Below are 57,671 nucleotides of genomic sequence, written 5' to 3' on the forward strand. Positions count from 1 at the left end.
TGCGGCGCGCGAAACGCCTCGATTCGTCGCAAAACGCATCCCGGCGCGACCGCTCTCCAAACGTCAACAGCCCCTAGTTTGAGTTTAGTCGCGGCTGCCGGTGAATTCTGACGGCGCGGCGTTTTTGTCTGTTGGCGCGGACTGTGGCACGCTACACTATTTGACTAGATGTCACTGGAGTACCCGATGAGTGCCTCCCCGCTTGATCCGCTATGGTCGGCCATCCGCGACGAAACGCTGACTGCGGTGGACAGCGAGCCGTTGCTGGCCAGTTTTCTGCACATGACCGTATTGCGCCACGCCACGCTGGAAGACGTGCTGGCCTTCCATCTTTCCAGCAAGCTCGCCAGTCCGGTGATGGACCCGCGCGCGCTGCTCGAACTGTTCCGCGAAGCCTTCCAGGCCGATCCGGCCATCAGCGCGGCGATGCGCGCCGACATCCGCGCCTGTTACGAGCGCGACCCGGCGTGCGACCGCTATTCGACGCCGCTGTTGTATTTCAAGGGCTTCCACGCCATCCAGAGCCAGCGCATCACGCATTGGCTATGGCAGCAGGGCCGCACCACGCTGGCGCTGTTTTTGCAGAACCGCATTTCCGAAGTGACCGGCGCCGACATCCATCCGGCGGCGCGCATCGGCGAAGGCGTGATGCTGGACCATGGCACCGGCCTGGTGGTCGGCGAGACCGCCGTCATCGGCAACAATGTGTCCATCCTGCACGGCGTGACGCTGGGCGGCTCCGGCAAGGAGCGCGGCGACCGCCATCCGAAGATAGGCGACGGCGTGATGCTGGGCGCCGGCTCGGCGGTGCTCGGCAATATCCGCGTCGGCGAGTGCGCCAAGGTGGGAGCCGGCAGCGTGGTGCTGGAGGACGTGCCGCCGCACGCCACGGTGGCCGGCGTGCCGGCGCGGGTGGTGGCGCAAGCCTGTCCCGGCACCCCGGCGCTGGACATGGACCAGCGGGTCTAGGGGCTGTTGACGTTTGGTGAGTGGATCGCGTTTGAGCTACGCCAAACCCACAGGGCCGGGTGCCTTTCGCGCCGACTCTTCGTTGTTTCGCGCTGGCAGAGAATGACTATGCGGCGCGCGAAACGCCTCGATTCGTCGCAAAACGCATCCCGGCGCGACCGCTCACCAAACGTCGACAGCCCCTAGGCCTTTCCCCGGAGCCGCCCCGGCCTGTAATGAAAGTACAGCGGGCTGCGCCGCCCTGCCGCCGCGCGGACCATTCCGTTGACCGCCCTGCTCCGACCCGTTCGCGGCGGATCGGCCCTGGCGGGCTTGTCCGGCAAGGTCGCCGGTTCTTGGTGGTTTTCCAACAGTCTCGATGCCAACGGCTTGGCGGGCTGTAGCTTAGCCGCTACAATGCGCGCGGCCGGCGATCCGCCCCGATATTGCATGGCGGCGCCGGGTTCATCAGGAAAACCACCCCATGAACGTCAGAGTTGTCGATTACCGCGCCCCGGACGCCGCGGAGCAGTTCACCCGTTCCCTGCACGAAACCGGCTTCGGCGTGCTGACCAACCATCCCATCCCGCAAGACCTGGTGGAGAAGATCTACGCCGACTGGCTGGACTTTTTCAACAGCGAAGAGAAGTTCGACTACGCTTTCTCGGTGGAGAAGCAGGACGGCTGGTTCTCGCCGGAGGTGTCGGAAACCGCCAAGGGCGCCACGCTCAAGGACATCAAGGAATATTTCCACATCTATCCGTGGGGCCGCGTGCCGCCGGCCTTGAAGGCCGACGCCGACCGCTACTACGGCATCGCCAACCAGCTGGCGCAGGAGCTGCTGTCCTGGGTACAGCAATACACCCCGTCCGACATCGCCGCCAACTACCGCGAGCCGCTGTCGCACATGATAGCAGGCAGCCAGCAGACGCTGCTGCGCGTGCTGCGTTACCCGCCGCTGACCGGCCAGGAGCCGGCCGGCTCGCTGCGCGCCGCCGCTCACGGCGACATCAATCTGCTGACCATCCTGCCGGCCGCCAACGAGCCGGGCCTGCAAGTGCAGGACAAGCGCGGCGACTGGATCGACGTGCCCTGCGACTTCGGTACCCTGGTGGTGAACATAGGCGACATGCTGCAGGAGGCGTCCGCCGGCTACTACCCGTCCACCCAGCACCGCGTGGTCAATCCCAGCGGTGAAGGCGCGCAGAAGAGCCGCGTCTCGCTGCCGCTGTTCCTGCACCCGCGTCCGGAGGTGGTGCTGTCCGACCGCCACACCGCCGGCAGCTATCTGGACGAGCGCCTGCGCGAACTGGGCGTCAAGATGTAAGCGCCAGACCCTGGCCTATCCAAAAACCGAAGCGACGCTTCGGTTTTTTTTCGTCCATCGCTTGGCCGCATGCTGCGAGGCGCGGATTCGCCAACTACGATGACATTAGATGCGCCGCCAGGCATAGCGGAAACCATACCAATCGGCCGTCATCTGCGGGACCGTCTTGCGGTCTGTTCGTAAAGGGAGATTCATGCGCGGCATTGCTACAAGCTCCCCGGCCTTGCCGGATTGGCTGGCCATGGCTTTGGTCGCAGCGGGATATTGGCTGGCATCCTGGTTGGGAGACCAATTGCTGTTGCTGGAACAGGGCATGGACAGCGTGGTCTGGCCGCAGCCAGGCTTGGCGCTGGCGGCGATGATACTGCTGGGCTGGCGGGTGTGGCCGGGCGTGCTGCTCGGCGCGCTGGCCAGCGAGGCTTGGCGCTGGCGGACGACGCTGGACGGCATGAATTGGCTGCCGCCGGCGTTGGGCGTGGCCGCGGGCGTATTGGCGCAGACCTTGCTGGGCGCCTGGCTGATGCGGCGCTATTTCGGCCGGCGCAATCCGCTGGACAGTTTCGGCCAATGCATCGCCTTCAATGTGATCATCGTGGTGATGACGCTGCTGGGCAGCCTGATCGGCACCGCTTCCCTCTATTTTTCCCATCTGCTGCCGCAGAAGGCGCTGGTGTCGCGGCTGTGCCTGTGGTGGCTGTGCAACGGATGCGGCACCTTGCTGTTCGGCAGCCTGTTCCTGAACTTCTATCACCAGGGTTGGCCGCGGCAAAGCCGCGATGTGTGGTACGAAATGCTGGCCTATTTCGGCATGGTGACCTTGTTGACCGCCAGCCTTTTCGTCTGGTGGCACCCGACGGTGGACACCACCTATCCGCTGGACATGCTGGTGCTGCCCTTGGTGGCCTGGGCGGCATTTCGCTTCACCACCCGCGAAGTGCTGATGGCGTTGCTGCTGATCATGTGGCTGGCGCTGTGGGGCACCCGCCATGGCGGCGGGCCCTACCTGGGCTATTCCGCCTACAGCACGCTGGTGATTCTGCAAACCTATATCGGCATCTTGACGCTGGTGTCGCTGGGGGTCAGCGCATTGATGTCGGAGCAGCGCAAGATCAAGGCCGAATTGAGCCAGCAGCAGGAGCGGCTGGAGCAGCAGGTGCGCATCCGCACGCTGGCGCTGGAGCAATCGCATGCCGAAGTGCTGGCCTTGTCGCGGGGGGACCCGGTCACCGGCATCGCCAACCGCCGCTGCTTCGAGGAAAGCCTGGACGGCGAATGGCGGCGGGCGCGGCGGCTGGGCGCGTCGCTGGGCATGCTGATGATCGATATCGATTTCTTCAAGCTGTACAACGACCATTACGGCCATGTCAGCGGCGACTACTGCCTGCGCGAGGTGGCGCAGGCGATACGCAGCAGCGTGCGGCGGCCGCAGGACCTGGTGGCGCGCTATGGCGGCGAGGAGATCATCTGCCTGCTGCCGGACACCGCGGAGGATGGCGTCATCTACGTCGGCGAGGCGGTGCTGGAGGCGGTGCGCGAACTGCAGCTGCCGCATGCCGAATCGACGGTGGCGCCGTATGTCACCATCAGCATAGGCGGCGCCTGCGTGCTGCCGCGCGATGTGGCGGACAGCCGGCAGTTGATCGAGGCTGCCGACCGCGAGCTGTATCGCGCCAAGCAGCTGGGCCGCAATCGCATCATCGTGGCCGGGCAGGATCAACGGGCCGCCGATGACGCCTAGGGGCTGTTGACGTTTGGTGAGTGGATCGCGTCCCTAGCGCCCGCTCATGCGGCGGAAGCGCTCCTCCAGCTGCCGCAGCACCTGCATGGCGATATCCAGCTGAGCGGGATCGATGTCCGCCAGCGCCTGGCGGAAGAACTCCTGGCGGTGCGGCGCCGCCGCCGTCAGCAAGGCCAGGCCGTCTTGGTCCAGCGAGACCAGGGTCTGGCGGTTGTCGGCCGGGTCGGTGTCGCGCCGCACCAGGCCTTCCGCCTCCAGCAGTTTCAATTGCCGGGTCAGCGCGCCCGGGTCCATCTGCAAGTGCCCGGCCAGCTGCTTTTGGCTGACGGTGCGCAGCTCCTCCAGCGCCTTCAGGATGCGCCAGCGCGGCAGCGCCTCGCCCACCAGGCTTTCGAAGGCACCGTACATGGCGCGGCTGCTGCGGCTCAGTTGCTGCAGCAGATTCGGTTGGCTGTCAGTCATGTAAAGGATCCTGAGGCGGCATGGCGTGGCTCAGCTCGACCGGCGGCACCTTGCGCGCCAGCCACAGGCCCAGCAACAGAATCACCGCCACCAGCCACTGGCTGAAATGGATGGCGTCCACCAGCAGCAGTCGCGTGGCGGCCAACAGCGCGTCCGGCTGCGCCGCGGCTGCCGCCTGGCGGAACTGCGCCAGGATGTCCGGGTTGAGCAGGGTTTGCGGATCGGCCAGCCAGTGCAGCCATTGGGCTTGCTGGCGGGTCGTCAGCATCGCGCCGACCCGTTGTTGGAACTGATGGCTGACCACCACGCCCATCAAGGCGGTGCCCAGCATGCCGCCTATCATCCGCGTCGATTGCAGCATGGCGGTGGCAACCCCCAGCTGCTGCCACGGCGCCAGCTGCTGCACGAAAATGGTCAGGTTGGGCATCAGCAGGCCCAGGCCCAGGCCGCCCATCATCATGTTGGCAATGATCAGGCCATGCGCGGTGGCGGGACCGACCCGGCTCAGCAGCGCGGCGGTCAACGCGAACATCAGCAGACCCAGGGCCAGCAGCCGGGTCGGATGGCGCAAGCGCTGCACGATGCGGCCGTTCAGCATGCTGCCTATGGTGATGAACACCACCAGCGGCGTCACCAGCAGGCCGGCCTGGTTCGGCGACAGGCCGAAACCGGCCTGGAGCATCAGCGGCGCATAGTACATCACGGCGAACATGCCGAAGCCCATCAGCAGCGACAGGCCGAACAGCGGCGCCAGCCCGCGGTGCGACAGCATGCTGGGCGGCAGCAGCGGGTTGGGGCTGCGCTTTTCCCACCAGACCAGGGTCAGCAGCGCGCTCAGGCTGAGCACGGCCAGTCCGCCCAGCAGCAGCGGCGGCTTGTGCTGCGGCAGCCACTCCACCGCCAGCTGCAGCGAGCCGAGGAACAGCGCGATCAGCGCCGCGCCTTGCCAATCCAGCCGCGACGGCGGCCGCGCCGAGTGGCGGATCACCGGCAGGAAGCGCCAGACGAACCACAGGCTGACCACGCCGACAGGCAGGTTGACGAAGAACACCCAGCGCCAGCCGAAGTATTCGGTCAGGAAGCCGCCCAGCGAGGGGCCGATGGCGTTGGCCAGGCCAAAGGCGGCGGACAGCATCACCTGCCAGCGCAGCCGCTCGGCGGTATGCGGGAACAGGTCCGGCACGCAAGCGAAAGTGGTGGCCACCAGCATGCCGCCGCCCACGCCCTGCAGCGCGCGCGCCAGCACCAGCTGCGGCATGTTCTGCGCCAGGCCGCACAGCATGGAGGCGGCGGTGAACAGCACGATGGCGGTCAGCACAAACGGCTTGCGCCCATGGTCGTCGCCCAGCTTGCCGAAAATCGGCACGGTGATGACGGAGGTCAGCAGATAGGACGTGCCGACCCAGGCGTACAGCGAAAAGCCGCGCAGATCGGCCACCACCGTCGGCATGGCGGTGCCGACCACGGTCTGGTCCAGCGCCACCATGATCAGCACGCAGCACAGACCCAGCATGGCCAGCAGGCGTTGGCGGAAATCCAGCGCGGTGGCGAGCGTGTGGGAAAAATCGGGAGAATTCATCATTGATACGGCAATAGTTGCTATATCAACTATTTTGGCGACAGCCGGCGGAGCTGTCCAAACTCAGGTGGTTAACAGATATTGCGGCGGCTTCAGTAGCCCTGGCGCGTCAGCCAGCTAGCCTCCTCGCTCAGGGCCACGGTGCCGACCAGCCAGTCGCGGAAGGCGCGCACCTTGGGCAGCTCGGCCAGTTCATGCGGATAGACCAGATAGTAGGCCCACTCGGTTTCCAGCACGGTATCGAACGGAATCACCAGCCTGCCGCTGTCCAGATCCTGCGTCACCATCGAAGCCTGGGCCAGCGTTACCCCCATGCCGGCCACGGCGGCGTGCAGCGCGTATTCCAGCGCGTCGAAAGTGACCCCGCTCTCCGGATTGACGCCGTTCACGCCGGCCAGCTTCAGCCAGCGTTTCCAGGTGTTCTGGTCGCGCCACGGATGCAGCAGGGTGTGGTGCTTCAGATCGTCCGGGGTGTGCAGCGGGTGCTTGCCGGCCAACAGGCCAGGCGCGCATACCGGGATCAGCTTCTCGCGGCAGATGCATTCCAACCTGAGATCCGGCGCGGCTTCCGGGCTGGACAGGCCGACCACGGCCAGATCGTATTCAGCGCGGTTGAACGGCTTGTTGTGGATCAGCTGCGTCAGCAGGTGCAGGGTGTACTCCGGATGGCGGGCCTGGAAATCCGCCAGATTGGGCAGCACCCAGCGCATGGCCGGCGTCGGCGGCATGCGTACCCGGAGGTCGCTCTGGCGTAGGCGCAAGGCCTCGCTGGCCTCGTTGAGCAGTTGGAAAGCTTCGCGCGCCGGCTTCAACAGCGCCTCGCCCTCGGCGGTCAGCGCCAGCCCGCGGGCCTGGCGGGTGAACAGTGTGGCGCCGTAGTACTCTTCCAGCGTCTGCACATGGCGGCTGATGGCGCCCTGGGTCAGGCTCAGCGCGGCGGCCGCGCGGGTGAACGACAAATGTTCGGCGGCGACGACGAATACGCGCAGGGCATTCAGCGGAGGCAGCTTCATGCTGTTACATGCCTTTTCTTCATAGTTTTCATGAGATTAACTGCTTTGTGCGAAACGGCGGCACCGCGTATTCTGCGCAGTTGTCGCCGCAGGTCGCGGCGACTGGCACGGCAACCTGAATGCATAGCTGGACGAGCAGCCATGCATATTGCTTGATTCTGGCACAGCTTTGCCTGCCAGGCATCATCATTGTCGGACAATGATGCGCCCTGCGCTCTCGTATGATTGGTCTGCCAGTCCACGTTGGCATGCACGGGCTCCTTGCGGAGCCCGATTTTTTTTGTCCGCCGCGCAAATGAAAACGCCGCCGGCCGGTAACGGCGGGCGGCGCGGGGAGGGCCGGCGGGCGATCAGCAGCCCTGGCTCAAAGCCAGCTCCAGGCTCTTCTGGTAATGCAGCTGCGATTGCTCTTCCTTGCCGGTGGCCTCGAACAGCTTGGCCAGTTCGGCGTGCGCGCATAGCGTCGGCTGGATGGAGACGCTGGCTTCCAGATAGTTCTGCGCCTTGCCCCACAACTGCTGCGCCTGTGCCAGACGGCCCAGCGCCAGCAACAGCCAATGGTCGCGCGGACGCTGTTTCAGCCAGTTGTCGGCCTCCTTCAACAGCGCCAGCCGCTTGTCCACGCTCAGATGGACGGCCAATTGGCCCAGTTCGCGCGCCAGTTCCGGCAGCTCCATGTCGTCGCCGGCCAGCGCCTCGGACAGCAGTGTCGCCGCGTAGTCGTACTGTTGCAGGCGGATCAGATGGGCGACGATCTGTTGCTGCAGCTGCGGATTGCCGCGCTCGGCCTCCGGGATGCGGCGCAGCCAGTCGCGGACTTCGCGCTCGGACAACAGGCCGGCCAGCTGCTGCTGGTAGGCCGCCAGCCGGTAGCGGCGCGCCTGTTCCGGCTCCAGCGCGTCGGCCTTCAGCAGCTTCTCGGTCAGCGTAAGGATGGCCTCTGGCTGCTTTTGCAGCAGGCGCACCTTCAGCTCCAGCTTCAGCGCGTTGGTCAGATTCGGCGACAGCGCGCGCGCGCGCTCGATGGCGGTCAGCGCGCCCAGGGCGTCTTTTTCTTCCAGCCGCAGCTCGGCGTCCAGCATGTGGCGCGCCAGCTGCAGCCGCTCCGGCAATTGGTCGAGCTGGTTGAGGTAGCCGTCGCGCTTGTCGGCGGCGCCGGCGTAGCCGGCGGCGCGGGCGGCGATCAGCAGCGCCAGCGCGCGGTTTTCCGGGGCGTATTCGTCATCCAGCGACTTGGCGGCTTCGCGCTCGGCCTTCTGGAAGCGGCCTTCGAAGAAGGCGATGCCGGCTTCGCGCAGCGCGTGGCGGGCGGCCTTCAGCTTCTTCTGGCGCTGGAAGCGCTGCACCTGGCGCGGCAGGTCGGTGGCCAGCGCCAGCAGCCGCAGCAGCAGATGGGTGGCGACGATCAGCCCCACCACCAGCACAATCATCAGGTTGAACGACACTTCCATCCGGTACGGCGGCAGAAACAGGATGGCGTAGCCGGTATTCAGGGTGGAGGCCAGCCCCACCAGCACGGCCAACGCGAACAGGCCGGTAATCCATAGAGCGAATCTCACCGCTTACTCCCCGCTGTTGCCTTGGGCATCGCGCACCGCCTTCAGGCTGGCGCTCATGTCCGGCAAGCTGATGTCCAAGGGCGCGCCTTCCAGTTCGGACAGCGTGGCCAGCCATTGGGCGGCGGCCGCGGCGTCGCGGTCGAAGTAGCGCTGCACGTAGCTGCGCGCGGCGGCGATGTCGGCGGCGTAGGTCTTGCCGTCGCGCTGCAGCAGCGCCAGCCGGGCGTCCAGCAGCCTCATCTTCAGGTTTTCGCGCAGGAAGAAGGCCTGCTCCGGGGACAGCAGCAGCGCCTCCGGCTTGTCCATGCGGCGGATGTGCACCAGCTCGCCCAGGCTGCCGCTGATTTCGGCGCTGAGCCGCTCCCACCACGGCGCGCCCGCCGGCGGCTGCGCGGGCTTGCCCGCTTGCGCGCCGCCCAGGCGATGGGCGTCCACGGCCAGCGGCAGCGAATCGACGCTCAGCATCAGCCGGTCCAGCTTGACGGTGAGGCCGACGGTGTCGAGATAGGGCAGCGCCTTCAGTTTTTCCAGGTCCGAGGCCACGGCTTTCTTCACGCCGATCAGCTGCGGCCGGTCGAACTTGGACAGCCGCGCGTCGACCATTTCCAGCGCCGAGACCGCCGAGCTGACATTGCCGGCGAGCTGCAGCTGCTGGCTGGCGATGGCCAGCGTGTGCTCGAGTTCGGACAGCAGCCAGTCGGTGCGGTTCTTGGTCAGCTCCTGGTACATGCCGTTCAGCGTGGCGTACTGGCCGGCCGCCTCGTTGACGCGGGCCTCCACCAGCGCCAGCTTGCCATCGGTGGCGCGGGCCGCCAGCAGCGCCTGTTCGGCAATGGCGCGCTGCTCTTTGCCGGCGCCGCTGCCTTCGGCCAGCCGGCGCGCCAGCTCCTGGCGCATCGAGTCCAGCTGCTGCTGAGTGGTGTAGAACTGCCAGCCGGAGACGCCCAGCGCGATGATCGCCACCAGGATGGCGAGATTGGGGCGCTTGCGGGCTGCGGGCGGCTGGGCCGGGATGGCTTCGTGGATCTGGGATTCGCTCATGGGTGACGACGGAACCATTCTTTTAGGCCGGCGACCATTACGGCGTCGTCGGCCCGGGTTGTCACGACGCGTGCCGCGCCGAAGGCGGCCAGGCGCTCGGCAATGCGCGGATGCGGCACGCAGTACAGCAGGCATTGTAGCGCCCCGGTCCGGCTCGGACCAGCCAGTCGGAACAATTGCTCTACCATTTCGCTGGAAGTGATGATGACGGCATCGGGCGGCGCGGCGTCGAAAGCCGCCCAGTCCGGCGCGCCGTCGACGCGGCGGTAGATTTCGGCGAAGGTCGTCGTGGCGCCCCGCTGCGCCAGCGCGTCGGCCAGCAGCGCGCGGCCGCCCTGCCCGCGCACGATCAGCCAGTTCTGGCCTGCGACATCGGCCAGTTGCGGCATGGCCAGCAGCGTTTCGCTGTCGCTGCCTGCGGTCGGATGCAGCACAGGCTGGCCGGACAGCGCGGCCAGACGCCTGGCGCTGCTCGCGCCGACGCAGGCCAGCCGCTTGGCGGCGAGGTCCATGCCGGCCAGCGCCGGCCAGGCGATATCGATGGCGCTGGGACTGACCCAAAACAGCGCATCGGCGCGCGCCGCCTGGCCGGGCAGCGCTGCCAGCGCCTGCGGCAGCGCTTCGATTGCCATCAGCGGCAAGTGCTCGGCCTGCCAGCCTTCGGCGCGCAGCGCGGTCAGCAGGCCGGCGCATTGCGCCAAGGGGCGGGCGGCCAGGATGCGCTTCATTGAATCCTCAGCGCGATTCCGCCAGCACCGCGTCTATCAGCGGGCGCGCGCCGGCGTCGATCAGCTTCTTCGCCACCGCGCGGCCCAGCGCCTCGGCATAGTCGGCCGGCGCGCTGGCGCTGGCGGTCAGCACTACCGAGCCATCCGGATGCGCCACCAGGCCGCCCAGGGTCAGCGCGCCGTCGGCCAGCGTGGCGAAGGCGCCCAGCGGCACTTGGCAGCTGCCGCCCAGCTCCTTGGCCAGCGCGCGCTCGGCGGCGGTACAGGCGCGGCTTTCGGCGTGGTTCAGCGGCGCCAAGAGCGCGATCAGATCGGCGCGGTCCTCGCGGATTTCTATGCCCAGCGCGCCCTGGCCGGCGGCCGGCAGGCTTTCCGACGGGGCGAGCTCGCTCTGGATGCGCTCTGCCAGGCCCAGGCGCTTGAGGCCGGCGGCGGCCAGGATGATGGCGTCGAACTCGCCGTCGTCGAGTTTCTTCAGCCGGGTCTGCACATTGCCGCGCAGCGGTTTCACCGTCAGTTGCGGGAAGCGGGCGCGCAATTGAGCCTCGCGGCGCAGGCTGGAGGTGCCGACCACGCTGCCGGCCGGCAGCTCGGACAGGTTGTGGAAGCGGTTGGAGACGAAGGCGTCGCGCGGATCTTCGCGCTCGCACACCGCCGCCAGCGCAAAGCCGGCCGGCAGCGTCATCGGCACGTCCTTCAGCGAATGCACCGCCAGATCGGCGCGGCCGTCCAGCAGCGCCTGCTCCAGTTCCTTGACGAACAGGCCCTTGCCGCCGATCTTGGACAGCGTCTTGTCCAGAATCTGGTCGCCCTGGGTGGTCATGCCGAGGATCTCCACTGTCAGATGCGGGTACAGCGCTTGCAGCCGGGCCTGGATGTGCTCGGCCTGCCACATGGCCAGCCGGCTTTCGCGGCTGGCGATGACGATCTTGTCCATGAAACCGGGTTCCATTGCTTGCGATGATGATGGGCCGAATTCTACCACGCGGCCCTCATGGGCTTGTTTCCGCTGTTGTTGCGACGCAGCAGGATCAAGGCCATCTTGCGCAAATTGGCGTAGTCTGACCACTACGACGCGGAAGCTGCTTATGATAAATGTTTTATTTTGACTGGCGAGGCATGGCCATGGCCGTCCGTGGCCATGCCTGACGAGTCAAACACAGGGACGACAATAATATGCACGATCAAGACAAGGATTTGCCGCTGCGGGCCGACCTGGCCTGCCTGGACCGGTTGCTGGCGGAGGTGGTGAACGAACAGGAGGGCGCGTTGGTGTCCGGCGCGGTGCAGGCCATCGCGCTGCGCCGCGGCGACGAGCGCAGCCAGCCGCTGCCGCAGCTGGCGCCGCAGGCGGCGGCCTCGCTATTGCGGGCCTGCGGCCTGTATGCCCAGCTGTTCAATATCGCCGAGGACCTGCACCACAATCGCCGCCGCCGCGCCCACCAGCTGGCCGGCTCCGCGCCGCAGCAGGGCAGCCTGGGCCGCGCCTTGGCCAAGCTGCGCCAGGATGGCGTCAGCTTCCATTCGCTGCATCAACTGTTGAGCCACGCCCAGGTCGGCGCCATCCTGACCGCGCATCCGACTGAGGTGCAGCGGCAGAGCGTGCTGGACGGCCATCGCGCGGTGCGCCGTTTCCTGTCGAAACTGAACGCGGCGGACCTGACGCCGGATGAGCGCGAGGAACTGGAAGCCAAACTGAAGCGGGCGATCCTGGCGCTGTGGCAGACGTCCGAGATCCGCCATTTCAAGATGACGGTGCGCGACGAGATCACCAACGGCGTCGCCTACCACCCGCTGGCTTTCTTCGAAGCCCTGCCGGCCTTGTACCAGCGCCTGGAGCGTGAGATCGGCCTGCTGTGGGAGGAGCCTGCCCGCCTGCCGTCCTTTGTCCGCGTCGGCAGCTGGATAGGCGGCGACCGCGACGGCAACCCGAATGTCGATGCCAGCCTGTTGCGCCATGCGGTGACGCGGCAGTCGCAGCAGGCGTTCGAGCATTACCTGCAGGAGCTGAAAAGCCTGTACCGCGAGCTGTCCTTGTCGTCGCGGCTGGTGGAGGCCAGCGCCGAGGTGATGGCGCTGGCGGCGGATTCGCCGGACAGCGCGGTCAGCCGCGCCGAGGAGCCCTACCGCCGCGCGCTGGCGACGATACAGGGCCGGCTGCTCGGCACCGCCCGGCAGCGCGGCGTGGAGCTGGCCTGCCGCTGGGATGCGCGCGCGCCGTACCGCGACCATCACGATCTGGCGCGCGATCTGGCCGCGCTGTCGGCCTCGCTGCGCGCCCATGGCAGCGCGCTGCTGGCCGAGGGGCGGCTGTCGCGGCTGATCCGCAGCGTGGACGTGTTCGGCTTCTTCCTGATGCCGCTGGATCTGCGCCAGCACGCGGCGGTGCACGAGGCGGTGGTGGCCGAGCTGTTCAGCGGCGCCGGCCTGGAGGAATACCAGGCGCTGGACGAGGCGGCGCGCGTGCGCGTGCTGAGCCGCGAGCTGGCCACGCCGCGCCTGCTGTTCTCGCCGTATCTGCGCTACGGCGAGCAGGCCGAGAAGGAGCTGGCGATCTTCCGCGAAGCGGCGGCGATCCAGCGCGAGTTCGGCGTGGAGGCCATCGGCCAGTGCATCATCTCCAATTGCGCCAGCGTCAGCGACATTCTGGCCCTGGCCTTGCTGTGCAAGGAGGCCGGGCTGATCCGTCTGGACGGCGGCGCGCCGCGCGCCAGCGTCAATCTGGTGCCGCTGTTCGAGACCATCGCCGACCTGGAAAACAGCCAGACCGTGATGCGCGCGCTGTTCGCCCTGCCGTGGTACAAGCAGTTGCTGGACAGCCGCGAGCGGGTGCAGGAAGTGATGCTCGGCTATTCCGACAGCAATAAGGACGGCGGTTACCTGACTAGCCAATGGCAGCTGTGGCTGGCTGAAACCCGTCTGGTGCAGGTGTTCTCCGAGGCCGGCGTGCGGCTGCAGCTGTTCCACGGCCGCGGCGGCTCGGTGGGGCGCGGCGGCGGCCCGTCCTATGAGGCCATCGTCGCCCAGCCGGCCGGCAGCGTGGCCGGCCGCATCCGCATCACCGAACAGGGCGAGGTGATCACCGCCAAGTATTCCGATCCGGCCATCGCCGGCCGCAATCTGGAAGCGCTGGTGGCGGCGACGCTGGAAGCCAGCCTGGGACATTTGCCGGGCGGCGAGGTCGACGCGGCCTTGTTCGACGAGCTGTCGAGCAGCGCCTTCTCCGCCTACCGGGCGCTGGTGGAGTCGCCGGGCTTCATGCAGTATTTTCTGGAAGCGACGCCGGTGACGGCGATCGCCCGGTTGAATATCGGCAGCCGTCCAGCCTCGCGCAAGGGCCTGTCGTCCATCGCGGACCTGCGCGCCATTCCCTGGGTGTTCTCGTGGTCGCAGTCGCGGCTGATGCTGCCGGGCTGGTTCGGCGTCGGCTCGGCGGTGGCTGCCTATGTGCAGAAGCACGGCGACGCGGGGCTGGCCAAATTGCAGCATCTGTATCGCCACTCGCCGTTCTTCCAGGTGGTGCTGTCCAATATGGAACAGGTGCTGGCCAAGGCCGATCTGGGCATCGCCCGCCGCTTCTCCGAGCTGGTGGCCGACCGCGAACTGGCGGCGCGCTTGTTCGGCCTGATTGAGGCGGAGTGGCAAAAGACGCATGACGCCTTCTTCGCCATCACCGGCCAATCGCAGCTGCTGGAAAGCAACCCGACGCTGCGCCGCAGCCTGGAGACGCGTCTGCCCTTCCTCGATGCGCTGGGCCTGCTGCAGGCCGACCTGCTCGCGCGGCTGCGCGCCGAGCCGGACGACGAGGACACGCTGTACGCCATCCACCTGACCATCAACGGCACTTCCGCCGGCCTGCGCAACACCGGCTGAGCAAAGCAGGAACGCGGCCCGGCATGACCGGGCCGCGTGGGAAGCCGCCGCAGCGGGCAGGCCGCGGCGGCCGGGCAGACTCAGCGCTGGGCGGCCGGGCCGTCGCTGCCTAGCTCCACGGCGTAGGCCAGGGCCAATTGCGAGAACTTCAGCGCATGGCGCGCCTGGCTGTCTGAGTTGGCCAGGGTGTCGTTGCGGGTGTGGATGTAGGGGTTGGAGTTGTCGAAGCTGGACTCGAACGGGAACGAGGCGGCATAGCCCTGCGCGGTCCAGGAGGCGTGGTCGGAGCAAGCGTAGCCGCATTGGCTGTAGCCGACTTTCAGATCGGGCAGATAGGCCTTGGCCAGATTGGCCAGGAATGTATTCTGCGCCGCGTTGGTGTAGTCGGTGAACAGGAAGATGTCCTGCTCGTCGCCCTGGTAATTGGTCATGTCCAGCTGCAGCGCGCCCACCACCTTGGTTTGCTGCTGCTTGAAGCGCTTGGCGATATCAGCCGAGCCGCGCAACCCCACTTCCTCCGCCGCGTAGGCCATGAACTTGATGGTGCGGCGCGGCTGGTAATTGCCGGCCAGCAGCACGCGCGCCACTTCCGTCAGGCTGGCCACGCCGGAGGCGTCGTCGTCGGCGCCCGGCGCGCGGCTGCTCTCGCCGGTGCCATTGCCCACGGTGGAGTCCAGATGGCCGCCCAGCACCACCGTTTCCGCCGCATTGTCCGTGCCCTTGATGGTCAGTATCACCGATTTTTGCGGCCAGCCGGCATGGCTGATCTGCTCCACCGTCACGTCGCCGCGGTTGCCGGCCAGCTGTTTCCACTGGCTGGCGATCCAGTTGGACGCATTGACGCCGTGGCTGGTGGTGTAGAAGCGGTTCTGATAGCTGGACAAGGACTGGATGGTAGCCAGCACATTGCTGTCCTGCAATTGCGGCAGCAGCTTGTTCACCGTGGCCTGATTGTCGATGGCGTAGCTGGGCGCTTTCAGCGCGGCCAGCGGCGCGGCAGGGCCGTTCAGCGCGGCGCGGGCTTCTTTCAGGCTGCTGTGCACGATGTAGCCGCCGCAATGGCGCAGCTTGTCATGGATGGCGTCGGATAGCTTGGGCAACAGCGCTTCGTCCACCTGGAGCAGATGCACGGTTTCGCCGGCCGTTCCCTTGGCGAGGCGGCCGTCTGCCGCCAGCGTGCGGCTTTCCTGGCTTTGGGCCCGCCCATCCAGCTGGCGCAGCAGCTGGTAGCCCTGCTCGCCTACTGAAATCCAGACCGGTTGGGCCTGGGCGGCGCCGGTCAGGCCCAATAGGACCAGCAGCGCGGTTTGACGCAGTTTCAACATGTGTGGGACTCCCGAGCGGAGGCCGGCGCCGTAGGGCGCCGGCAAGGCTATCGGATGCGGCCCCGCGAGCGGGACCGCGACCGGGACGGCGTCTTAGGGTTGGCAAGTCACGCCGACGGCGCTGAAGGCCTTGGTGACGTCCGCGCTGTTGTAACCGCGCGCGTCCGCCGCCTTGACCACGCCGCAAGCGGCGCTGTTGTAGGTGGCGTTGGCCGTCCAGTACAGGCGGTTGGCGTCGGTGAACACCTCAAAGGCCTTGCGCGTGTTCCAGCCGGCGCTGGTGGCGATCAGGTAGAACGCCTTGTTGTACACGCCGCTGGAGTAATGCACGTCCAGGCCGTCGTAGTAGTCCTTGGCGTTGCCGATGGAGGCGCCGTCCTTGGTTGGATCGGCGAAGTAGCGCAGCGCGCCGCTCTTCTTGAAGATCTCCGCGCCGACCAGGAAGTCGTTCTTGCCCTTCATGTAGTACTCGGCCGCTTCGCCGGCCATGTCGGAGAAGGCCTCGTTGATGCCGCCGGACTGGCCGTCGTAGACCAGGCCGGAGTTCTGCTCGGTGAAGCCGTGGCTGACTTCGTGCGCAGACACGTCCAGCGAAACCAGCGGGTAGAAGGTACTGGCGCCGTCGCCGAAGTGCATGGCCTGGCCATCCCAGAACGCGTTTTCATAATTGCGGCCGTAATGCACCTTCATGTACAGCTTCTGGTTGATCGGGCGCAGATTGAACCAGTCCTGGTAAAGATTGAACACCACATTGCCGAAGTAATGGGCGTCGTTCAGCGGCGAGTAGGCGCCGTTGATGGCCTTGTAGGTGTTGGTCGGGCAAGCGAACTTGTACGGCGTGGTGCTGCTGCCGGTGCCGCCGTTCAGGTTGACGGTGATCACGTTGCCGCTGTCCATCTTGCAATCGCTGGTGACGATCAGCGGGCCGTAGTCCTTGCCGTAGGTGTATTTGCCGGTTTTGGCGTTGCCGCCGGGGCCGTTGGCTTCGGCATGGCTCAGGCCTTCCCACTGTTTCAGCACCAGGCCGCTGTTGGCGTCGATGATGAAGCTGGGGCGGCTGGGCTCCTTGCCGTTATCGACGACGAAGGACACCAGATAGACCAACTGGGCGACGTTGCGCTCGTTCAGGCGCACCACCAGTTCGGCTTTCTCGTTGTAGGTGGGGTTGCCATTGGCCTTCAGCGCCTTGGCCTGGGCCAGGATCTGGCCGCTGCTCAGCGTCGGCTTGGCTGAGGCCAGGTCGGTCTGGATGCCGGCGATGTAGTGGCCGGTCAGCTTGCCGGGGACGGCCTTCAGCGCGGCGGCGGACTTTTCCTCGACCACGGCTTCGCCCCATACCGGCACGCCTTGATAGTACTGTTGGTAGCGGGTCACCACCTTGCCGGTGGAGAACTGGGTGCTGCGCAGCGGTTTCAGATCGGCCTGACCGACCCCGGTGAAGGCAGACGCGCTATTGGCTTGCTGCTTGGCCATTTTTTCCAGATCGATACGCTCAGCAGCCATCGCCGCCGAGCTGAGGACAGCCAGGGCGGACAGGACCAAACCACGCAGCATCAGTTGCTGTTTTCTCATTACGAAACTCCAAATGTAGACAAGACGAGACGGGGTGCGTCTCGCAACATGCCTCCGGCGGATGGCTGGAGGCCACGAGCCGCGGGACGTGGCCGGACGGGTTGTCGTTCTCCGCGAGGAGAAAAGGAAACGATGCGGCTTGAGCCATGTAGGTATCGCCGGCTTGTCTTCGCAGCCGTGCGCATGGCTCCGCTTGATCGTTTGCCACCCGGTTGTGCAGGTCCGGGCCGCATCTTGGCGGCAGCCTTTGGGGGAGGGCAATCGGCCATCGCCCTGCCAGGCGGATGGCGCGATCGGGATAAAGCCTAGTATCCTGACCCGTTCAATCCCAAATGCATAAGTTAGGTATTGGATTTTTCGATTGAAGATTCAGCTGATCTTTAGAGCAGTTGCATCGGTGTTGATGGAGCTTGCTTGAGCGGGATCGTTTGCCTGGCTTGGCTGGATGTGCTTGGACGCTGACGGGAAGAAAAATGGAAATTAAGCAATTATCGTGAATTTGCTTCGATGGATGTATGTGATTGGTAAAAATATGACAGTGGAGGATGGTCTGATGATGGATTCTGGCAAGCAGGACGAGGGCTGTCGTCATGCGACGCGGCTGGCTGGGAGCCGATGGCGAGGCTGGCGGACCGGCCAGACCGGTCCGGCAACCCGTTCAGGGGGCCAGGCGGGATAGTCTCCAGCCGCCGTCTTGCTGCAGCGTGTACAGCACGCGGTCATGCAGCCGGCTGGGGCGGCCCTGCCAGAATTCCACCCGGTCCGGCACCACGGCGTATCCGCCCCAATGCGGCGGGCGCGGCACGTTGATCGGGTGGCGGGCGCCGTACATCGCGGCGCGCGTCACCAGCACCGCCTTGGAGGAAATCTCGCTGCTCTGCTCGCTGGCCCAGGCGCCCAGGCGGCTGGTGTAGGGCCGGCTGGCGAAATAAGCGTCGGACACTTCCGGCGCCACGCGGACGGCCTTGCCCTCGATGCGCACCTGCCGTTCCAGTTCCGGCCAGAAGAAGGTCAGCGCCACATAAGGATGGGCGTCCAACGCCTGGCCCTTGCGGCTTTGGTAATTGGTATAGAACAACAGCTGGCCGTCCTCCACGCCCTTGAGCAGCACGATGCGCGCATTGGGGCGGCCATCCAGCCCGACGGCCGCCAGGTTCATCGCCGTGGGTTCGTGCACCTGGGCCGAGATGGCTTCGTTGAGCCAGATTTCAAACTGGGCAAGCGGATCGGCCAGGCAGTCTTCGGGCGACAATTCCTTCTTCGAATATTCCAAACGGATGTCGGCAAGGTTCAGCGTCATGAATTCCTCCTTAGCTGGCTATCTTAGTGCATCGCGCCCCCGGCTGGAATGGACGCGGTGGCGGTCCGCATGATGGTATTCCTCGAATACCGGGGTTTCTTCCAGTCTTTCGTCGCTAAAGGCGCTGCATCAGCGCGGTGCCAATGTTCAACAGCGGCGGCCACGCCCAGCGGGGAGGCTTGCTGTTGTGGGCATCGCTGCCATCGGCCAGGCGCGTTGACGGGCGGTCGGGTCAAACAGCCTCGCCGCGCAGCAGCGCGAGCAGCGCAGCGCCGTCCAGCCTGGCGCTGGCATCGCCGCCGGCGAGCAGGCTGTCGGCCAGGGCGCGCTTTTCCTGGTGCAGTTGGACGATCTTTTCTTCTATGGTGCCGGCCGCCACCAGCCGGTACACCGTCACCGGCCGCTGCTGCCCCATGCGGTAGGCGCGGTCCGAGGCTTGGTCCTCCACCGCCGGGTTCCACCACGGGTCCAGGTGGATCACGTAGTCGGCGGCGGTCAGGTTGAGGCCGGTGCCGCCGGCCTTCAGGCTGATCAGGAACAAGTCGCCGTCGCCGGCCTGGAAGGCATCCATGCTGGCCTTGCGCTGCTTGGTCGGCGTGGAACCATCCAGGTAATGGAAGCGGACGCCCTGTTGTTTCAGATGCTCGGCCGCCAGCGCCAGGTGGTCGACGAACTGGCTGAACACCAGCGCCTTGTGGCCGTTGTCCAGCAGCTCCTCGCAGATTTCGGCGAAGGCCGCCAGCTTGCTGGCCGGCAGCGCGCTGTCCGGCTGCGTGAGCTTGGGGTGGCAGCAGAAGCGGCGCAGCCGGGTCAGTTCGGCCAGCGCCTGCATGGTCTGGCCGCCGGCGGCCGGGTCGGCTTCGGCCACGCGGGCCAAGGCCTCCTGCCGCATCGCCTCGTAGACGTGGCGCTCCTGCGCGGACAGCTCGATCAGCCTGGTCATTTCGGTCTTGGGCGGCAGCTCGGTCAGCACCTCGCGCTTGGTGCGGCGCAATAGGTATGGCTGGATCAGCGCCTTCAGCTGCGCGCGCGCGGTGTCGTCGCCTTCGGCTATCGGCTGGACGTAGCGTTGTTCGAACTGGGCCAGGTTGCCGAGCAGGCCCGGCGCGATGAAGCGGAACAGGCTCCACAGCTCGCCCAGGTGATTCTCCACCGGGGTGCCGCTGGCGGCCAGGCGGAAATCGGCGCGCAGGCTTTGCGCCACCTGGGCGCGCTGGCTTTGCGGGTTCTTGATCGCCTGCGCCTCGTCCAGCACCACCGACGCCCAATGCACGTCGCCGAACGCCTCGGCCTCGCGCTGCAGCAGGCCGTAGCTGACGATCACCAGATCGCCGGGGCCGACGTCGTCCAGCCGGCGCTGCTGGTGGTAGGCGCGCAAGCGCAGGCTGGGCGCGAAGCGGGCGGCCTCGGCCAGCCAGTTCAGCGCCACCGAGGTCGGCGCCACCGCCAGCTGCGGGCCCAGATGGGCGCGAGTCAGCAGCAGGGACAAAGTCTGCACCGTCTTGCCCAGGCCCATGTCGTCGGCCAGGCAGGCGCCGACGCCCCAGTGCGCCAGCCGCGCCATCCAGGCGTAACCTTGCAGCTGATAAGGCCGCAAGGTGGCATGGAGAGTGGGCGGCACTTGCGGTTCGAATACCGTCGCTTCGCGCCAGCGCGCCGCCTGCTGTTGCCAGCCTTCGTCGCCGTCGAACTGCCCGGCTTCCTCGCCCAGCGCCTGCAAGCGTGGACCGGCCAGCGGGCTGATCGCCAGCCCGTCCGGCCCGGCGTGGTCGACCATGCGCGCCAGTTCGTCCAGCCTATCGCGCAGGCTGCCGGACAAGGCCAGCCAGTCGCCGTCGGACAGCTGCAGGTATTTGCCTTTTTGATTTGCCAACGCCGCCAGCAGGTGGCGCAACGCCAGTACGCGGCCGTCGTCCAGTTCCAGCTCGCCCTCGGCCTGCAGCCAGCCGCCGCGCCGCTTCACCTTCAGTTTGAGCTGCGGCATGCCGTCGGCGGCGGCCAGGCGGATTTTGTCGCCTTGCGGCCACAGGCAGACCACGCGGTCTTCGCCGGCCGCCTGCAATTGCGACAACAAGGACAGCGCCGAATGCTGGTCCGCAAACAGCCAGCCGTCGCCATCGCGCTGACCGCGGGCGATAGCCGGGCAGGCCTCGCGCAGCGCGCGCAGGCGGCGCGCTTCTTCGGGCAGGTCGCGGATGAACTGGCGGTACGCGCCATCGACGTCCAGCACCAGGCCGGCCGCGCCGCGGCCCGGCGCGCTCCAGGCGGCGGCCGGGTGTGGCTTGACTTTCAGCTGCAGCCGCAGGCCTTCCGGCTGGCGGGTCAGCAAGGCGTACAGCGTCGGATCGGCCGCCTCGCTGGGCAGTTCCGGATCGAAAGCCGGGCTGGCGTCCACCAGCGGCAGGCCGGGCGCGACATCGCGTATCGCCTCCAGCACCCGCTGGCGCGCCGGCCACGGCACGGTCAGACCGTGGCCGACCAGATCGGCCAGCGCTTTCAGCTCATCGCTCAGTTGGTAGACCAGCAGCCGTTCCGGCTGCGGCCGTTGCCACAGCACGCCGCCGCAGCTGGCCAATCCGTCCGGCAGCAGCTTCAGCCGCAGCTCCGCGCCCACCCGCTGCATCTGCAAGGCCGGCCGGCCCGCCTCGACATGGATGCGCCGCGCCGGCGCGGTGGCGTCGAACAGCAAGGGATGGCCGATCAAGGCCGGCAGCATCGGCGTGGCGTCGATCAGCGCGGCGTCGCCATCGTATTGCCGCAGCAGCGCCAGCAATTGACGCAACAAGGGCACATCATGCTCGGCCACCGAGGCGTGCGCGTCGCGCAGCAAGGATGGGAGCGAGCAGGCGCGGCCGCGGCTCCAGCCGTCCGGACCGGCGTTTTGCAGCAGCGGCTGCAGTTGGATGCCGGAATCGGCCAGGCGCAAGCGCCAGATCAGGCGGGGGGAGTCAGTCAAGGCTTCACACGCCCTTGAGCAAGGCCAGCAGCGCGTCAGCGTCCAGTTTCGCGCTGACTTCGCCGCCTTCCAGCAGGCTGTCGGCCAGGTCGCGCTTCTTGGCGTGCAAGGCGACGATCTGCTCTTCTATGGTGTGTTCGGCCACCAGCCGGTATACCGTCACCGGCCTTTGCTGGCCGATGCGGTGGGCGCGGTCCGAGGCCTGGTCCTCCACCGCCGGGTTCCACCACGGGTCCAGGTGGATCACGTAGTCGGCGGCGGTGAGGTTGAGGCCGGTGCCGCCGGCCTTCAGGCTGATCAGGAAGATATCGCCCTCGCCGGCCTGGAAGGCGTCCACGCGGTTTTTCCGCTCCTTGGCGCTGGTGGCGCCGTCCAGGTACTGGTAAGCGATGCCCTGCCGTTCCAGATATTCGCGCACGATGGTCAGATGATCGACGAATTGGCTGAAAACCAGCGCCTTGTGGCGGTTTTCCAGCAGCTCGTCGATGATTTCCGCGCAGGCCGCCAGCTTGCTGCCAGGCAGCGCGCTGTTTTTGACAGCGAGCGAGGGGTGGCAGCAGAAGCGGCGCAGGCGAGTGATTTCCGCCAGCACCTGCAGCGGTTTGCCGTCCTCATCGCCCAGCGCGTCCAGTTTGTCCATCGCCTCCTGGCGCAGGGCCTCGTACAGGTGCATCTCGTCGCGGCTGAGCGTGACCTTGTGGGTGATTTCGGTGCGCGGCGGCAGTTCGTCCAGCACCTGGGTCTTGTTGCGCCGCAGGATGAAAGGCTGGATCAGCGCCTTGAGGGCTTTGCGCGCGGCGTCGTCGCCGTTTTCGATCGGCGCGGCGAAGCGCTGGTTGAAATGCTCCTGGCTGCCCAGCAGGCCGGGGTTGAGGAAGCGGAACAGGTTCCACAACTCGCCCAGGTGGTTTTCCAGCGGCGTGCCGCTGACGGCCAGTCGGAAGTCGGCGCTCAGCGCCATGGCCGCCTGGGAGCGTTTGGTCTGCGCGTTCTTGATGGCCTGCGCCTCGTCCAGCACCACGCTGTGCCAGTGCTGGGCGGAGAAGGCGTCGGCTTCCTGTTGCAGCAGGCCGTAGCTGGTTACCACCACATCGAAGGAACCCAGTCCGGACAGGTCGCGGTTCTGATGGAAGGCTCTCACGTTCAGCGTGGGAGCGAAACGGGCGGCTTCCGCCAGCCAGTTCATCGCCACCGAGGTCGGCGCCGCCACCAGCTGCGGGCCGCCCGGCGCGCGTTCCAGCAGCAGCGCCAGGGTTTGCACGGTCTTGCCCAGGCCCATGTCGTCGGCGAGACAGGCGCCGACGCCCCAGCGCGCCAGCCTTGACAGCCAGCGGTAGCCTTCCTGCTGGTAGTCGCGCAGCTCGGTTTGCAGGGTGGAGGGCGCGGCGGGATGCCAGTCGCGCAAGGATTCGAGTTGTCGCAGCTGCTTTTGCCAGCCATTGTCCGCCTCGAAGGCGCCGGCTTCCGCCTGCAGTTCGGCCAGGAGCGGCGCCGTCAGCGCATGGAAGCGCACGCCCTGCCTGCCTTCGCCGTCGGCCAGCAGCGCCAGCTGTTCCAGGCGGCGGCGCAGGCTGTCGCCCAGCGCCAGCCAGTCGCCCTCGGCCAGTTTGACGAAGCGGCCGCGGCTGTGGCGCATCAGCTGCAGCAATTGGCGCAATTGCAGCACGGTGCCGTCGTCCAGCGCCACGTCGCCTGAGAGTTCGAACCAGCCGCCGTGCGACTGCAAGGCGAAGCGCATGCCGCCCATCTCGCGCCGCGCCTTGATGCGCATGCGCTCGCCTTCCGGCCAGACGCACTCCAGCAAGGCAGGGTCGATGTCGTGCAGTTGGCTGAGCATTTCCAGCGCCGCCTGCGGGTCGTCCAACTGCCACTCGCGGCCGTCGCTGTCGGCCATGCGCAGCGCCGGGCAGGCGGCTTCCACTGCCTTCAACGCGGCTTTTTCTGCCTTGAGGTCGCGCATGGCCTGCACCGGTTTGCCGTCCTGTTCGCCCAGCACGTTTTCCATGCCGCGTCCCGGTTGCTGCCAGCCGCCGCCGGGCAGCGGCCGCACCAAGAGCTGCAGGCGCAGGCCTTCGTTCAGCGGCAGCAGGTGGGCATACAGTTTGCTGTCGGCGGGCACGCTGTCGATGTGGGCGGCCAGCTCCGGCAGGTCGGAGTGGATGGGCAGCAGCGGGGCGATGCTGCCTATGGCGTCGATCAGCTGCGCCTTGCCTTGCTGCGGAATGCATAATTCTTTGCCGACGATGGCGGCGATCTGGCGCGCCTCGTCGCTGACGGGGTAGACCAGCAGCCGGGTGGGCGTTTCCTTGTCCCAGACCAGGGTGCTTTCCGAGTGGACCTTGTCCGGCATCAGCCGCAGCCGAATCTGGCCGGCCGATTCCTTGAGCTGCAAGGAGACCTGGCCAATGGCCACATCGAGCCGGATATCCGGCGCGTCGGCCCAATATACGGCCGGGTGGCCCGCCAGCGACGGCAGCGCGGAATCGCCATCCAGTTCGTAGTGGCTGCCGCCGTAGTAGTAGTCGTAGCTTGACCGGATGTGGCCGATGATCTGCTTGTCCTGTTCCAGCAGGTAGTCGAAGCTGTCGGTTTCCTCGCTCAGGCGCTTGAAGGCGACGGCGCGGCCCTTGCTCCACTGGCCTTTGGCGTTCAGCTTTTGCTCGCGCGGTTCCAGCGTCGGGCCGCCGCGGCCCAGGCTGAGCAGCCAGGCCAGACGCGACTCCGACGCCGGCTTTTCCGCTTGCGGGGCAGGCTTGCCCAGCAAGGCCAGGGCGTTGAGTGCGTGTTGCCAGGCGGCTTGCTTCTGGTACAGCTGGAACCACGGCGCCAGCTTGCGCTGGCTATGCCAGTCCGGCAGCGCCCGCGGCTGGCCGAACTGAGCCTCCATCAGCGCGTCGATTTCCTCGGCCGCCAGCGCATAGCCATCGCGGCGCAGCTGCTTGGCGAACGTCCGCAGCGTCTCCTCCCATTGCGGCGTGTTGGCTGCCGGATCATCCAGCCAGTAGCGCAGCAGGGCGCAGACGAGGCCGTCCAGGCCTTGCAAGCGTGGTTCGCGCTCCAGCGCCACCTTGGCATTGCCCTCGCTTTGCCATTGCAGGCGCATCAACAGCGGATAGGCTTCGCCATATTGGTGCTTGATGCCGTGCTTGATCAGCTCGGCCAGGGTCTTGTTGCCGGCGATGTCGCCCTTGGCCACCAGGGCCAGCGCGTACAGCAGGTTGAGGTTAGGCGGCAGTTCCAGCTTGCGCTTGCGGGTTTGCGCGCGTAATTGGGTCAGCCAGGACTCGATGGATTGCAGGGCTTCCCCGGCCTGGCCCTTCGCCAGATGCAGGGCGACTGCCGGCACCAGGACCAGTCCTTCCGGACAGATCTCGCCCAGCAGGTCCAGCTCGCCGCGCCAGATGGCCAGCAGGCCTGCCGCGTCCTGCAGCGCCAGCTGGTCCTTGAAGTCATGCTCGAGTCTGGCGATGACATAGTGATAGGCCGGCGCGGCGGCTTGCATTTCCCAACCTTGGCTGATCAGCACTGGCAGCAGCAGCGCCGTTTGGGTCGCGCCCGGCAAGGCGGCCAACAGGTGTTGGCCGGCGTTGTCGGCCAGCAGCATCTCCGCCAGCGGCGGATGCTGCTTCATCCGGCTGTGGGATTCCCATACCGGCAGCCAGCGTATCAGGGTGGCGACATCGCCTTCCAGCAGGGCCTGCCACATTTCGATGGGGCAGTGCTCGGTTCCGGTCTGACCCCAGCTGGGCCGTTGGCCATCCAGATAGGTTTTGACGCCGCTTTTCCAGCGGGCAAACGCGCCGCTTTGCCACAAACCAAGCAAGGCCTCGTTATGGCGCAGCCGCCGCATGCGGTACAAACCGGCCTGGCTGAGGCCCAGCCATTCCTGCGCCAGCAGTTCGTCCAGCGGGCCAGCCAGCGCGGCGTGATCGAGCTGGCGGGTGGCGCTGGCGCGGACGCCCATGCTTTTGAGGATGGCGAGCAAGGCAGTCTTGTTGCGCCCGGACAGCGACATCAGCAGGGCGAACAGCACCGCTTGCTGGATTTCGCTCAGGGCATCAAATCGGGCAGTCAGAGGGGAAGCGGACATGAAAAAGCCGTCGGACAGATGTCGGACGGCCATTATGCCAGATCGGCCCGGCGGGCTCAGCCCGCGACGCGAGCAAAGGCGCGGCCGGCGGCGCGGATGGTGTGTTCAATCATCTCGTCGCTGTGGGCGATGGAGACGAAGCCGGCTTCGTAGGCGGACGGCGCGAAATAGATGCCCTCGTCCAGCATGGCGTGGAAGAAGCGCTTGAAGCGCTCGATGTCGCAGCCGGTGGCTTCGGCGTAGGACTTGGGCGCCTTGGCGCTGAAGTAGAAGCCGAACATGCCGCCCACGCTGTCGGTGGACAGGGTGACGCCGGCTTTCCCTGCCTCTTCGGCCAGGCCCTGGGCCAGGCGCGCGGTGCGGCTGCCCAGCGTTTCATAGAAGCCGGGCTGCTGGATCAGCTTCAGCGTAGCCATGCCGGCGGCGACGGACAGCGGGTTGCCGGACAGGGTGCCGGCCTGGTAGACGGTGCCCAAAGGCGCGATCTTGCCCATGATGTCGGCGCGGCCGCCGAAAGCCGCCAGCGGCATGCCGCCGCCCACCACCTTGCCCAGCGTGGTCAGGTCCGGGGTAATGCCATGCAGGCCCTGGGCGCAGCCCTTGGCCACGCGGAAGCCGGTCATCACTTCGTCGTAGATCAGCACCGCGCCGTGCTTTTCCGTGAGCTGGCGCAATGCCTGCACGAATTCGCGCGACGGCTGGATCAGATTCATATTGCCGGCGATCGGCTCCAGGATGACGCAGGCGATCTTGTCGCCGATCTCGGCGAAGGTGCGGGACAGCTGGTCCACGTCGTTGTACTGCAGCACCAGCGTGTGTTGGGTGAAGTCCGCCGGCACGCCCCCGGACGACGGGTTGCCGAAGGTCAGCAGGCCGGAACCGGCCTTGACCAGCAGGCTGTCGGAATGGCCGTGGTAGCAGCCTTCGAACTTGACGATCAGATCGCGGCCGGTGAAGCCGCGCGCCAGGCGGATGGCGGTCATGGTCGCCTCGGTGCCGGACGATACCAGCCGCACCTGTTCGACCGACGGCAACAGCTTGCAGATTTCCTCGGCGATCACCACCTCGCCTTCGGTCGGCGCGCCGAAGGACAGGCCGCCGACTGCCGCGTCCTGCACCGCCTTCACCACCTCCGGATGGGCGTGGCCGACGATGGCCGGGCCCCAGGAGCCGACGTAATCCAGATACTGTTTGCCGTTGGCGTCCCAGAAGTAGGCGCCTTCGGCGCGGGCGACGAAGCGCGGCGTGCCGCCGACCTGGCCAAAGGCGCGCACCGGCGAGTTGACGCCGCCGGGGATCACTTTCTTGCCACGTTCGAACAGTTCCAGATTGCGGGACATGAGTTTTTCCTTGTCAGGCGGCGACAGCCGCTAAGTGAGAGGGCGCGGCGGCGCGATGCGGGCCGTCGTGATCGGCCATTTTACCCGAGGCGGGGCGGGATGGGGCGGCTTGTGGATAAAAACGGGAAATGGGGGTTGGTGTGGATAAGTCGTCCTCCACCCGTCTCCCGCGGGGGAGGCGGGACTGGACTTACCAACGGCTGAACGGCTGCTTGGACAGATAGGCGTTGGTGAAGCGGCCGTCGTGCGTCACCTCCTCGCCCAGCCAGTCCGGCTTGTCGAACGCGGTGTCCTCGCTTGGCAGCTCGATCTCGGCCAGCACCAGGCCGGCGTTGTCGCCGAAGAACTCGTCCACTTCCCACACAAAGCCGCCGTGCTCTATGCGGTGGCGCAGCTTGTCCACCACCATCGGGCACATCGCGCCCATGATGATTTGCGCGTCGGCCAGCGGGATGGCGTACTCGAATTCATGGCGGGTGACGTCGCTGATATTGCCTTTCAGCGTCAGCCAGGCCTGCTGGCCCACCACGCGCACGCGCACGGTGCGTTCCTTTTCCACCGACAGATAACCCTGGCGGTACTGCACGCCAGGGGCCAGGCCGCGCCAGCTGTCGCCGTTGACGCGGAAGCGGCGTTCGATTTCCAGTGCCATGGCACCATCCTTTTCAAGATCAGGGTTGGGGAGACGGCGGCGGGCAGGCCGCCAGCGGCTCCAGATAGAAGGTGAGGCTGCTGCGCTGCGGCTCCACGCCGGAGTCTCGTCCATAGGGGTGCGCCTGCAGCCACAGGCTGCCTAGCAGCATGCGGCCGTCTTCCAGCGCCAGGTGGCTGTCCAGTTTCTGCAGGCCGGCTTCATCGCGCCATTCCAGCGCCACGGTCAGGATCGGGCGGGTCAGGCCGCGATCGGCCTGCAGGCTGCCGGATACCGACAGGGCCGCCTCTTCCTCGTGGATGGTCCCGGCGAAGCGGCCATTGGGCGTCAGGCACAAGGTCAATGGCTTCAGCGCTTCGCTGTCGCGTTCCACGATCAGTTTCAGCGCCGGCGGATGCGGCGGGGCGGCGGGCAGCTTGGGCGCCGCGAAGGCGGCAGCGGAAGCCAGCAGCAGGCCGACGGCGAACAGGATTTTCATGGCGATTTCCCGGCTCAAAATGGCTTGACCACAACCAGGATCACCACCGCCAGCAAGACCAGCACCGGCAGTTCGTTGAATACGCGGAACCAGACATGGCTCTTGCGGTTGCCGTGGTGGGCAAAATCCCGGCACAGCTTGCCGCAGTAGCCGTGATAGGCCACCAGCAGCGCCACCAGCGTCAGCTTGGCGTGCAGCCAGCCGCCGGCAATGCCGAAACCCAGCCACAGCGCCAGGCCGGTGGCCAGCGCCAGCGCGGCCAGCGGCGTCATGAAGCGCAGCAGTTTTTTCGCCATCAAGAGCAGGCGGTCGTATTCGGCCCCTGGCGACGCCATGGCCAGGTTGACGAACAGCCGCGGCAGGTAAAACAAGCCGGCGAACCAGGACACCACGAAGAAGATATGGAAGGCTTTGAGGTAGAGATAACTCACGATGCGATGACCGAGATGGACCAGGATTGAAGGGATGGACGATGGACCGCCTTGGCCGGCCGGTGGTTCCTGCGCTTCATGCCCAGGCTGCCCTTTGCGCCTTGGGCAGTTTTTGCATCGCCAGCTCGCGCGAGCGGGCGATGCCCTGGCGCAAGGCGTCCAGCGACAGGGCCTCCGTCGAGCGCACCTGTATCCAGCGCGCGCGCGCCAGATAAGGCGCCGGCCGCACGCCGGGCAGGCCGGACAGCGGCAGGAAGTCCTCGTCCGGCACCTTATAGCTCAAGGCATCGGCGCCGCAGACCAGAAACATCTTGCCGCCTATGCTGACCACCCGCTCGCTGCCCCATTTGACGTCGAAGCTGGCGCCGGGGAGCGAGCAGGCGTAAGCGAGCAGATCGTCGAGCTGGGCGGGCGCGAGGGCGGGCATGGTCGTCAGGCCTTGCGCGCGGCCTGGTACAGCGGCCACACCTGCGGGATGTGGGCCTGCAGGTCGCGGATGCGGGTGGGGCCGGACGGGTGGGTGGACAGGAATTCCGGGCCGCTGCCGTTGCCGGCCGCCTGCATCTTCTGCCACACATTGACGGCGGCGTTGGGGTCGCAGCCCGCGCGCGCCATCAGCTCCAGGCCCATCACGTCGGCTTCGGATTCCATGGTGCGGCTGTGTGGCTTGTTCAGCGTCACGTCGGTGACCATGGACGCCAGTTTCAGCTGATCGGCGCTGAAGCCGGCCAGCACGCCCACCAGCGACAGGCCCACTTGCTGCATATAGGCCTGGCTCATGTTCTCGCGCGTGTGCTCGCGCAAGGCGTGCGATATCTCGTGGCCCAGCACCGCCGCCAGCTCGGCGTCGGTCAGCTTCAACTGCTTGATGATGCCGGTGTAGACCATGATCTTGCCGCCGGCCATGGCGTAGGCGTTCATGTCGTCGGTGGTCAGCACGTTGACTTCCCAGCGCCAGTTGCGGGCGTCCGGCCGGAAAGCCGGCGTTTGGGCGATCAAGCGCTGCGAGATCTGGCGCACGCGCTTGGTCAGCGCGGCGTCGGTATTGAGCCGGCCGGCCGCGCGCGCCTGCTGCAGCTGCTGCGCGTAGGCCTGGGCCGACATCTGTTCCACGTCCCGGCTGGGGAGCATCATGCTTTGGCTGCGGTTGACGCCGACGGCGCCGCCCGAGGTGGTGGCCACCTGGGCGCATGAGGCCAGAGCGGCGGCCAGCAGCGCGCCGCCCAGCCAGCGTTTCCAACGATTGCGCATCATGTTTGCCCGCTCAGATTTCCACCATCTGGAAGTCGTCCTTGCGGGCATCGCAATCGGGACAGGTCCAGTTGGGCGGCAGGTCTTCCCAACGGGTGCCCGGCGGAATGCCGTCTTCCGGGCGGCCGCTGGCCTCGTCGTAGATGAAACCGCAGATCAGACACATCCAAGTACGCATCGCTTCGCCCCCTTGATCGGATAAAATGGGTATTCTAAATCTTGCCAACGCAATAAGACAGAAGAGGTTTACCCTTGACCACTCCCGCCACTCCTCCCATGGTGTTGACGCTGGCCGGCTCCGACCCGTCCGGCGGCGCCGGCATCCAGGCCGACATCCTGACGCTGGCCAGCCTGGGCTGCCATCCCCTGTCGGTGATCACCGCCATTACGGTGCAGGATACCGTCGGCGTCAATGACTTGATGGTGCTGGATTCGGACTGGGTCAACGATCAGGCCCGCTTCCTGATGGAAGACATGCCGGTGGCGGCGTTCAAGATCGGGATGCTGGGCAGCGTGGAAAACGTCGCCGTGGTGGCGCAGCTGATCGCCGACTATCCGGACATCCCGGTGGTGCTGGACCCGGTGCTGGCCAGCGGCGGCGGCCACGACCTGGCCGACGAGGACGTGATCTCGGCCATGCGCGACATGCTGATCCCGCAGGTGTCCATCCTGACGCCCAACAGCCTGGAAGCGCGCCGGCTGGCCAGCAACGATCCCGACGAGGACGAGGAACTGACCCTGGATCAGTGCGCCGAACGCATCATGGCGCTGGGAGTGCCTTATCTGCTGATCACGGGCACCCATGAAAACTCCAAGGAAGTGATCAACAGTCTGTACGGCCAGGACGGCGTGGTGCGTTCCGACCATTGGGAGCGGCTGCCCGGCAGCTATCACGGCTCCGGCTGCACGCTGGCTTCGGCCATCGCCGGCATGCTGGCCACCGGCTTGTTGCTGCCGGAGGCGGTGCGCGAGGCGCAGGAGTACACCTACCAGACGCTGCTGAACGGCTTCCGTCCCGGCATGGGCCAGTTCCTGCCGGACCGCATGTTCTGGGCGCGCGGCGACGACGAGGAAGAGGCCGATGCCGCCAAGCGTTGAGGGCTTGTATGCGGTCACGCCGGACGGCCTGGACGACGCGCGGCTGTTTGAGCTGGCGGCGACGGCTCTGGCCGGCGGCGCGCGCGCGCTGCAATACCGCGACAAGAGCGGCGACGCCGCGCGGCGGCTGCGTCAGGCGGCGGCGCTGCGCGGCCTGTGCGGCGAGCATGGCGCGCGGTTTATCGTCAACGACGATGTGGCGCTGGCGCTGCAAGTGGGCGCGGATGGCGTGCATCTGGGGCGAGACGATGGCGACATCGCCGCCGCGCGCGCGGCGCTGGGGCCGGACGCGGTGATCGGCGCTTCCTGCTACAACCGCATCGAATTGGCGCGGGCGGCGCTGGCGGCCGGCGCGAGCTACGTGGCGTTTGGCGCGGTGTTTCCGTCGCAGACCAAGCCCGACGCCGTCGTCGCGCCGCTGGCGCTGTTTGCCGAGGCGGCGAAACTGGGCGCGCAGACCGTGGCGATAGGCGGCATCACGCCGGCCAATGCGGCGCAGGCGGTGGCGGCCGGCGCGGGCGCCATCGCGGTGATAGGCGGCCTGTTCGACGCGCCGGACACCGGCGCGGCGGCGCGGGCGTTGGCGGGCTTGTTTACAGCACGGTGATGTCCGCCAGGCGGTAGGCCACCGCGCGGCTTTCCTGGCAGAACACGCGCGCCTGCACGGTAACCGCATGGCCTTTGAGTCGGGCCATGTCTTCCTGGCTCAGCGCCAGGCTGGAGACGCGCCTCGCGCCGCAGGCGCCGGCATCGTCAAGACGGATAGGTTGGCGCAGCTTAAGGTGGTAGGTCTCGGAAAACGTGCCTTCGGCCTTGCTGCCGGCGGCGATGGGGCCGATGACGGTCCCGCTGAGGGTGATGGGGGCGGCGTGGTCGCCATCGACGCGGAGCAGCCGCCCGGCGCTGTGGCCGGGCAGGCTGGCAGCCAGCATGAAGCCGGCCAGCACGGTACTGCGGAGCTTACTCATCCCGATAGATCTTCTTCAGTCCATTATTCTTGTTCAGACTTGGGGCCATTTCACCAGCGTTCCCTTTGTCGGACAATCGGGGTTATCCCCAATCCGTTTTCCCCAGAAAAAATCCCCCGTCATTTGGCGGGGGATTTTGCTTGATCGCAAGTTAGGCTTCAGGCATTGGCCTTGCGATACAGCTCGATCAGGCGGCGGGTGGAGCAGTCGTGCTCGGCGTGCGCCAGCTTGCCGGTCAGCTCGGCGTGGATGGTCTTGGCCAGCTGCTTGCCCAGCTCCACGCCCCATTGGTCGAAGCTGTTGATGTGCCAGATCACGCCTTGGACGAAGATCTTGTGCTCGTACAGCGCGATCAGCGAGCCGAGGTTGCGCGGGTCGAGGCGGCTCATCAGCAAGGTGTTGGTCGGGCGGTTGCCGCCGAATACCTTGTGCGGCACCAGCGCTTCCAGCGCCTCGCCCTGCAGTCCCTGTTCGGTCAGCTCGGCGCGCACTTCCTCGGCGGTCTTGCCGCGCATGAAGGCTTCGGCCTGGGCGAAGACATTGGCCAGCAGGATTTCGTGGTGGCCCGGCAGGCTGGAGCGGTTTTCCAGCGAGGCGATCAGGTCGATCGGCGAGATGTGGGTGCCCTGGTGCAAGAGCTGGAAGAAGGCGTGCTGGCCGTTGATGCCGGTCTCGCCCCAGATGATGGGGGCGGTTTCATAATTGACCGGCTGGCCGGACAGCGTCACCTGCTTGCCGTTGGACTCCATGTCCAGCTGCTGGATGAAGGCCGGCAGGCGATGCAGGTACTGGTCGTACGGCGCGATCACATGGCTGCCGCCGCCATAGTAATTGATGTACCAGATGCCTATCATGGCCAGCAGCACCGGCATGTTCTGCTCGAACGGCGCGTTCATGAAGTGCTGGTCCATGATGTGGGCGCCGTTCAAGAGCTCGGTGAAGTTCTCCTCGCCCAGGTACAGCATGATGGGCAGGCCGATGGCCGACCACAGGCTGTAGCGGCCGCCCACCCAGTTCCAGAATTCGAACATATTGGCCGGATCGATGCCGAAGTCCGCCACCGCCTTCTGGTTGGTGGACACGGCGACGAAGTGCTTGGCCACCGATCCTTCGTCGCGCGAGTGCGACAGGAACCATTCGCGGGCGGTCAGGGCGTTGGTCAGCGTTTCCTGGGTGGTGAAGGTTTTGGACTCCACCACGAACAGGGTGGTCTCCGGATGCACCTTCTTCAGCGTTTCCTTCAGCTGGGCGCCGTCCACATTGGAGACGAAGTGCATGTTCAGGCGCGGATGGCCAAACGGCTTCAGCGCGCTACAGACCATCAGCGGGCCGAGGTCGGAGCCGCCGATGCCGATGTTGACGATGTCGGTGATAGGCTGATTGGTGAAGCCCAGCCAGTCGCCGGAGCGCACGGCGTGGGCGAAGCGGCCCATCCGCTCCAGCACCGAATTGACCTGCGGCATCACATCCTCGCCATCGACGATGATGGGCGAGTTGGTGCGGTTGCGCAGCGCGATGTGCAGCGCGGAGCGGTGCTCGGTGCGGTTGAGCTTCTCGCCCTTGAACATGGACTTGATGCGCGCCGGCAGGCCGGCTTCGCGCGCCAGCTCCATCAGGCCCATCAGCGTGGCGTCGGTGATGCGGTTCTTGGAATAGTCGAGGAACAGTCCGCCCACTTCCAGCGAGTAGCGCTCCGCTCGCTCCGGGTCGGAGGCGAACAGGTCGCGCATGTGCAGGTGCTTGGCCTCGGCAAAGTGGTCCCACAGGGCTTGCCAGGCTGGGAGTTCGGTCAGTTCACTCATGATATCTCGTCCTATTCCGCTTGTTTATTGTCCAGCCTGCGGTTCTTCAGGCTGTGCTTGGTTTTTTCCAGCTGGCGGATCAGTCCCGGTCCGCGGCGCAGGGCCACGCTGACCGCCAGGATGTCTATCTGCACCAGATGCACGATGCGCGAAATCATCGGGCTGTAGGTTTCATTGTCTTCCAGCGTGTCGGCGATCAGCGACACGGTGGCGCGGCGCGCCAGCGGCGAGCCGCTGGTGGTCAGCGCGATGACTTTGGCGCCGGCGGACAGCGCCACGTCCACCGCTTCCAAGAGCTCCATGGTGCGGCCGGAGCTGGAAATCGCCACCAATACGTCGTCCGGGCCCAGCACCGACGCCGCCATCATCTGGATGTGGGTGTCGGAATAGGCCACGGTGGGGATGCCGAAGCGGAAGAACTTGTGCTGGGCGTCGGCGGCGATGATGCCGGAGTTGCCCAGGCCGTAGAATTCGATGCGATGGGCGTCGGTCAGCAGCCGCACGGCGGCTTCTATGGCCTGCGGGTTGACGTCGTTGCGGCACTTGAGCAGCGCCGACACGGTGTTGTCGAACACCTTGGCCACGATTTCGGATGTCGGGTCTTCCGGGCGCACGCTGGAGTGGACGTAGGGCACGCCGGTCACCAGGCTGCCGGCCAGCTTCAGCTTGAAATCGGGCAGGCCGGAACAGCCGACGGTGCGGCAGAAACGGATCACGGTGGGCTGGCTGACGCCTGCGCTCTTGGCGATGTCGGCCACGGCGGCCTGGATCACCGTATAGGGCTGTTCCAGCACCAGCTCGGCCACTTTGCGCTCGGCCGAGGACAGCATCTCCAGTTGGCCACGGATGCGATCAAGCATGCATGTCTCCTGCTGAGCCGCCGCGAGGAGAGGTGGAAACGTCCACCGGGGAAGGGTCGCTGCGCGGCGCCAGATGGTCCGCCAGATAGGCGGCCACGCCCTGCAGGGCGGGGTAGGCGCTGGTGATCAGGTAAACCGGGATGTCGGCCAGATAGCCGGACATCCGTCCCTTGTCCTCGAAGCGGCGGCGAAATGGGGATTGTTCAAAAAAACCGCTTAGACGCGGCACAATACCACCACCTATGTATACCCCGCCACGGGCACCGAGCGTCAGGGCCAGATTTCCGGCGGCGGAGCCCAGCGCGCCGCAGAAGATTTCCAGGGTTTCGCGGCAGCGCGCGTCGCGCCCGGCCAGCCCTTGCGCGCTGATCCAGGACGGCTCGCGCGGGGCGTCGTCCTCGCCGTCGCGTTCGCACAGCGCCTGGTGGATCAGGCTGATGCCGGGGCCGGACAGCAGGCGTTCGGCCGAGACATGGCCGAAGCGCGCGGCGGCGTAGCGCCAGACCACGGACTCGCGCTCATCCTGCGGCGCGAACGAGACATGGCCGCCCTCGCCGGCCAGCGCGCGCCAGCCGCCGGGGTGCGGCACCAGCGCCGACACGCCAAGGCCGGTGCCGGGGCCGATCAGCGCCAGCGGCGAGTCCGGCCGCGGCGCGCCGCCGCCGATTTGCGTCAGATCCTTGGCGGGCAGCTTGGGCAAGGCCAGCGCCAGCGCGGTGAAGTCATTCAGCAGCAGCAAGGTGGACAGGCCCAGCGCGCGGCGCGCGGCTTCAATCGAAAACGACCAGTGGCAATTGGTCATGGTCACCCGGTCGCCGTTCAGCGGATTGGCGATGCCGATGGCGGCATGGGCGACGCGGCGGGCGCAGGTCTGGGCCAGATAGTCGCGCAGCGCGTCTTCCAGCGTCGGGTAGCGCGCGGTGGGCAGCGTCAGGATGTCCTCGATGACGCCGGGGCCGGTTTCCAGCGCGAAACGCGCGTTGCTGCCGCCAACGTCGCCGAGCAGGCGCGGCCAGGCTTCAGGCAGACCAGTAGACATCGAGCGGCACCTTGTCTTGTGCCAGGAAGTGGCTGATCGGCAGCGTGTCGCTGACGGCGCGGCCGGCGGCGTCCAGCACTTCGCGCTTCTTCGCGCCCTGGATGGACAGGATCAGGCTGCCCGATTGCAGCAGCGCGGCGTAGCTCATCGAGACGCGGCGGTGCGGCGCCGTCTGCGGCGTCACGGCGAGGATGGGGTGCGCGTTTGCCGGGTCCAGGCCGGCGGCCAGCTCCGGCGAGCCGGGGAATAGCGAGGCGGTGTGGCCGTCTTCGCCCATGCCCAGGATGGCGACGTCCGGCGCGACAAAGTCGCGGCAGGCGGCGGCGACTTCGGCATCGATGTCCAGCGCCTCGCGCACCAGCGGCAGGAAGCGGGCCGGCGCGGCGCGGTTCTGCAGCAGATGGGCGCGGACCAGGCCGGCGTTGCTGTCCGGGTGGTCCAGCGCGACGAAGCGCTCATCCACCAGCGTGACGGTGATGCGCTTCCAGTCTATGGCCATTTCCGCCATCAACTGAAAGAAAGGGATCGGGGATTTGCCGCCGGACACCGCCAGCACCGCGTTGCCGCGGCTTTCGATGGCGGCCGATAAACGCGAGGCCACGCTGTTGGCCAGGGCGTCGGTCTGTTGCTTGGCTTCCGGAAATTCCAACCAGTTCATGGGCGTACCTCGGTTGTTTCTTGGATGGGGAGGGAAAACGGCTTAGGGGTTTTTCCATCCCTGACGATATTTTCGTAGGGCGGAAGCCCCTGCGGGGCGTTCCGCCGCAACCCTGTCTTGTCGCTGCTGTTGGCGGGCGTTCCGCCATGTTCGTCTATGGGCGTGAAAAAGGCGGAGCGCCCCGAAGGGGCTTCCGCCCTACCTTAACACTCCTCGTGCCAACTGATGCCGTCGCGCGACAGCAGCGCGCTGGAGGCGGCCGGCCCCCAGCTGCCGGCGGTGTACTGCTTGGGCGGGTTGTTGGTGCTGGCGGCCCAGGTGTCCATGATCGGTTCCACCCAGCGCCACGCCTCGATCAGCTCGTCGCGGCGCATGAACAGCGCCAGCTTGCCGCGGATCACGTCCAGCAGCAGGCGTTCGTAGGCGTCGGCGCGGCGCACCTTGAAGGCCTTGTAGAAGTCCAGGTCCAGGTAGGCCGGCTGCAGGCGCATGGTGTCGCCCGGCTCCTTGGCCAGGAAGTACAGGCGGATGCTTTCATCGGGTTGCAGGCGGATCACCATGCGGTTGGCGTGGTGGCAGCCGCCCAGCGGGCCGGAGAATACCTGGTGCGGCACGTCGCGGAAGTTGATGACGATTTCCGCCAGACGTTCCTGCATGCGTTTGCCGGTGCGCAGGAAGAAGGGCACGCCGGCCCAGCGCCAGTTGTCGATCTCGGCCTTGATGGCGACGAAGGTTTCGGTCTGGCTGTGCTCCGGAATGCCGGCCTCTTCCAGATAACCCACCACCGGCTGGCCGCCCACGGCGCCGGCCTTGTACTGGCCGCGCACGGTCTTGGTGGCGACTTCCTGCTCGGTGAACGGACGCAGCGCCTTCAGCACTTTCAGCTTTTCGTCGCGGACGGCGTCGGCTTCCAGGTTGGCCGGCGGCTCCATCGCCACGATGCACAACAGCTGCAGCAGATGGTTCTGCACCATGTCGCGCAGCGCGCCGGTGCCGTCGTAGAAGTCGCCGCGGCTGCCCACGCCCAGTTCTTCGGAAATGGTGATCTGCACATCGTGGATCCACTCGCGGCGCCACAGCGGCTCGAACAGCGCGTTGGCGAAGCGGATGGCCATCAGGTTCTGCACCGACTCCTTGCCCAGGTAGTGGTCGATCCGGTACAGCTGGTCTTCCTGGAAGAAGCGGGCCACGTCGTCGTTGATCTCGTTGGACGAGTCCAGATCGGTGCCCAGCGGCTTTTCCAGCACCACGCGCACGTTGTCGCGGTTCAGACCCACGGCGGCCAGGTTTTCGCAGATGCCGGCGAACAGGTTCGGCGCGGTGGCAAGGTAGCACACCACCACCTTGCCGGCGTCGTTGCCGATCTTCTCGGCCAGCGCCGGGAAGTCGGCCGCCTGCGAGGCGTCCACTTTCAGGTAGTCGATGCGGGCACAGAAGCTTTGCCAGGCCGCGGCGTCGAAGTGTGCCTTGATATGGATGCGGGATTGTTTCTCGACGGAAGCCAGGTAATCGTCGCGGCTCAAATCCTTGCGGCCCAGCGCCAGGATGCGGCCCTGCTCATTGAGCAGGCCGGCGGCGTGCGCCTGATAGAGAGAAGGCAGCAGCTTGCGCATGACCAGATCGCCGGCGCCGCCGAACAGCACCATGTCGAAGGCAGGGGTAGGGGTAGAACGAGTCTCCATCCTGATCTTCCATCTCGAAGTTTAATTAGATGTAGTTATATTACCATCCAGCCACTTGATGTCTACGGCAAAGCCGCGGACAGAGCCGCTTTTGCAACACCTTTTGCCTTGGCTCAAAATTTGGGGCGATTTGCTGGAAATCGTTCTTGGAAAAGAGGATAGTCGCCACTAGACGCCGCGGGCGCTACGTAGTTCGCCTTGCGTTTTGCGTGTAGTAAAACTACTATTTGCATCAATTCAACACGGAACGTCACCATGGCTTTGCATCCCACCCTGTCCGCCGTTACCGACCGCATCATTGCGCGCAGCCAGCCGCGCCGCAGCGCCTACCTGGCTCGCGTGCGCGCCGCTGCCCAGCAAGGCCGGGTGGAACGGGCCCATCTGTCGTGCACCAACCTGGCCCACGCCTTCGCGGCCATGCCGGATACGGTGAAAATCCACTTGAAGGAAGAGCACCGCCCCAATCTGGCGATTGTGTCTTCCTACAATGACATGCTGTCGGCCCATCAGCCGCTGGCCGCCTTTCCGGCCTGGCTGAAGGAAGCCGCGCTGGCGGCCGGCGCCACCGCCCAGTTCGCCGGCGGCGTGCCGGCGATGTGCGACGGCGTCACCCAGGGCCAGCCCGGCATGGAGCTGTCGCTGTTCAGCCGCGACGTGATCGCCATGAGCACCGCCGTGGCGCTGTCCCACCAGATGTTCGACGCCGCCCTGTACCTGGGCGTGTGCGACAAGATTGTGCCGGGCCTGATGATAGGCGCGCTGAGCTTCGGCCATCTGCCGGCGCTGTTTGTTCCGGCCGGTCCGATGACCACCGGCATCGCCAACGATGAAAAAGCCAAGGTGCGCCAATTGTACGCCGAAGGCAAGGTAGGCCGCGACGCGCTGCTGGAGTCGGAGTGCCAGTCTTACCACGGCCCCGGCACCTGTACCTTCTACGGCACCGCCAACTCCAACCAGATGCTGATGGAGATCATGGGCCTGCACCTGCCGGGCGCCGCCTTCGTTAATCCGAATACTCCGCTGCGCGAGGCGCTGACCCGCGCCGCCGCCGCCCAGGCCGCCAAGATCGCCGCCCAGGGCGAGCAGTTCACCCCGGTGGGCGAGATGATCGATGAGAAATCCATCGTCAACGCCATCATCGGCCTGCTGGCCACCGGCGGCTCCACCAACCACACCATGCACATCGTGGCCATCGCCCGCGCGGCCGGCATCGACGTCAACTGGGACGATTTCGACGAACTGTCGGCCATCATCCCGCTCTTGGTGCGCGCCTACCCCAACGGCAAGGCCGACGTGAACCACTTCCACGCCGCCGGCGGCATGGGTTTCGTGATCCGCGAGCTGCTGTCCGCCGGCCTGCTGCACGAGGATGTGGGCACGGTGATGGGCCGCGGCCTGTCGCGTTACACGCAGGAACCGTGGCTGGACAACGGCGAGCTGAAATGGCGCGACGCGCCTGCAGTCAGCGGCGACGACAGCGTGCTGCGCACGGCAGCCAATCCGTTCTCGGCCGACGGCGGCCTGAAGCTGATGGCCGGCAATATCGGCCGCGGCGTGATCAAGGTGTCGGCGGTCAAGGCCGAGCACCGCGTGGTGGAAGCTCCGGCCGTGGTGTTCCACGACCAGAACGACATGCTGGCCGCGTTCAAGCGCGGCGAGCTGGAAAAAGACTTTGTCGCGGTGATCCGCTTCCAGGGTCCGCGCGCCAACGGCATGCCGGAACTGCACAAGCTGACCCCGGCGCTGACCATTCTGCAAGAACGCGGCTTCAAGGTGGCGCTGGTGACCGACGGCCGCATGTCCGGCGCGTCCGGCAAAGTGCCGGCCGCCATCCATGTGTCGCCGGAAGCGCTGTCCGGCGGCGCCATCGGCAAGATCAAGGATGGCGACCTGATCCGCGTCAACGCCGAAACCGGCGAACTGGTGGCTCTGGTGGATGCCGCCGAATGGGCGGCGCGCGAGCAGGCTCAGGCCGATCTGTCGCACAATGAATACGGCATCGGCCGCGAGCTGTTCGCGGTGTTCCGCCACGTGGCCGACAACGCCGAGGCCGGCGCGATGAGCTTCCGCCACCCGGACTGGAATTAAAACAAAACCGATTGGCCACGGAATCACACGGAATACAGGCAGCCATGCGCATCAGTGCCCATAGCTGCCGGGTGCGGCCGGGGTGGCGTGACCAAGCATGATGGCGGCGCGCCTGGCGCGCCGGCCGCTAACTGGAGATTGAAATGGATGCTTTGACTGTATTGCGCCAAGGCCCGGTGGTGCCGGTGATCATCGTCAACGACGCCGCCGTGGCGGTGGACCTGGCCCACGCGCTGGTGGCCGGCGGCATCAAGGTGCTGGAAGTGACGCTGCGCACCAAGGCCGCGCTGGCTGCCATGCGCCGCATGCGCGACGAAGTGCCGGACGCCATCGTCGGCGCCGGCACCCTGCGCAACCGCGCCCAGCTGGAAGCGGCGGTGGATGCCGGCGCGCAATTCGGCATCAGCCCGGGCTTCACCGGCGAGTTGGCCTCGGCCGCGCGCGCGTCCAAGCTGACGCTGATCCCCGGCATCGCCACCCCGTCCGAAGCCATGTGGGCGCAGGACGAAGGCTTCAACACGCTGAAGCTGTTCCCGGCCGAGGCCGTGGGCGGCGTCAAGCTGTTGAAGTCGCTGGCCAGCCCCTTCCCGGACCTGCGTTTCTGCCCGACCGGCGGCATCGACATCAAGAAGGCGCCGGAATACCTGGCCCTGCCGAATGTGCTGGCCGTAGGCGGCAGCTGGCTGACGCCGGACGACGCCATCGCCTCCCGCGATTGGGACCGCATCACCCAGCTGGCGCGCGAGGCAACCCAGCTGTCCCGCGGCTGATCAGCCTACCAGCCCAACACACTCCAACCGCCCTGCAGCCGCTGCTGCAGGGCGGTTTTCATTGCGCATGAGAATATAGAAATAGCCGTTTAAGCTAATTATTTTGTTCCAAATATTTTTTGGGCGATTAACTCTAATGTTCCATGCCAAGCTAGCGCAAAGAATTGTGAAGCGCCGACTTGACCTTGGCCGGCATATGGCATTGCTGCTGGAAGAACTTAGCCGGTTTGATTGTCTATTGGAGGCATGATCTTTGGAAAATTGAACTAATTTTCGATTTTATGCACTCTTTTGTGTGATTTTTTTAATGATTTTTGATATATCGTGCTGTTTTTATTTTGTGTTTCGCCGACAAGAATAGACAAAATTGTTGCGAAAACGCACGAAATAATGCCTGCGTATTACAAACATTTTCCATTTTTATTTCATGCTGATACATTTTGTTTAATGCCTTGAGCATTAAACAAAAATAGTGGTCTGCAATCGAGAAAAGGGAAATGTGATGACACGGACGCAAGTTCCATGGCGACTCAGCGCGTTGGCGCTGGGCGTTGGCCTGATCGGCGCGCTGGCAGGTTGCGGCGGCGGCAGCGATAGCGGCGCTTCTGCCGGAGACGCCGGCAATACCAACAGTTTTGCCAGCAAGCAGCTGGCTGTCGATGTATTTGGCGCGCGCGGCGGCACCCTGACCGCAGTAAGCAGCAATTGCCAGGGAGATTTGCAGCTCACATGGCAAAGCTATAACCAGAGCGTGGTTCAACAAGGAAGTTATATTGACGATCCGGACCCCAGCTCGCCGCTGCTGGTCCGGGCAAGCTGTGGCTTCCAGACCGTGGTTCAAACCCTGGCTCCGCAAAAGGTATTCACCTCATCTTCGGTGTTTGCCGCATTGAATAGTGACGGCTCACTGGCGATGTGGGGGAGCAGCCGGCTGGGCGGCGATACTTCCGTTTTGAAATCGCAGCCGCACAATGTGGTGCAGGTGGCCGGCAGCGAGCGTGCCTGGGCTGCGCTGCAGGCCGATGGCACCGTGGTGACCTGGGGGCGTCCTGCCTCGGGGGGGAGCAAGGATGCCAAGGGCGGCGTAGGCAGCACCGATTTCGGTCCAGTGGCGCCGCTGGGCACGGTGAGCCGCATCTGGCCGCTGAAGCGCGGTTTCGTCGCCCTCAACACCGATGGCAGCGCTACCACGTGGGGCAATATGGAGCAGATCTTCGACGGCAACGCTGGCTCCAGCTCGATGGGAACCTTCTTTACCGCGGCTTCGTTGGCGAACTTCAACAACATCGCAGACGTGGTGTACAGCGAGGGCGCCGCGGCCGCGCTGAAGAAGGATGGCACGGTGGTGGCCTGGGGGGATCCCGCAGCCGGTGGCGATGCCTCGGCCGTGGCCAGCCAATTGAATAACGTGGTGAAAATCTACGCTACCGATTACAGCTTCACCGCCCTGAAAAAGGACGGCAGCGTGGTGACTTGGGGTCTGAACTGGGATACCGAGAATTTCTATACCGGCACCGAGCCGATGCCTCAGTCCAACTTGTCGCTGCTCAGCAATCGCAGCGTGATCGCAGCCCTCAGTCAGAATGGATTGGTCAGCACCATCGGTAGCGTTTATCAGGACCGCGGCGCCGATTTAAGCGGTTTTACCGGTGGCCTGTCCAATGTGGCCAAGCTGTTTGCCAGCAAGACGGCGTTCGCCGCCTTGAAAAAGGATGGCACGGTGGTGAGCTGGGGCGATAGCCAGCGCAATAATGTGGCATCGGTGCAAGCGCAGCTGCGCGATGTGGCAACGGTTGCCAGCACGGAAACCGCCTTCGCCGCCTTGAGAAAAGACGGCACCGTTGTGACCTGGGGTGACGAAACGCGCGGCGGCGACAGTTCCGCGGTGCAAGCCCAGCTCAACAATGTGGTCGCCCTGTTTGCCAATGATTACGCCTTCGCTGCCTTGAAGAAGGATGGCACGGTCGTGACTTGGGGAGCGGCGGCTCATGGCGGCGATAGTTCGGCGGTGCAGGCCAAGCTGCAAAACATCCGCGCCATTTATAGCACCGATCTGGGCGGATTCCTGGCTGTGGCCAAGGACGGCAAGCTGGTGAACTGGGGCAGCCCATCGGCAGGCGGCGGCGCCTTGCCGGCCAATCTGACCGCCATCCCGTATCTGAAAAGCTGAACGGCCCGCATAGCAAGTTGAAGGAGCTTTCCGTGAAAATGCAAAATCTGATTTCCAGCCTGCTGCTTGCCGGCCTCAGTGGCATGGTTGCTGCCGCGCCCAGCGGCCCAGAGGCTGCCGGCATCATCGTCAAGTACAAGCAGAGTTCGCAAACCCAATTGGCCAGACAGGCTGCCAGTCTGCCGCGTGGCCAGGCCTTGCCCGCCCGCCCATCCGATTTTTCCCAACGCACGCAGCAGGTGCAAAGCATTACCGGCCTGCCGCTGCAGTTCGATCACCAAATGGGTACCGGCGCTTATGTGTTCAACAGCGGCAAGCCGATGAGCGCCAGTCAAGCGCGGGCGTTGTCGCAACGCATCAAGCAGCAAGACCCATCGGTGGAGTACGCCGAACCGAATTTCATCAAAAAGGCCAATTTTGTTCCTCCCAGCCCTAACTACGCCGCGATGCAATGGGATATGCAGGACAGCGCCAGCCAGCCGGGATCGCTGAATCTACCGGCGGCATGGGATATCACCCAGGGGCAAGGCGTCACCGTGGCGGTGCTGGATACCGGCTACCGCCCGCATAAGGATCTGCTGCCGAGCTTGCTGCAGCCGGGTTATAACTTTGTTTCCTCTCCCGCCGAAGCGCGTTTGCCGATAGGACCGGATGGCAAGACGGCGCGTCAGGCCAATGCCCAGGATCAGGGCGATTGGCATGCCGATAACGAGTGCGGGCAAGGCGTGGCGGGGCAGCCCTCCTCCTGGCATGGCACCCATGTGGCCGGCACCATCGCGGCGGCGGGCGGCACCGGACAGGGGCTGACTGGCGTGGCGCCTCAGGCCAAGCTGCTGCCCTTGCGCGTGCTGGGCCGCTGCGGCGGCACCGATGCCGACATCGCCGACGCCATGCTGTGGGCGGTGGGCGGCTCGGTGCCCGGGTTGCCGGCCAATGCCAACCCCGCGCGCGTGATCAGCATGTCGTTGGGCGGCGCTCAACCCTGCACCCAGACCTATCGCGATGTGATCCAGCAGGTGGCGACGCGCAATGGCATTGTGGTGGTGGCGGCAGGCAACGCCATGCGCAATACCCGCGATTTTGCTCCGGCCAGTTGCCCGGGGGTGATAACGGTAGCGGCTAATGGCATGAATGGCGGCATCGCATCGTATTCCAACTATGGCGCAATGGTAGCCGTGACCGCGCCGGGTGGAGACTGGTTGGGCAAAGACCCGGGGATCATTTCCACTTTCAACGATGGCAAAACGACGCCAGGCAACGACAGCTATGGTCCGGATCGCGGCACCTCCATGGCTGCCCCGCATGTTTCCGGTCTGGTTGCGTTGATGCTGGCCGTCAATCCCAAACTGGATTGGCGTGCGACTCGTAACTTGCTGATTCAAACCTCGCGTACGCCGGCCGCGGCTTGCGAAGGCTGCTCCGCCGGACTGGTGGATGCCGCTGCGGCGGTGAAGGCGGCTCAGGCTTATCGCTGATTGTTGCGTCTGAAGAAGCAAACCGGCCCTGGCGGCCGGTTTTTTATTTTGGTTTGGCTCAAGGTTGCCGCAGCCGCGTGTCCAGCGGCGCGTCTATCAGCTGCAGGATACGGCAGCGCGCCGCATCCGGGTGCTGCGGATTCAGCAGCAAGTTGTAGCCATCCATCACCAGGGCGCTGGGCACCCGCAGCAGCGCGCTGGGCGACTGCGCCAGCCAATCGTCGCCCATCGTGCGGGTTTCCTCCTGCCGGGCGCGCCAGTCCGGCGGCAGTGCAGCCGGGTCCAGGTCCAGCAGGCTGTTGTCAGGCAGCTCCACCTTCAACAACTGAAAACTGGCAGGCAGCCGGCGCAATTCGCTATGCACCAGCATTTCCAGCATGGCGCTGGCGGCATGGTCCGCCAGATAGACGATGGGCCGGCCGGCGTGGTGCCAGCGGCCGTCGGCGCGCAAGCCGCCCAGTCCGTTCAGGTCCGCGTAATGGCTGATGCGCCAGCCAATCACGCGACGTAGCCTTCGTCTATCTGGATCAACAGGTTTTCCACCAGCCGCGCGCCCTGCTCGGTTTGCGCCATTTCCAGCGGGCTGGCGTTGTCGAAGCGCCGCAGCGGCTGGCGCAGCCAGCCGGTAGCTTCCTCGGCCAGGACTTGTTGCGCCAGCGCCAGCAGGCTGGCGATGCGTACGCCGCGCTCGGATTCGTCGCGGCTGAGTTTTTCGTGTTTCTTGATGCGATGGGACAGCGTGCGCGCCGGAATCACAAACTCAAGCTCCTTGCGCGTCAGGCCTTGGCCGGTCAGCTGCTCGATCAGCCCAGTATCTGCGCCGTTGGCGACGTAACGCGCTACTTCCAGGTCGGATTGCAGCGGCTGGCCGATGATGCGGGACAAGCGGGCAAACCGCAGCGCCGGGCCGCTCGGTTGTTCCGGCAGCGCAGGGGACGAAGGTCTGAACAAGGGTTGTGACATGGCGGCCTCCATAGGCAATTGCCTATTTAGTATCGGCATTTTGCCAAAATGACGCAAGCGGGAAAGCCGGGTGAAGGAAAGGACGGATGATGTCATCTCCTCCAAACCACGATAGACGAAGCAATGGCAAATTAGGGGCTGTTGACGTTTGCTGAGCGGTCGCGCCGGAGCGCATTTCGCGACGAATCGAGGCGTTTCGCACGCCGCATAGTCATTCTCTGCCAGTGCGGAACAACGAAGAGTCGTCGCGAAAGGCGCCCGGCCCTGCGGGTTTGGCCGCTTTTGGCCGGATGCGGCGTTGCGCAGCCCTGGCATAGAATGCTATGCGGCGGACTGCGCGCCTTGCATCCGGCCAAAATCGGCGCAAACGCGATCCACGCAGCAAACGTCAACAGCCCCTAGCCTCATTCCATTGTTCTGAGCGACCCGTCATGACGCGCAATGAGTTTGAGGACATCCCTCTGTTGAGGCGCGAGGCCGGGCGCTATCCCTGGCAGGATATCTGCAGCCTGCCGCAGCCAGATGCCAGCAAACTGCTGCTTGCCTTCTCCGTTGCCATGCCGCTATGGGCGCAATGGCTGATGCGCCTGCGCGACCGGCTGGTGTCGCCGCAGGGATTGAAGACTGCAGATATGGCGATGCGGCGCGCCGAGGGGCCTTTCCATATCGGCCAACAACTAGGGGTATTCGGCATCCTGTACTTGGGCGAGCATGCCGTGGTGTTGGGGCAGGATGATTGCCATCTGGATTTCCGGCTGGTGCTGCAATGGCAGCCTGGATGGCTGCGCATCGCCACCCTGGTGCGGCCGCACAATCTATTGGGCCGCGGCTATCTCGCCTGGGTGACGCCTTGGCACCACCTGATTGCCGGCGCATCTGGTAGGCGGATGGCAGCGGCATTGCAGTCTGAGAGAAGCTTGGCCGCATGATTAGGCCAAGTGCCGATTATTGCGAGCGAGGTTGAAATGGATCAATCCATAAACCATGGTTAGACGCAAGGCGCACCAAAGTTGACAGTGAGATTGAGATTCAGAAATATGCAATATGTACTTCTTTGAAATATATCCATTTAAGTTTACGCCGTGCTTTTTGTTCAAATGATTTTGTCGGATTCTGGCTGATAATATAATCGGCTGGATGGAAGTAGTTGTTTGAATGGTCTATATTCAAAGAAAATTAGGTGTTTGTACCTGGCTTGCCTATTTGTCTGATTTAAAAGGGTTTTTATTTTGCCAAGCATTTTTTGGTATAAGCTTAGAGTGAATAAGCTTGATTGAGAGAAATCCTCTGCTATAGCTACAAGGCCAGTAAATTGCTGGCTCAAAATTGAGGGTATCTAAAAATGGCTTTCTCTTCTTTCCCCTATTTCCTTACCTACAGCCAAAATACCGCCATGGGCATCACTGCCAATGACTCGATGAGCGGCTCCCAACTGTCGCTGCGCCAAATCCAAGGCAACTTCCTGTCCCTGTTCAACATCGATTTTGAAAATGGCGTGTTTGGTCTGGCCACCAGCGGCAACCAACTGGTGCTGGATGTCAGCGAATTGGCCAGCGGCAAGCCGCTGGTGCTGAAGCCGTACAACTCGGCTTCCATGACCCAACGTTGGGATTTCTACACCCGCCCGGGTTTCATCCTGAATCGTCAGAACCCCAATCTGGTGATCGATAACCAGAACCGCGGCGGCAATGGCAGCATGATCTGGCTGTATGAATTCAACGCCTCGCCGGCTCAGCAATGGGCATTCAAGCCGTTGACTTCGGCCCAGCGCTCGGAACTGCTGTTCGCTGAACAAGCTTAATTCCAAGCATTTGTACTGGGAGTGGGGCCGCTGGCTCCCTCCCAGTTTTTCGTCAGGGAGGTATGGATGTCCTTCACCAGTGTCCCATTCTTTATTACGTATGCCGAAAATCCGGAATTAGCGCTGAGCGCCGAAGATTCCATGAAAGGCGCGCCAGTGGTGCTGAAGCCGCTGCAGGGAAACATGTTGTCCCTGTTCAACGTAGACTTTGTCAGTGGCTTGTTTGGGCTGGCCACCAGCGGCAATCAGTTGGTGATAGGCACAATGCAAATCGAATTAGGCGCGCCGTTGAATATGCAGCTGTTGAACGATGCGGAAAAAGATAAACAGCGCTGGGATATATTCTCCACTCCAGGCAATATCGTCAGTTACGCCGACCCTACGCTGGCCATTGGCCCGCGCGCCAGAACCGATAAATTGTGCCCGCTGGAATTGACCGAGCTGGATTTCGACCACTATCCGAAGTGGATACTGCGCCCCTTCACCGCAGTACAGGCTAAAACTCCCGCAAGTTGCGCCTGAGGTAAGCGGTTGCAGGGGGCATGTCGGCTATGCGCAGGTTTGCCAGCTGCTTATGACTTTGTCGTGCAGAATAAGAAAAGCCAGCCCAGCCTGATGGCGGGACTGGCTTTTGTGCATGCTATGTATGGCAGTTTTGTGGGTCTTAATGCGCTCTGGCGGCCCTGCTGTTTTGGCGCGGTTGCCACAAGCGTGTCCAGCGGTCTGTCAGCAGGGATCGGATAGCATGCAATACGCAAGCGGTGTTGACCGGCACCAGCGTCAGCAAGCCATGGCCGAAGACATAGCCAGGGTTGCGCCGCAAGTAGAATTGCGCCGCCTGGTGCGGAATTGCCGCCCATTTTCTCTGGTCGGCTTCGTCGTCGCGAGTGCGCCAACCCACATGCACCACGCCAGGTTGCGCGTTAGCCACCGGTTGCAGCCGGAAGGCTTGGGTGAGGTGGGCCGCGATGCGTTGGTAGCGGCTGTCATCCGGGTAACGCGCGCTGGGCCAGACCTGGCGCGCGTACTTGCTCAGCAGCATGAAGCTGGAGGGATGAACCAGCGCGCCCAGGTAATAGATTTTGCGCAGCGGCTGGCGCAAACGGTAGCCCAGCAGCTGGCTAATCACAAACGGCGCGTTGCGATTGCCGCGGCGGTATTCCCGCTTTAGCCCGGCCTCCATGCGAATGATGGTGACGGCCTGGCCTTCCATCTGTTCTTCAAAGAAATGCATGGCGCAATAGCCGACGATATTTTCTTGCTGGTCACGGTGCAGCAAGATGCGGGTGTGAGGCGCGCTGGACTTGACCACATAATTGGCAAAATCCGGTTTGCTGACGCCATCGAAGATTTCTGCATGAATAGGATATAAATCCTCTATCAAATTATCTTGATTCTCCTGGCTGAGTGCGGCTGGGTCAATAATAATAGACCTTCCGAGTTTAGACATATTAGCCCCGCTTTATCCTGGATAAGATATTTGCAATATCTCCATCCTCCTTTTATTGCCAGAATCTGGCTTTGTTTGGGCGCCAATATAATGTGGGGTGGCGGTGGCTGAAACAGGGCGATAGAACAGTATGCAATCAGGAAATAGATTGATCCATGGTTGTTCTGCTTGCGACGAATATCTTTATCTGGATTTTTGATAGCCTGATTTTGAATAGTCTAAGATGAGGTAAGTCGATGCATGAAATAAAAAATCAATATTTCGCTAATTTATTTTTAATGTTTTCGGTTTGGATTTAATAAATTGTGGAAGAGATGTAATAAGCGCAATATATTAATGTAGCGCGTATGGTGGGTGGCGAGATTGTCTATGTGGAGAGGGCGGTTTTATCCGGCTGGTCAAGACAAACGTATGGGATGCGACAGCTGAGCCGTGTTCTGGCTATCCCAAATAAAGAAGCCCACTCAGCCATCTGGCCGAATGGGCTGTTTCGCATGGGCATCGTAAGTCAGCGCTAAGCGCAGTCAGTCACTGAGCCTGGCTATACCAATTAAGGCGCTAGGCGAATATGGAAGTGATGGTTATGGTTTACCGTTGGCACGATCTTGGACGATTTGTTTGCCCAGGGCCCCAAGATGTTGTTGGGCGCCTTGGCGCCGGGCAACGGAATGTGGGTTCCATCTGGGAAGCGCCCCTCAAGTAGCGGTCGAGCAAACCACGCTTTGTCTCCTACATAAATTTTACGCAGTTGCGAGCCCAGTCGGGTTTCCAGAGCATTGAGTTGGTTGCGATTCGAGTTGACCCAGTTTACCAAGCGGTTCAAGTTGGGCTGCGAAGTCGAGCCAGCCTTGACTTCCGCTTTGGCCGCGTCCACTACGCGCGCGATTTCCGCGCCATCGTTGTCGCCGCGCATTGGACTATCCCAGCGGCCGTTTTCGTCCCAGTAGCGCAAGTCCGCATCGTAGCCGCCTTTATGTGTACTGTGGGCACCCATAGCCTTGCCGGAAGCATCCTGCCAACCGTGCTCGCCAGATATATCACCCAACAAAGGAAGCATGGGAGGCGTGCGCAGCAGGTTGAGCATGTCGTTGCGCAGCCAGCCATCGCCACCTGTTGCATCATCGCGAGGGCCATAGCGGCGGCTTTCCGGCATGCTGAACACATTGCGTATTTCAAACAGCAGCTGGAACGAGTCTTTACGGGTCAGCGGGAATATCATTGCCTGCGGCAGCGTGCTGTTCTCAACACCGTCTTTTTCCGTATATAGCGTGGCTTCCAGCTGGGCAAGGCCGTAAACGGGTTGCAGCGGCAAGGGTTGGGGAGCTGCGTAGCTGACTTTCAGCAGGCCTGGACGGGTTTGGGAGAACGAGGCATTTTTTGTCAAAGGCACGCGCTTGCCGTCATACAGCAAATCCAGTCCAACTTTGTGAACGGGCGTATCCGCCGGGCTATATGCGATTTCCATGTTCCAAGGGCGCTTGATGCCGAATTGCTGGCCTAGTTGGGTAGGCAGGCTTACGTTGTACAGCTGGTTGCCGCCACGCGAGTCGTCGCGCCACAGCCCATTTTTGTATTCGACTTTGTCTATGGAAAAGAGCTCGCCCTGAATTTGGACATGGACATTAGTCGACACCATGCTATCCCCTATGTTGACTGCCGAGGCGCCGATACGGCACAAGGCCGGAGTGGCGCGCTTAGGGTCTAGAGATAGGTTATGACTGAATTGCCGTTCGGCTGCATTGGTGTGGCTATCGTTTACCTGTCCTGCCTGATTGTATTGCTGGCTTGCGCATGTCCACCAGTAGCGCCAGGAGTCATTGAACCTGTTCCCAGGTATCGAGCTGTAGTTTGGGTATTCATTGGTATAGACCGTGGCCTGGATGTTGATTTTGTTGATGCCAACAGGTATGGAAACTTCTTTTTCCTGCTGTATCGTGACGTTTTCCCAAGCACTGGCCACATTGACTGAGCCCAAGCCTGGGCTTTGGATGGGGCGTGGCGGCCTGGCAACCTTTTGGGTGCTTGCGATTGACGGGCGCCTGAACGGACGATTGCCCAGCCCCAGCGGCTGGATTTTAATTTTTGCCGCACTGTTGGGCTGCGTCAGCTCCAGCGGTACAAATATGGTTTGACCGGCTTGTTTCACCAAAAAGAGCGCATTGGCTGAATGGCGTTCATGGGGATCGATCAGCTCTACCAGGTAGTTGTCGATCGGAACAGTCCCAAAATCAAATGCCCCATCAGCAGACAGGCGGCTGGCCCAGCTCAGCCTATTGCCAAAGCCGCGTAGCACTACAATGGCGTCTTGCAGTTCCGCCGCCACCTGCGCGTTATTTTGCTTTAACTGGCCGTGGATGCGGTTGCTGGCGTAGTAAAAGTAAAACGAGTGGTTGAAGCTGCTCCCTTGGCTATCCGTGCCGGACAGGTAAAGCTCGTGTTGCCGTCCGGGGAGAAGCAGCGGTAGCAGCTTGGTGGTGTGCAGTGTGATTTGGCCGTTGCTTTGCAGCGAGATTTGATCGTTTAGGTCAAATGCTTCATTGCCATTGTCCAGGGTGGCGTGCAATGAGGCCAGGCGACGGTTGCTGGGAGATTGCAAGGCGATGGTTTGCGGCTTTGTCTGATCCGAGAGTAGGACGCCCAGCGTGGTGGCGGATGGCAGAATGGAGAGATCGGAAACGTCGCCCATTTTGCCTGTTTCGTCCGGCTCCAGCATTGCCCCATGATTAGGACCTGTTAGCGTCAGTTGGTCGAAACTTGCCAGATATTGCTGTTGCCGCCCTTGTACTCGCAGCGTGATCTTTTCCTGCCTACCTGTGTCCGGCCCGCTGATGACATTGATCTTGCTGCCGCTTTGCGGGAGGGCGGAAAGCACGGTGGGGCCTGATATCTGCTCAATCTTCAGCGCCGTATCGCCCGCTGGCAAATGAAAACTGTATAGGCTGGCTGGGCTGGCCATTTCCTCCAGCGTGAGCCTCATCACCTGGCAGGCACCCCCCACTTTCCATAAGGACGGAGCCTGGGCCGGATTCCAGTTGGCGTCGCTTCGGGCCAAATGATTGGTACGGGCGGTGTAAAGCAGGTTCTGATATGTCGCCACCTCTCTAGCCAGATAGATCTGGCCCTCGCGCCAGTTTGCGCCGCAGGGGGGCGGCATGGCATTAGCGCATTGGCCGCCAAGACGCCAAAGGGAGGGGGCATCTACCGGATTCCAGTTTGAACCGGCGGGCGCCGCATGATCGCGCAAGGCGGTAAAGGCGCGTGACAGATACAGCACCTGTTCGCCCTGGCGGTAGGTAGCCGCTGCTTTCCAGTTTGGGCAATCTTGGGTGCTGGCTGCATGAACATTGCAGAACACGATCCACGCTGAGACGGCCAACGTAAATCGCTTGCCTAGAGTTTTCATAATGAGCTCCTGAGCGAATAGGATTTATGTTTTTGGCATTAACTGCGAGGCGATGGTAGAAGAGGTGTGAGCTGGCTGGCGTCTGGCCCAAAGAAGGGAATGGCAAAAAGGGCAGATGGCTGATGCCGACTGATATGACGCTACAGGTCTGTCAGTCTTGTTGGGTATATGGGCAATGCGCCACGCCAGTACTGCATGTAATGGCTTGATGCCAGCGCTCGTACTGAGGCAGCTGTGAAACTGGTGGGATTGTATGCGGTTTGCGTATTCACTCTGGCTGCGTGATTTGGGTATCCGTAACTAGCGGCTGTTGACTTCTGCTGCGTGGGTCGCGTTTGCGCTTCGTACTTTATCTCAGCACGCTACCCCAGGCGCTTGATCTGCCTCTCTGCCTCATCCAGCCACGCCTGCTGTCGCCTTGCTATCTGGGCAAAGGATGGTGTGATGCGCTCATCTTTTTCCACCAAGTCCCAGAACGCACGCGCCAACGGAACCATCGCGCTCCAAACGTCCGCTTGTGGCAAGGTGGTTAACCGAAATGGCGGCAGCTCGTTTTGAAACGCACCGCCAGGCTGGGGCGATAGCGCCATGGGCAGCATGTCGTAGATGGGCGCCAGCGAAAGGGGCAGCGGCCCCTCATGGAAGCAGGCGATGTTGCCCAGGTGCATGTCGGTGTTGCCGATCAGCCGGCCAAATGTAAAAAGGGCGCAAGCCTGCTGGTGGGCCTCTGCCGTGATGATGTGCCGTTTGCTGCGCGGGGAGACGGCCCTGGTCAGCGCCAGCGTCACCTCCGGCCATGTCCCGTTGCCCATGCCCACAAACTCCGCATCCAGGGTTGCAAACGAAACCAGGCCATGTCTGCCGCCCTGCGGGGTGCGGTCAAAGCGGGTAACCTGCAGGAAACGCTGGCCTCCCGCATCCAGCACGGCGCTTTCGGCCGCAGCCATGCCAGACCGATTCAGCAGGGTCAACGCGATGTGCTCGGCGGCCAGCAGGTCGCGCCATCGCTCGCTGACGGCGTTGTCCTGCGCGGCGGAAAATTTGACGATGACGCTTTGCCCATCCACCACCGCCGTGAACTTTGGCTGTTCGCCGGCTGCGCTGGAGCCGGGCGCTTCGCCGGCGGTGGCCTGCTGGGCCAGGAGGGGGAAGCGGGCGGCTCGCTCAGTGGCGGGGATATCCTCTGGCCTGCAGGCAAGCCATTCGGCGCGGCTGTTGTCGCCCACCAGCAGGTTGCCGGGCATATCGTGCTCGCCGGATGCCAAGGCAATCAGCACGGCATCGTCGTCCCAGGTGAGCAGATCGTCCGATAGGCCAAGGTTGCCGGCGTTTCTTCTTGCCCATGCGCGCCCCAGGAAGCCCTGCGGCCTCATGTCGTTTAGCCACCAGGGCAGTCCTGCGTACACGCTGGCATCGCCGTCTTCCCTATCCACCACAAAGCCGCCGTGCACCGGATAGAGGGTGCCAACAGGCTGCACCGTTCCCTCCGGGGAGACCCGATAAATGGGGAACTGGGATTGGCCCGCCACCGGCCGGATGCCGTAGTAGCGCGCCTGCCGTGTGCGGCCGACGCGCACGATGGTAAGGCCCAGCCGCGCCTTCATGGCTCTGGACAGCGTAGGCTGGCTGATGCCAAGGCGCGTCTGCAGTTCACTGGCGGACGCGGGGCCTGATCTCAGTAGAGATTCAATACTCAATGCTGCCATGCCAATGAATGGAAAATGAATGTAATCTGAATCTAATAATAGCCATTAAGATATTGATAAATCAATGATCTAGCGCTTTCATGGCGCAATGGATGAATGCAAAGCATGATCCCGCGTGGACAAAGCTGATGGATGCGCCCCGCCCACCCTGCATCCGCAGGGTGGGCGGTTTTACGCTTAAGTTGGCTTAGGCAGATACCGCCTTGCGCACAAAGTAGCCCTGGGCGCGGGAGAGGGGGCGCCGGCTTTGCAGGGTGAGGGCTTTGAGGCTGGTGGGGGCGTCCAGCGTGAGGCAGCGGGCGCCGTTGGCGGTGATGACGTAGGTGTCGGAGTGGCGGTAGCCGCCTTCTTTATCGAGATACAGGCCGGGTTCTATCGATACCACCATGCCGGCGCGCAGCACGTCGTCGCTGCCTTCCGCCAGCCACGGGCCTTCGTGGTTGGACAGGCCCAGGCCGTGGCCGGTGCGGTGCAGGCGGATGTGCCAGTCGGCAAAGCCTTGTTCGGACAAAAAGCTGTTTACCGCCTGATCAATCACCTCGCAGGGCGCGCCGGGGCGCAGCAGGGATTCCGCCAGGCTGCGGGCGCGGCACATCAACTTGAAGCGGTCCTGCGCTTCTGCCGTGGGCGGACGGGTGAAGAAGGTGCGTTCGCACTCGGCGGTGTAGCCGTCCAGCCGCACCACGCAAATCACCACATGTGGTCCGCCTTGCAGCCTTTGGCCAAGGCGGGGGATGGCGTGGGGCTGGGCGCTAAGCGGCGCCGGCCATGGCGCCAGCAGCACCTTGGTGCATAGCGGATCAAAGTGTTGTTCGTGCTGGATGATGGCGCGCAGCAGGCGCGGGCCCAGGGCATAGCCTTCCGCCACGGACATGCCATCATAAGCGCGTGTCAGCAGCCGGTTTACCCCTTCCGCCGCGTAAGCTGCGGCGCGTTCCAGCCGGGCAATCTCCCAGTCCGACTTTACCAGCCGCACCCGGTCCAGCGCGGCGCAGGCGCGGCCGCCCATTGCTTGCAGCGCCGTGGCCAGCTGCCACGGCGCGTTGGCGTCAAAGGCAAACTCCGACGGCAACAGCGGCAACAGCCGCGCCTGCCAGTCTTCGCCCTTGGGGGCCGGGTATTCCCGGTAGCTGTGGATGTCCGGCCACTCCACGCCCCAGGCCGATTGCAGGTGGGCAAACTCCAGCTGCGGCACCAGCAGATGGCGGCGGCCGCTTTCTACCTCCAGCAGCAGGAAAAAGGGCCGCTCCAGCGGCTCAAAGCTGAGCCCGGACAAGTAATACAGGCTGTCCGTGCTGAGGGCCAGGTAATGGCGGATGCCCGCCTCGCGCAGCTGCTGGCGCAGCGCGTGGTCACGCCGGGCCATTTCCTCAAAATGCGTGGAATCGTAAATCATTTTGTTGCCTCCTCTGTAATACGCCACGTGTTCCGGTTGCACAGGCCGCGTGGCGGTTTGAGCATGCATGACTTGAGCATAGGGCGCGGCAAGCGGGAGAGGCGGCCAGCCATGGCGCAGCGGGCGCCGTTCCGGCCCCAAAACCGGCCTGAACTGGCCCAATGGCCTGGCGGGCTTGCCTTTTCCGGCCGCTTTTACTGCGTCATTTCCAGCTGATAACGCGCCCGCAGCAGCTGCTGGTAAAGCGGCATCAGCAGGCTGTACAGCTGGCGGGCCGGCAGGGCGGTTTTGTTGGCCAGGCGCAGCCTGTCCAGCAGGGATTGCAGATGGTTGGTGGCGTGGGCCAGGGTGTGGGCGCTTTCCTCCATGGTTTCATCCAGCTGGGCAAACAGCCTGGCCAGCCGGGCCACCGGCAGGCGCAGGTCCGCATGGGCGGGCTTGGCCAGCAGCGGCTGCAGCAGGGCAAAGGTTTGGTTCAGCTCTGCCAGCGGCAAGGCGCAAGCGGGCAGGGGGCGGCCGCCCTGCCAGCGGGCGCGGGCAAAGGCGCGGCGGCGCAGGCGGAGCGAGGGCGTCAATACGCGGCACATGGCGCATCCTCCGGAAAGAAGGACAAGAGAAAAAAGCCGGGCCCGCACCGGGCCGGCCCGGCCAGCGTGGGTGGCTTACAGCACCTTGCTCAGGTAGCCAAGCGAGGCGGTGATCTGCTTATCCACCGGCTGCAGCAGCTCCTTCAGCCGGCTGGAAGGCAGGCGGATGTCCTCACCCAGGCAAGACAGCAGGTCCAGCAAAGCCTGCAGGCCCAGCTGGCTTTGCGCCAGCAGGCAAACAGACTCCACCACCGCGTGCTCGATCTCTCGACACAGGTGGGCCAGCTGGGCAGCCGGCGCGCGCAGGTCTGCATGGTCTGGCTGGGACAGCAGCACTTGCAGCGCTTCAAACGCCGCATGCAGCTGGGCCATGGCCAACAGGCTGGCGTGGCTAGGGTGGGTAGACATCCCGGAATGGACCAGCCAGCGCTGGCGGGACGACGTGGAGTGGGGTACGGCAAAGTGAGACGCACTGCGGGAAATGCTTGTCATGGTAAGGCTCTCCGAGATTTAGGTGCTCACCTGCATCTCCGACGCCAATCGGGGGGTGGCAGGCACAAGGCGGGATTGGCGTTACCGGAATCTCGGAACCGGCGCATCTAGGATGCTCCCACCAAGGCCCGCCATAATTGCGCGCAGCAATGGTGTGAGGACTGGAGCTTTCGCTGCAGTCCGCCGAGATTCGTCGGGACGCCAATCCCGGTGCCGCTATTGAACGGCACGAGGTCAATTATCCGGTGGGGGGATCAGGCTGGCAAGGCTGGGATTAACACTTATTCCAGTCTTGTGGCCGTAGGCGGCCGGTTTGGTAGTAGGTGGAGACCAGTTCTACGAATTCCCGCATGTCTTCGTTTTCTTCCACCAGTCGGTGGACCGATTGCCAGTCGACATCCTGACGGGCGCGGGCAGGGACAACGATCTCGCTTTCGCTGGGGTTGCTGCTGTCCAGCACGATGACGCCTATACCGTGCAGTGCGGATAGCATGCGCAATTCGTCTTCTGTGTCTTTGCCGACGATGCCGGTGCAAACCAGGTAGCCTTCATTGGCCCAACTGGCGTTGCTGACGGCCTGGAAGAAGGACTTGCGTACATTGCCCCGGGTCAGGTCTTTCTTTACTTCAAAAGCCCACAGCCGCACGCTTTGGCCGCCACCGTGCAGCACGCAGCTACGCACCAATTCGTGCCAGTCTTTAGCCACTGGTTGCATGGCCACCAGGTCAGGGTGCAGCCAATGGTTGCCGCCACTGCCGCGCTGGTTGCGTGAGCGTTTTTCGTCTACACGCAGGCCATACAAGGACAGTTCGGTTTGCAGATATTGCATCAGTAGCGGATACAGCTGGTGTTCGCTTAGATCGGCCTGTTCGGCCATTGGGCTGTCGTCTTCGTCTTCTTCAATTACCGTTTCCGCCACCGCATTCGTGGCTTCATACCAGTACACCCGTGGCCGAGGTTTGTCTTGCCAGCGTATCCGGCTATCCGCGCCGATGATGGCATCTTTCTGCGCGCCAATCTCTGCCACCACTTGGGAGAGAAAGGCCTTGTCGTTGGCAAAGCGCGGGTTGCTGCGCTTGTCGGCGTAGTCTTCCGGGTATTGATTCACGATGGCGCTGGCAATCTGGCGGGCAGTGAAACGCTGGCCGGGATGACTGCGCAACAGCTGGGCGACTTTTTGGGATTGGGACAGGCGGCTCATGTCAATGATCTAAACATGCGAGAGCGCAATGATACAGGATGTAATACGGCTTACGCATGATTGCCATGCTATTCAGTTTCTTGTTCTGCAACAGTAGTCGGAAAAAAGCCAAGCTACGATAGTTTGGCTTATTCGTTCCTGTTCCACATCTGGTAGCAACTATATCCAGCTACGCAAACCCTTAAGGCAATAACGGCAGCCCCAATTCCTTGAGGAAGGCATTGTGCTTGGCCTTGGCCTTAGCAATCTCTTGCTCGATATCGACAAGTGTCTGATTTACCACTTTTAGGTCGACTTCTTCTTCAGCTACTGCCGTGCTGATGTAGCGGGAGATATTCAGGTTGAAGTCGTTCTTCTCAATCTCCGCCATCTCAACCCTGCGGGCGTAGCGCTCGATAG

The 57,671-nt window shown here is 64.2% G+C and carries 49 protein-coding genes (1 of these 49 running past the window's edge); 13 read left to right on the plus strand and 36 right to left on the minus strand.

All coding sequences use genetic code 11. From position 1 onward, the window contains the following. The first annotated feature begins 186 nt into the window (after positions 1-186). From cysE to QUG01_RS14655, 3 genes are all read left to right on the plus strand, one after another. On the plus strand, positions 187-969 hold the full coding sequence (gene cysE, locus QUG01_RS14645; protein WP_043627664.1) for a serine O-acetyltransferase: 783 nt from the start codon (positions 187-189) through the stop codon (positions 967-969). A gap of 463 nt (positions 970-1,432) precedes the next feature. Further along, positions 1,433-2,275, plus strand: a complete 843-nt coding sequence (locus tag QUG01_RS14650) for an isopenicillin N synthase family dioxygenase (RefSeq protein WP_500830779.1) — start codon at positions 1,433-1,435, stop codon at positions 2,273-2,275. Between the two features lie 241 nt (positions 2,276-2,516). Then, entirely contained in the window at positions 2,517-4,013 is a 1,497-nt protein-coding gene (locus tag QUG01_RS14655) for a sensor domain-containing diguanylate cyclase (RefSeq protein WP_500830780.1), read from the plus strand. Between the two features lie 33 nt (positions 4,014-4,046). Here the strand turns inward: QUG01_RS14655 and QUG01_RS14660 are convergent, their stop codons facing one another. From QUG01_RS14660 to hemC, 7 genes are all read right to left on the minus strand, one after another. Further along, positions 4,047-4,475: a MarR family winged helix-turn-helix transcriptional regulator gene (locus QUG01_RS14660; RefSeq protein WP_500830781.1), complete on the minus strand. Its 429-nt coding sequence runs from the start codon at positions 4,473-4,475 to the stop codon at positions 4,047-4,049. After that, the gene (locus QUG01_RS14665) at positions 4,468-6,057 is read right to left on the minus strand and encodes an MDR family MFS transporter (RefSeq protein WP_500830782.1); all 1,590 of its coding nucleotides are present in this window, start codon (positions 6,055-6,057) and stop codon (positions 4,468-4,470) included. The genes QUG01_RS14660 and QUG01_RS14665 overlap by 8 nt, the downstream gene beginning before the upstream one ends. An 89-nt stretch (positions 6,058-6,146) precedes the next feature. Then, complete coding sequence (gene gcvA, locus QUG01_RS14670) at positions 6,147-7,067, minus strand: transcriptional regulator GcvA (protein ID WP_043627332.1); 921 nt, start codon at positions 7,065-7,067, stop codon at positions 6,147-6,149. 350 nt (positions 7,068-7,417) lie between these two features. Beyond that, positions 7,418-8,626, minus strand: a complete 1,209-nt coding sequence (locus QUG01_RS14675) for a heme biosynthesis HemY N-terminal domain-containing protein (protein ID WP_500830783.1) — start codon at positions 8,624-8,626, stop codon at positions 7,418-7,420. A 3-nt stretch (positions 8,627-8,629) separates the two neighbouring features. Further along, complete coding sequence (locus QUG01_RS14680) at positions 8,630-9,667, minus strand: uroporphyrinogen-III C-methyltransferase (RefSeq protein ID WP_500830784.1); 1,038 nt, start codon at positions 9,665-9,667, stop codon at positions 8,630-8,632. Next, positions 9,664-10,395, minus strand: a complete 732-nt coding sequence (locus QUG01_RS14685; protein ID WP_500830785.1) for a uroporphyrinogen-III synthase — start codon at positions 10,393-10,395, stop codon at positions 9,664-9,666. Before QUG01_RS14685 ends, QUG01_RS14680 begins: the two co-directional genes overlap by 4 nt. Before the next feature lie 7 nt (positions 10,396-10,402). After that, positions 10,403-11,332, minus strand: coding sequence for a hydroxymethylbilane synthase (gene hemC / locus QUG01_RS14690; protein WP_500830786.1), 930 nt, complete (start codon positions 11,330-11,332; stop codon positions 10,403-10,405). A 239-nt stretch (positions 11,333-11,571) separates the two neighbouring features. Here hemC and ppc point away from each other — a divergent pair, with 239 nt between their 5' ends. Then, entirely contained in the window at positions 11,572-14,268 is a 2,697-nt protein-coding gene (gene ppc / locus QUG01_RS14695) for a phosphoenolpyruvate carboxylase (protein WP_500830787.1), read from the plus strand. Positions 14,269-14,348: 80 nt separating this feature from the next. Here ppc and QUG01_RS14700 read toward each other — a convergent pair whose 3' ends face one another. From QUG01_RS14700 to QUG01_RS14755, 12 genes are all read right to left on the minus strand, one after another. Then, a complete protein-coding gene (locus tag QUG01_RS14700) occupies positions 14,349-15,593 on the minus strand; it encodes a M28 family metallopeptidase (RefSeq protein WP_500830788.1) in 1,245 nt (414 codons plus the stop codon). 93 nt (positions 15,594-15,686) lie between these two features. Beyond that, positions 15,687-17,165 (minus strand): M4 family metallopeptidase, encoded by a 1,479-nt coding sequence (locus QUG01_RS14705; protein ID WP_500830789.1) that lies wholly within the window; start codon positions 17,163-17,165, stop codon positions 15,687-15,689. Between the two features lie 658 nt (positions 17,166-17,823). Next, entirely contained in the window at positions 17,824-18,465 is a 642-nt protein-coding gene (gene pdxH, locus QUG01_RS14710; protein WP_500830790.1) for a pyridoxamine 5'-phosphate oxidase, read from the minus strand. Positions 18,466-18,697: 232 nt separating this feature from the next. Next, entirely contained in the window at positions 18,698-21,421 is a 2,724-nt protein-coding gene (locus QUG01_RS14715) for a DEAD/DEAH box helicase (protein WP_500830791.1), read from the minus strand. A 4-nt stretch (positions 21,422-21,425) separates the two neighbouring features. Then, positions 21,426-25,511, minus strand: coding sequence for a DEAD/DEAH box helicase (locus tag QUG01_RS14720; protein WP_500830792.1), 4,086 nt, complete (start codon positions 25,509-25,511; stop codon positions 21,426-21,428). Positions 25,512-25,567: 56 nt separating this feature from the next. Next, positions 25,568-26,851, minus strand: coding sequence for a glutamate-1-semialdehyde 2,1-aminomutase (gene hemL / locus QUG01_RS14725; RefSeq protein ID WP_500830793.1), 1,284 nt, complete (start codon positions 26,849-26,851; stop codon positions 25,568-25,570). A gap of 190 nt (positions 26,852-27,041) precedes the next feature. After that, the gene (locus tag QUG01_RS14730; RefSeq protein ID WP_500830794.1) at positions 27,042-27,503 is read right to left on the minus strand and encodes a CYTH domain-containing protein; all 462 of its coding nucleotides are present in this window, start codon (positions 27,501-27,503) and stop codon (positions 27,042-27,044) included. 19 nt (positions 27,504-27,522) lie between these two features. Then, complete coding sequence (locus QUG01_RS14735; protein ID WP_500830795.1) at positions 27,523-27,981, minus strand: hypothetical protein; 459 nt, start codon at positions 27,979-27,981, stop codon at positions 27,523-27,525. Positions 27,982-27,995: 14 nt separating this feature from the next. Next, positions 27,996-28,412 (minus strand): CopD family protein, encoded by a 417-nt coding sequence (locus QUG01_RS14740; protein ID WP_500830796.1) that lies wholly within the window; start codon positions 28,410-28,412, stop codon positions 27,996-27,998. 76 nt (positions 28,413-28,488) lie between these two features. Continuing rightward, entirely contained in the window at positions 28,489-28,839 is a 351-nt protein-coding gene (locus QUG01_RS14745) for an MmcQ/YjbR family DNA-binding protein (protein WP_500830797.1), read from the minus strand. 5 nt (positions 28,840-28,844) lie between these two features. Beyond that, entirely contained in the window at positions 28,845-29,666 is an 822-nt protein-coding gene (locus QUG01_RS14750) for a M48 family metallopeptidase (RefSeq protein WP_500830798.1), read from the minus strand. Positions 29,667-29,676: 10 nt separating this feature from the next. Continuing rightward, complete coding sequence (locus tag QUG01_RS14755) at positions 29,677-29,841, minus strand: rubredoxin (RefSeq protein ID WP_043627301.1); 165 nt, start codon at positions 29,839-29,841, stop codon at positions 29,677-29,679. Positions 29,842-29,915: 74 nt separating this feature from the next. Here QUG01_RS14755 and thiD point away from each other — a divergent pair, with 74 nt between their 5' ends. Beyond that, the gene (thiD, locus tag QUG01_RS14760) at positions 29,916-30,761 is read left to right on the plus strand and encodes a bifunctional hydroxymethylpyrimidine kinase/phosphomethylpyrimidine kinase (protein WP_500830799.1); all 846 of its coding nucleotides are present in this window, start codon (positions 29,916-29,918) and stop codon (positions 30,759-30,761) included. Continuing rightward, complete coding sequence (thiE, locus tag QUG01_RS14765; protein WP_500830800.1) at positions 30,745-31,368, plus strand: thiamine phosphate synthase; 624 nt, start codon at positions 30,745-30,747, stop codon at positions 31,366-31,368. The genes thiD and thiE overlap by 17 nt, the downstream gene beginning before the upstream one ends. Here the strand turns inward: thiE and QUG01_RS14770 are convergent. The 6 genes from QUG01_RS14770 to zwf form a co-directional block, all read right to left on the minus strand. Next, on the minus strand, positions 31,355-31,729 hold the full coding sequence (locus QUG01_RS14770) for a hypothetical protein (RefSeq protein ID WP_500830801.1): 375 nt from the start codon (positions 31,727-31,729) through the stop codon (positions 31,355-31,357). The two genes, thiE and QUG01_RS14770, sit on opposite strands and share 14 nt — an antisense overlap. Before the next feature lie 158 nt (positions 31,730-31,887). Then, positions 31,888-33,531, minus strand: a complete 1,644-nt coding sequence (gene pgi / locus QUG01_RS14775; protein WP_500830802.1) for a glucose-6-phosphate isomerase — start codon at positions 33,529-33,531, stop codon at positions 31,888-31,890. Between the two features lie 11 nt (positions 33,532-33,542). After that, positions 33,543-34,391, minus strand: a complete 849-nt coding sequence (hexR, locus tag QUG01_RS14780) for a transcriptional regulator HexR (protein ID WP_043627289.1) — start codon at positions 34,389-34,391, stop codon at positions 33,543-33,545. After that, positions 34,384-35,430, minus strand: a complete 1,047-nt coding sequence (locus tag QUG01_RS14785; protein ID WP_500830803.1) for a glucokinase — start codon at positions 35,428-35,430, stop codon at positions 34,384-34,386. Before QUG01_RS14785 ends, hexR begins: the two co-directional genes overlap by 8 nt. Beyond that, positions 35,411-36,088 (minus strand): 6-phosphogluconolactonase, encoded by a 678-nt coding sequence (gene pgl, locus QUG01_RS14790; protein WP_500830804.1) that lies wholly within the window; start codon positions 36,086-36,088, stop codon positions 35,411-35,413. The genes QUG01_RS14785 and pgl overlap by 20 nt, the downstream gene beginning before the upstream one ends. Positions 36,089-36,291: 203 nt before the next feature. Next, a complete protein-coding gene (zwf, locus tag QUG01_RS14795; RefSeq protein WP_103317301.1) occupies positions 36,292-37,770 on the minus strand; it encodes a glucose-6-phosphate dehydrogenase in 1,479 nt (492 codons plus the stop codon). Positions 37,771-38,025: 255 nt separating this feature from the next. Between zwf and edd the strand changes: the two genes are divergently transcribed. Next, positions 38,026-39,858 carry a phosphogluconate dehydratase gene (gene edd / locus QUG01_RS14800; RefSeq protein ID WP_500830805.1) on the plus strand — a complete coding sequence of 611 codons (1,833 nt, stop codon included), beginning with the start codon at positions 38,026-38,028 and terminating at the stop codon, positions 39,856-39,858. Between the two features lie 143 nt (positions 39,859-40,001). Then, positions 40,002-40,628 carry a bifunctional 4-hydroxy-2-oxoglutarate aldolase/2-dehydro-3-deoxy-phosphogluconate aldolase gene (locus tag QUG01_RS14805; protein WP_500830806.1) on the plus strand — a complete coding sequence of 209 codons (627 nt, stop codon included), beginning with the start codon at positions 40,002-40,004 and terminating at the stop codon, positions 40,626-40,628. Between the two features lie 304 nt (positions 40,629-40,932). On the opposite strand, the gene QUG01_RS14810 is transcribed toward QUG01_RS14805, so the two are convergent. Continuing rightward, positions 40,933-41,469 (minus strand): hypothetical protein, encoded by a 537-nt coding sequence (locus QUG01_RS14810; protein WP_500830807.1) that lies wholly within the window; start codon positions 41,467-41,469, stop codon positions 40,933-40,935. Between QUG01_RS14810 and QUG01_RS14815 the strand changes: the two genes are divergently transcribed. Together QUG01_RS14815 and QUG01_RS14820 are read left to right on the plus strand one after the other, a co-directional pair. Continuing rightward, on the plus strand, positions 41,461-42,798 hold the full coding sequence (locus QUG01_RS14815) for an RCC1 domain-containing protein (protein ID WP_500830808.1): 1,338 nt from the start codon (positions 41,461-41,463) through the stop codon (positions 42,796-42,798). The genes QUG01_RS14810 and QUG01_RS14815 overlap by 9 nt on opposite strands. A gap of 38 nt (positions 42,799-42,836) precedes the next feature. Beyond that, the gene (locus tag QUG01_RS14820; protein WP_500830825.1) at positions 42,837-44,273 is read left to right on the plus strand and encodes a S8 family peptidase; all 1,437 of its coding nucleotides are present in this window, start codon (positions 42,837-42,839) and stop codon (positions 44,271-44,273) included. A gap of 58 nt (positions 44,274-44,331) precedes the next feature. Here QUG01_RS14820 and QUG01_RS14825 read toward each other — a convergent pair whose 3' ends face one another. Both QUG01_RS14825 and QUG01_RS14830 read right to left on the minus strand, forming a co-directional pair. Beyond that, positions 44,332-44,775 (minus strand): RES family NAD+ phosphorylase, encoded by a 444-nt coding sequence (locus QUG01_RS14825; RefSeq protein ID WP_500830809.1) that lies wholly within the window; start codon positions 44,773-44,775, stop codon positions 44,332-44,334. Continuing rightward, positions 44,772-45,236: an Xre family toxin-antitoxin system antitoxin gene (locus QUG01_RS14830; RefSeq protein ID WP_500830810.1), complete on the minus strand. Its 465-nt coding sequence runs from the start codon at positions 45,234-45,236 to the stop codon at positions 44,772-44,774. Before QUG01_RS14830 ends, QUG01_RS14825 begins: the two co-directional genes overlap by 4 nt. A gap of 431 nt (positions 45,237-45,667) precedes the next feature. Between QUG01_RS14830 and QUG01_RS14835 the strand changes: the two genes are divergently transcribed. The 3 genes from QUG01_RS14835 (at position 45,668) to QUG01_RS14845 (ending at position 47,559) form a co-directional block, all read left to right on the plus strand. Then, positions 45,668-46,165, plus strand: a complete 498-nt coding sequence (locus QUG01_RS14835) for a DUF2867 domain-containing protein (RefSeq protein WP_500830811.1) — start codon at positions 45,668-45,670, stop codon at positions 46,163-46,165. A gap of 413 nt (positions 46,166-46,578) precedes the next feature. After that, positions 46,579-47,037: a ricin-type beta-trefoil lectin domain protein gene (locus QUG01_RS14840; protein ID WP_307912409.1), complete on the plus strand. Its 459-nt coding sequence runs from the start codon at positions 46,579-46,581 to the stop codon at positions 47,035-47,037. Positions 47,038-47,103: 66 nt separating this feature from the next. Next, on the plus strand, positions 47,104-47,559 hold the full coding sequence (locus QUG01_RS14845) for a hypothetical protein (protein WP_500830812.1): 456 nt from the start codon (positions 47,104-47,106) through the stop codon (positions 47,557-47,559). A gap of 142 nt (positions 47,560-47,701) precedes the next feature. On the opposite strand, the gene QUG01_RS14850 is transcribed toward QUG01_RS14845, so the two are convergent. The 8 genes from QUG01_RS14850 to QUG01_RS14885 all read right to left on the minus strand — a co-directional run. Continuing rightward, complete coding sequence (locus tag QUG01_RS14850; protein WP_500830813.1) at positions 47,702-48,421, minus strand: hypothetical protein; 720 nt, start codon at positions 48,419-48,421, stop codon at positions 47,702-47,704. Between the two features lie 616 nt (positions 48,422-49,037). Further along, complete coding sequence (locus QUG01_RS14855) at positions 49,038-51,890, minus strand: carbohydrate-binding protein (RefSeq protein ID WP_500830814.1); 2,853 nt, start codon at positions 51,888-51,890, stop codon at positions 49,038-49,040. Positions 51,891-52,252: 362 nt separating this feature from the next. After that, on the minus strand, positions 52,253-53,596 hold the full coding sequence (gene yjjJ / locus QUG01_RS14860; protein WP_500830815.1) for a type II toxin-antitoxin system HipA family toxin YjjJ: 1,344 nt from the start codon (positions 53,594-53,596) through the stop codon (positions 52,253-52,255). A 187-nt stretch (positions 53,597-53,783) separates the two neighbouring features. Beyond that, positions 53,784-54,992 carry a M24 family metallopeptidase gene (locus tag QUG01_RS14865; RefSeq protein ID WP_500830816.1) on the minus strand — a complete coding sequence of 403 codons (1,209 nt, stop codon included), beginning with the start codon at positions 54,990-54,992 and terminating at the stop codon, positions 53,784-53,786. 194 nt (positions 54,993-55,186) lie between these two features. Then, positions 55,187-55,579: a DUF1484 family protein gene (locus tag QUG01_RS14870; protein ID WP_500830817.1), complete on the minus strand. Its 393-nt coding sequence runs from the start codon at positions 55,577-55,579 to the stop codon at positions 55,187-55,189. 75 nt (positions 55,580-55,654) lie between these two features. Further along, the gene (locus QUG01_RS14875; RefSeq protein WP_106075384.1) at positions 55,655-56,071 is read right to left on the minus strand and encodes a DUF1484 family protein; all 417 of its coding nucleotides are present in this window, start codon (positions 56,069-56,071) and stop codon (positions 55,655-55,657) included. A gap of 274 nt (positions 56,072-56,345) precedes the next feature. Beyond that, positions 56,346-57,272: a COG2958 family protein gene (locus QUG01_RS14880; RefSeq protein WP_500830818.1), complete on the minus strand. Its 927-nt coding sequence runs from the start codon at positions 57,270-57,272 to the stop codon at positions 56,346-56,348. A 181-nt stretch (positions 57,273-57,453) separates the two neighbouring features. After that, positions 57,454-57,671, minus strand: partial view of a type I restriction-modification system subunit M gene (locus QUG01_RS14885; protein WP_500830819.1) — the end only. Its footprint extends 1,402 nt past the window's final position; the window shows 218 of its 1,620 coding nt (coding positions 1,403-1,620); the start codon falls outside the window, past its right edge; its stop codon occupies positions 57,454-57,456.

It is taken from the genome of Chromobacterium sp. CCUG 76385 (assembly GCF_059916625.1).

Coding starts and splice junctions, on each gene's coding strand:
- cysE (WP_043627664.1), top strand. CDS start 187: ATGAGTGCCTCCCCGCTTGATCCGCTATGGTCGGCCATCCGCGACGAA.
- QUG01_RS14650 (WP_500830779.1), top strand. CDS start 1,433: ATGAACGTCAGAGTTGTCGATTACCGCGCCCCGGACGCCGCGGAGCAG.
- QUG01_RS14655 (WP_500830780.1), top strand. CDS start 2,517: ATGGCTTTGGTCGCAGCGGGATATTGGCTGGCATCCTGGTTGGGAGAC.
- QUG01_RS14660 (WP_500830781.1), bottom strand. CDS start 4,475: ATGACTGACAGCCAACCGAATCTGCTGCAGCAACTGAGCCGCAGCAGC.
- QUG01_RS14665 (WP_500830782.1), bottom strand. CDS start 6,057: ATGATGAATTCTCCCGATTTTTCCCACACGCTCGCCACCGCGCTGGAT.
- gcvA (WP_043627332.1), bottom strand. CDS start 7,067: ATGAAGCTGCCTCCGCTGAATGCCCTGCGCGTATTCGTCGTCGCCGCC.
- QUG01_RS14680 (WP_500830784.1), bottom strand. CDS start 9,667: ATGAGCGAATCCCAGATCCACGAAGCCATCCCGGCCCAGCCGCCCGCA.
- QUG01_RS14685 (WP_500830785.1), bottom strand. CDS start 10,395: ATGAAGCGCATCCTGGCCGCCCGCCCCTTGGCGCAATGCGCCGGCCTG.
- hemC (WP_500830786.1), bottom strand. CDS start 11,332: ATGGACAAGATCGTCATCGCCAGCCGCGAAAGCCGGCTGGCCATGTGG.
- ppc (WP_500830787.1), top strand. CDS start 11,572: ATGCACGATCAAGACAAGGATTTGCCGCTGCGGGCCGACCTGGCCTGC.
- QUG01_RS14700 (WP_500830788.1), bottom strand. CDS start 15,593: ATGTTGAAACTGCGTCAAACCGCGCTGCTGGTCCTATTGGGCCTGACC.
- QUG01_RS14705 (WP_500830789.1), bottom strand. CDS start 17,165: ATGAGAAAACAGCAACTGATGCTGCGTGGTTTGGTCCTGTCCGCCCTG.
- pdxH (WP_500830790.1), bottom strand. CDS start 18,465: ATGACGCTGAACCTTGCCGACATCCGTTTGGAATATTCGAAGAAGGAA.
- QUG01_RS14720 (WP_500830792.1), bottom strand. CDS start 25,511: ATGTCCGCTTCCCCTCTGACTGCCCGATTTGATGCCCTGAGCGAAATC.
- hemL (WP_500830793.1), bottom strand. CDS start 26,851: ATGTCCCGCAATCTGGAACTGTTCGAACGTGGCAAGAAAGTGATCCCC.
- QUG01_RS14730 (WP_500830794.1), bottom strand. CDS start 27,503: ATGGCACTGGAAATCGAACGCCGCTTCCGCGTCAACGGCGACAGCTGG.
- QUG01_RS14735 (WP_500830795.1), bottom strand. CDS start 27,981: ATGAAAATCCTGTTCGCCGTCGGCCTGCTGCTGGCTTCCGCTGCCGCC.
- QUG01_RS14745 (WP_500830797.1), bottom strand. CDS start 28,839: ATGCCCGCCCTCGCGCCCGCCCAGCTCGACGATCTGCTCGCTTACGCC.
- QUG01_RS14750 (WP_500830798.1), bottom strand. CDS start 29,666: ATGATGCGCAATCGTTGGAAACGCTGGCTGGGCGGCGCGCTGCTGGCC.
- QUG01_RS14755 (WP_043627301.1), bottom strand. CDS start 29,841: ATGCGTACTTGGATGTGTCTGATCTGCGGTTTCATCTACGACGAGGCC.
- thiE (WP_500830800.1), top strand. CDS start 30,745: ATGCCGCCAAGCGTTGAGGGCTTGTATGCGGTCACGCCGGACGGCCTG.
- QUG01_RS14770 (WP_500830801.1), bottom strand. CDS start 31,729: ATGAGTAAGCTCCGCAGTACCGTGCTGGCCGGCTTCATGCTGGCTGCC.
- pgi (WP_500830802.1), bottom strand. CDS start 33,531: ATGAGTGAACTGACCGAACTCCCAGCCTGGCAAGCCCTGTGGGACCAC.
- hexR (WP_043627289.1), bottom strand. CDS start 34,391: ATGCTTGATCGCATCCGTGGCCAACTGGAGATGCTGTCCTCGGCCGAG.
- QUG01_RS14785 (WP_500830803.1), bottom strand. CDS start 35,430: ATGTCTACTGGTCTGCCTGAAGCCTGGCCGCGCCTGCTCGGCGACGTT.
- pgl (WP_500830804.1), bottom strand. CDS start 36,088: ATGAACTGGTTGGAATTTCCGGAAGCCAAGCAACAGACCGACGCCCTG.
- zwf (WP_103317301.1), bottom strand. CDS start 37,770: ATGGAGACTCGTTCTACCCCTACCCCTGCCTTCGACATGGTGCTGTTC.
- edd (WP_500830805.1), top strand. CDS start 38,026: ATGGCTTTGCATCCCACCCTGTCCGCCGTTACCGACCGCATCATTGCG.
- QUG01_RS14805 (WP_500830806.1), top strand. CDS start 40,002: ATGGATGCTTTGACTGTATTGCGCCAAGGCCCGGTGGTGCCGGTGATC.
- QUG01_RS14820 (WP_500830825.1), top strand. CDS start 42,837: ATGCAAAATCTGATTTCCAGCCTGCTGCTTGCCGGCCTCAGTGGCATG.
- QUG01_RS14830 (WP_500830810.1), bottom strand. CDS start 45,236: ATGTCACAACCCTTGTTCAGACCTTCGTCCCCTGCGCTGCCGGAACAA.
- QUG01_RS14835 (WP_500830811.1), top strand. CDS start 45,668: ATGACGCGCAATGAGTTTGAGGACATCCCTCTGTTGAGGCGCGAGGCC.
- QUG01_RS14840 (WP_307912409.1), top strand. CDS start 46,579: ATGGCTTTCTCTTCTTTCCCCTATTTCCTTACCTACAGCCAAAATACC.
- QUG01_RS14845 (WP_500830812.1), top strand. CDS start 47,104: ATGTCCTTCACCAGTGTCCCATTCTTTATTACGTATGCCGAAAATCCG.
- QUG01_RS14855 (WP_500830814.1), bottom strand. CDS start 51,890: ATGAAAACTCTAGGCAAGCGATTTACGTTGGCCGTCTCAGCGTGGATC.
- yjjJ (WP_500830815.1), bottom strand. CDS start 53,596: ATGGCAGCATTGAGTATTGAATCTCTACTGAGATCAGGCCCCGCGTCC.
- QUG01_RS14865 (WP_500830816.1), bottom strand. CDS start 54,992: ATGATTTACGATTCCACGCATTTTGAGGAAATGGCCCGGCGTGACCAC.
- QUG01_RS14870 (WP_500830817.1), bottom strand. CDS start 55,579: ATGTGCCGCGTATTGACGCCCTCGCTCCGCCTGCGCCGCCGCGCCTTT.
- QUG01_RS14875 (WP_106075384.1), bottom strand. CDS start 56,071: ATGACAAGCATTTCCCGCAGTGCGTCTCACTTTGCCGTACCCCACTCC.
- QUG01_RS14880 (WP_500830818.1), bottom strand. CDS start 57,272: ATGAGCCGCCTGTCCCAATCCCAAAAAGTCGCCCAGCTGTTGCGCAGT.